The following is a 57,671-nucleotide window of genomic DNA, read 5'->3' as shown; positions in this document are numbered from 1 at the left end:
GGTCGGAGTCGGACAGGGTCGACGTCGTGCTCTCACGTACCGACTCCAGTGGACCGGCGAGCAGGGTGAGCGGGGTTCGAAACTCGTGCCCCACGTTCTCGAGCAACCGTGTCTTCGCCTCGTCGGCTTCGGCCAGCGCCGCGACCCGCCGACGTTCCATCTCGAACGCCTGTGAGGCGGTCAGTGCCGTGGACACGCGCTCGGCAAGGACTCCGCAGAACGACGTGAGCGACTCGTCCACGGCTCGACTGCTTCTGACCCCGATCACCAGTGCACCGATCGGTTGCACGCGACCAGCCATCGTCAGCGGCATCACGACCGCCTCCGGGACGTTCCCGTCCACCGGCACGGTTGCGCGCGGCACCACGCCCTCGATCACACCGAAGACATCGGAGTCCAGCCACGTCGAACTCTCGTAATCCGCGTCGCCGCTGGTGGCGACGCAGCGCAGGGGACCGTTCTCGGCCAGGTCGTCGCGCAACAACGCGGCGACGAGCGGAAACTCCCGCGGCTCACTTCCCAGCACATCCACCGCAGCTCTGGCGATTCCGGGCGGACCTGCACCGTCTCCGGCGTCGAGCGCACCCAACCGCAGCAGCGCACTCATTCGTCGCTGGCCCACCACCTGCACCGTGTCGTCGGTCGGGGTGACGAACAACCCCAGAACCGTGCGTCCCGGTCCACGAATCGGACTGTGGGAGAACGTCCAGTAGGTCTCTTCGAGGAAGCCGTGCCGGTGCATCATGAACATGTACTGGGCTCGGTGAACGGGCTCGTCGCTCTCGACAACCTCGCGAGCCATCGGCCCCACGTCGTCCCAGATTTCGGCCCAGCACTCACCCGCAGGCTGGGCGGCGGCGGCGGGAAACTTGTCTCCCAGAAGATCGGTGTACGAGTGATTGAAGATCTGCACCAGGTCCGGGCCCCACCAGATCAGCATCGGAGTGGTCGACGGCATAACCGTGCGAATGGCCGTGACAAGTTCGTGCGGCCACTGCTCGACCGGTCCGAGTTTCGTCGCGGACCAGTCGAGCTCGCGGAAACGAGCGTCGGTGGCATTGTCACCCGGAAACAGCTCGTCCAGCAGGGCCGAACCGTCGTCAGGTCGTGCGGAATTCATCGCCTCACCCTTCGTAGCGTGCGGCCGCACGTTTCTCGACGGGCGCTATATCGCCGTCGATCCTAGCCCAACGCCCGGTACGCAGGCGTTTCCCTCGACCTTCGCGGGGGTAATGACGCGAGCATGCCCTCCTCATCAAGTCTCCCCTACCCCTTGGGCGTCTCGCGTCTGACGAACGACGGCGCCAACCTTGCCGTCTACTCCGAAACAGCGGACTCGGTCTCCGTGGTCGTGCTGAACAACGACGGAACAGAGCGCAGTACAACACCATTGACACTGCGCACCGGCCATGTGTTCCACGATCGGGTTCCCGACGTGACACCCGGAGTTCGCTACGGCCTCCGCGTCGACGGCCCGTGGGATCCCGCTTCGGGACTGCGGCACAATGCGGCGAAGTTGCTGCTCGATCCATACGCAACCGCTATCACCGGCCAGGTCGACTGGAACGAGTCGGTCTTCAGCCACCTGCATGCCGAGCCGGAGACCCGCAACGACGAGGACTCGGCTCCGCATATGCCGTATTCCGTTGCAGTGCAGTCGAACTTCGACTGGTCCGGCGACCAGTCGCCTCGCACACCGTTGGACCGCACGGTGGTCTACGAGGTCCATGTGAAGGGCTTCACTGCCACCAATCCTGATGTCCCCGAGGATATTCGTGGTACCTACGCCGGCCTGGCGCATCCGGCGGCGATTGCGCATCTGAAGCGCATCGGAGTCACGGCAGTGGAATTGCTGCCGATTCACCAGTTCGTCCAGGATTCGCATCTACTCGAAGAGGGGCGTCGCAACTACTGGGGCTACAACTCCATCGGCTTCTTCGCACCACACAACGAGTACAGCAGCAGCGGCGACACGGGCGGCCAGGTGGACGAGTTCAAAGCACTGGTCAAAGCCATGCACGACAACGGCATCGAGGTCATTCTCGACGTCGTCTACAACCACACCGCCGAGGGTAATCATCTGGGACCGACGCTCTCGCTCAAGGGAATCGACAACGGCTCGCATTACCGACTCGTCGACGACGACCGGAGTGCGTATTACGACACCACCGGAACCGGCAACAGTCTCAACGTGGGGCACCCCGCTGCTCTGGCACTGATCCTGGACTCCCTGCGGTACTGGGTCACCGAGATGCACGTGGACGGGTTCCGCTTCGACCTAGCGAGCACGCTGACGCGTCAGGACTCGGATCTGAACGTGCACAGTGCATTTCTCTCCCTGGTGCACCAGGACCCGACGCTCGCTCCGGTCAAACTCATCGCCGAACCGTGGGATACCCAGGGGTACCAGGTCGGCGGCTTCCCGGCCCGCTGGTCGGAGTGGAACGGCAAGTTCCGCGACGACGTCCGTGACTTCTGGCGCGGCGAGAACGGAGCGCTGCCTGCATTGGCGCAGCGCGTCACCGGCAGCCCCGACGTCTACGAGAGCACCCGGCGACCTACGTTGGCGAGCGTCAACTTCATCACCGCGCACGACGGTTTCACGTTGGCCGACCTGAACTCCTACGACGACAAACACAACGAGGAGAACGGTGAGGACAGTCAGGACGGCGAATCCGACAACCGCTCGTGGGGTTGCGGCGCGGAGGGGCCGACCGACGACGAGGGAGTCAACGCACTGCGGGCCCGGCAGCAGCGCAACCACCTTGCGACGCTGCTGCTCTCGGCCGGGGTGCCGATGATCCTCGGTGGCGACGAACTGGGCCGCTCACAGAACGGCAACAACAACGCCTACTGCCAGGACAACGAGGTCTCCTGGTTCGACTGGAGCACAGCCGATCAGGATCTGATCGACTTCACCACGCACTTGATCGCCCTACGCGACGAGCACCCGGCACTGCGCCCGACGTGGTTCCGCCACGACAGCGATTCCGACGAAGATGGCGCCGGGCCGGATACCGTCGACTTCTACCGAGCCGACGGCCAAAAGCTGTCCGACGAGGACTGGTCCGATGGCAATGCCCACAGCATCCTGGTCCTCATGCGCGCCGACGACAAGGATGCGTCGTTCGCGTGGATGGTCAATGCCTCCGATGCCACAGTGGAATTCACGCTTGTGGAAGGAACGTGGACCCTGTCTACCTCGAGCGACTCGGATCAGGCGTACGAGGCCGGCGGGCCGTCGATCCTGATTCGCGAGCACTCGTTCACGTTGCTGCAGGGCTGATACAGCAATAACCGTCGATGGCGGCGGTCCTCGTCGAGAGGACCGCCGCCATCGGTCGGTTCAGCTCACTCCGAGTCGCACATCCGGTGCCCCGAGTCGTGCGGCATCGGCGGTATCGTCGTCGGGCTGCTCCTGCGAATCACGTTCTGCCAGAACACGAAGACGATAGTGCTCGATCTCCTCGGTGACGTGCTGATCGTCCCACCCGAGGATCGGCGCGACCAGCCGAGCAATCTCGTCGGCGGCCGCTTCACCACGATCGGGAACCTCGATGGAGATGCGAGTGCGCCGGGTCAGGATGTCGTCGAGGTGTTGCGCGCCCTCGTGACTGGCCGCATAGACCACCTCTGCCTTGAGGTACTCCGGCGCGCTCTCCAGCGGATTGCCGAGCTCGGGATCGGCGTCGATCAAGTCCAACAACTCTCCCATGAGAGTGCCGTACCGACCGAGTAGATGCTCGACGCGGGAGACGCGCAGACCCGTGCGTTCGGCCGTCAGAGCACGAGAGTTGAACGCACCCAGGTATCCGTCGGCACCGACGAGCGGGATGTCCTCGGTGACGCACTTCGGTACCGTGCGTTCGAGCCCGTGCACTGCGGCATCGACTGCGTCCTTGGCCATCACACGATAAGTGGTGTACTTGCCACCCGCGATGACGGTCAGTCCTCGGACCGGGCTGGATACCGCATGCTCACGCGAGAGTGTGCTGGTGGAATCGGATTCGCCGAACAGCAACGGACGAAGTCCTGCATAGACACCCACCACATCGGTCCGGTCCAATGGATCGGCCAGCAGCTTGTTCACATGACCGAGGATGTAGTCGATGTCGCTCTGGCTCGCGGCCGGGTGAGCCAGATCCAGCTTCCAGTCGGTGTCGGTGGTGCCGATGATCCAGTGACTGCCCCAGGGGATGACGAACAGCAGACTCTTCTCGGTTCGCGTGATGATGCCGGTGGCGCTGTTGATGCGATTGCGCGGCACCACCAGATGCACGCCCTTGGATGCGCGAACCTGGAATTGTCCACGGCCGCCGACCATCTGCTGTACCTCGTCGGTCCAGACACCCGCGGCGTTGATGACCTGCTTGGCCCGGACCTCGAAGGAACGGCCGGTCTCGAGGTCGCTCGCCACGACGCCGACGACCTTGTCGTCCTCCCGGAGGAAACCCGTGACGCGAGTGCTGTTGGCGCACAACGCACCGTAGGCTGCCGCCGTACGAGCGAGCATCATCGTGTGTCGTGCGTCGTCGACCTGACCCTCGTAGAACTTCACCGCACCGCGGATCGCCGATCGCTTGCCGGACGGGAAGGACTCGAGCGTCTTCTTCTTGCCGAGGTGCTTGTGGTGGCTCGGAACACCGCGGCCGGCACCCATGACGTCGTACACGCCGATGCCGAGACCGACGTACGGACGGTCGATCACTTTCTCGAGCGGATAGATGAACGGCACCGGGCGAGCGAGGTGCGGGCAGAGCTTGTTCAGTACCAGCGACCGTTCCTTCAGTGCCTCGAACACCAACGCGAAGTTGAACTGTTCGAGGTAGCGCAGTCCACCGTGGAAGAGCTTGCTGGAACGGCTCGACGTGCCGGCGGCGTAGTCGCGCGCCTCGAGCAATCCCACTTTCAATCCGCGAGTCACCGCGTCCAACGCCGTGCCCGCTCCGACGACGCCGCCGCCGATCACCAGGATGTCGAGCTCTTCGGCCTCCATCCGAGCCAGCGCATCCGCGCGCCCCTGGGGACTCAAAGCTGTTGTGGTGGAACTCATTCTTCATCAACCCAATCGAGAGTACGTGTCACTGCTTTCTTCCAACCGGCGTACAGCTTGGCCCGTTGTTCTTCGTCCATGGACGGAGTCCATGTCTTGTCCTCGGCCCAGTTCTGCCGGATGTCGTCCTCGCTCTCCCAGTATCCGACGGCGAGGCCGGCCGCGTATGCCGCTCCGAGAGCGGTGGTTTCGGCCACGACGGGGCGCACCACATCGACATTGAGGATGTCGGACTGGAACTGCATCAGCAGCTCGTTCACCACCATTCCACCGTCGACCTTGAGCACCTCGAGATCGACACCGGAGTCGGCATTCATGGCCTCAATCACCTCACGCGTCTGATACGCGGTGGCTTCGAGTACCGCACGCGCCAAGTGACCCTTGTTGACGAACCGCGTCAGTCCCACGATGGCACCTCGGGCATCCGCGCGCCAGTGCGGGGCGAACAGTCCGGAGAATGCGGGCACGAAGTAGGCACCGCCGTTGTCGTCCACCGACCGTGCGTCGGTCTCGATGTCCGACGCCGAGGAGATCATGCCGAGGTTGTCGCGCAGCCACTGCACCAGCGAACCCGTCACGGCGATGGAACCTTCGAGCGCGTACACCGTCGGCTGGTCACCGATCTTGTAGCAGACCGTGGTCAGCAATCCGTTCTTGCTCATGACCTTTTCGGTACCGGTGTTGAGCAATACGAAATTGCCTGTGCCGTAGGTATTCTTGGCCTCACCGGGCGACAAGCAGGCCTGACCGAAGGTGGCCGCCTGCTGGTCGCCGAGGATTCCGGCGATCGGCACCCCACGGAACGGACCGCGCTCGCGCCCGTTGCCGTACACCTCGGAGCTGGAACGGATCTCGGGCATCATCGACATCGGGATGTCCATGTCGGCGCAGATGCTTTCGTCCCACTGCAGGGTGTCCAGATCCATCAGCAGGGTCCGCGAGGCATTGGTCGGATCGGTGTAATGCAGTCCGCCGTCGGTTCCGCCGGTCATGTTCCACAGAACCCACGTGTCCATGTTGCCGAAACACAGTTCTCCCGCCTCGGCTTTGGCGCGTGCGCCGTCCACGTTGTCGAGGATCCACTTGATCTTGGGGCCGGAGAAGTAAGTGGCCAGCGGCAGACCGGTCTTGGCGGTGTATTTGTTGGCGTCGCCCCCACCGAGTGCAGTGGCGATGCGATCGGTACGAGTGTCCTGCCAGACGATGGCGTTGTAGATCGGCTTGCCTGTCGCCTTCTCCCACACCAGCGTGGTCTCGCGCTGGTTGGTGATGCCGACCGCGGCGATGTCCTCGCGCGTCAGATCCGCTGCGGCCATGGCACCTGCGGCGACGGCGCGCACGTTGTCCCAGATCTCCGACGCGTCGTGCTCGACCCATCCGGCCTGGGGAAAGATCTGCTGGTGTTCCTTCTGGTCGCTGGCGACGACGGTCCCTGCGTGATCGAAGATCATGCAGCGCGAGGACGTGGTTCCCTGATCGATCGCGGCGATGTACTTCCCTGCGGTCTCGGTCATGGCTTTTCTCCTGTTGTCTGGGTATCGGCTGGGAGTCGAGATGGCGGCTCTGGCGTCGCACCTTCTTGTTTGCGAAGGTTCTTTCCGATGAGCAGGTCGTACAGAAGCACTCCTATGGGTCCGCCTACGAGAGGTCCGACGATCGGGACCCAGAAGTACAGGCCGCCGTATTGATCGCGCCACGCTCCACCGTATCCGGTGATGTACGACGCCAGGCGAGGTCCGAAATCTCGGGCCGGATTGATCGCGTATCCGGCATTGGTCGCCCACGCGAAGCCGATACCGACGACGATGAGGCCGACGATCAGCGGTGCCATGTTGGCCATCGGCGCGGTGCCGAGCGAATCGGTCACTGCCACAATGAGGAACAGCAGGATCGCGGTGCCGATGATCTGGTCGATCAGCGCCGAGGACACGCTGACCGGCAGAGTTCCGTTACCGGGAAGCGTCGAGAAGATCGTCTGGGTGGCGGTGGTGTGCCCCGGGTCCACGGCATTGATCATGTCGTTGTAGTTCCAGCGCACCAGCAGTGCGGCCACGAAGGCACCTGCGGTCTGCGCGAGGATGTACGGCGCAACCATCTTCCAGTCGAACCCGCGGAACAGCGCGAACGTGATCGTCACGGCGGGATTGAGGTGTGCGCCGGTGATACGGCCGGCGACATAGATGCCGAACATCACGCCCAGCCCCCACGCCCAGGCGATCGAATCGTGGCCACCGAGGCTGCCCGCCTCGCCGCCCGACACCACCTGCGCGACGACGCCCACGCCGAACAGAATGAGAATCATGGTTCCGGCGAACTCTGCGGCCATGTGCGCCGGCAGTCCCCATTCCGGTTCCTTACGTGCCATTGTGTAGCCTCCGTAAAGTGAGTGATGCACGCCACATTGCGTGCCATTTCCCACGTTAGACGCCCTGCACCGTGTTGCACAGCTAATGCACATATGTGCAATTCGGTCGTACACTGATACCGGTGACCGACCCACACAGTGCTCCCGAATTGGATCTGCGCACCGGACACGCCACCCAGGCGGCCCGGCTGTACTACTTCCAGGACATGACGATGGCGGCGATCGGCCGTGAGCTGGGAGTATCTCGTTCGACAGTCTCACGACTGATCACCTTCGCGCGGGCGTCGGGACTGGTGGAAATCAAGATCTCCACACCACTCGGCCAGGCACCGCGGATCGAGCGCGCTTTCGCCGATCTGTACGACATTCGTGCACACGTCGTACCCGTCTCGGAAACCATCGACGAGTTGCAGCGCCTCGATCGTGTTGCCACCTTCGCCGGACGACTACTGACCACATTCTTCGACTCGGACATGGTGATGGGTGTCGCCTGGGGGACAACGGTCAGCGCAGTCAGCCGCAAGCTCGCGCCCAAGCGAACCCACAACTCGACCGTCGTACAGCTCAACGGTGCAGCCAACACTCGCACCACCGGAGTCTCCTACGCAACGGACATCATCAGAACCTTCGCCGACGCCTACGGTGCTGCGGCACAGGGCTTTCCGGTGCCCGCATTCTTCGACTATCCGGAGACCCGTCGACATCTGTGGCGCGAACGCAGCATCAAACGGGTACTCGAACTGCAGGATCGGATGAACTTGGCCGTGTTCAGCATCGGCGTCATGAGCGGGGCAGTACCCAGCCATGTGTACAGCGCCGGCTACCTCGAACGCGAGGACGGTGCCGAACTTCAGCGCGACGGCGTCGTCGGAGATATCGCGACGGTGTTTCTGCGCTCCGACGGCAGCTACGACCGCATCGCGTTGAACGAGCGCTCCAGCGGACCCAGCCTCGATCGACTCAAAGCTGTTCCTCGCCGGGTCGCCATAGTGGCCGGGGAATCCAAACTCCAAGCGCTCAACGCAGCACTTCACGGTGGGCTGATCACCGATCTGGTCATCGACGACATCAGCGCCGCGAAGCTGGTACTGGGCTCGCGGAGCTAGTACGCGGGCCGTTTCGCTCTTGCGCTCATGCGATTGTCGTGTCACCCTTTTGTTCATGACAACCGGAAAGGCGGACACCGCCTCCAATTCGTGAGCGCCGTGCCGTTGCCGTCGGCATTTCCCCGTCGCGGCACATTCAGTGACAATCCCGATACTTACGCCGAGAGCATTCGTGCCGTCTGCGCGCAGCGCGACCGCTGGCTCAGCTACGGCCTGAAGGCTGGCCCCTCCGATCGAACTACTACGGAATCTGCTGTGGCACAGCTGTATCGAAGAGCCGGCTTCCAGGAGCCACAGTTCGTGTGGGTGCCCTCCCCAGCTGCCGCCGCTGCCTTCGTCACGTCGGAGCAACTGATGACGGACATGTTCATCACCCGCGCGAAGACCGAAAAGGCACAGGGACGCATTGCATCGCTACTGTCCGATTCACGTCGAAAAATGGACCAGCGAATCGATCGACGCAGAATCGAATGGCCACGGCGAACCTCTCATCGAAATACTCTTCATCAGAGCGATCTTCGAGCGCGGATCACCGCAGCGAACAGCCCACCGGAGGACGCTGCCCGCGCCGGCATCAGTCCCGATCCCATCATTCGACGGACCGTGTGGAACTCGTTGCACACCAGCCTGTTCGACGGCGTCGCTTCGGCAATCAGGGGCCTTGTTCCACACTCCTTCGGAAGTGTCACCTGGTACGGCCAGCAGGAAGCACACCGGGTGGCCTACTACGACATCTATCGCCGCTTTCACCTCTCGACGTTCGACAGCGCGGACGTCGAACTACTCGACATTCAATCCGACCTCGTCCGTTCGACGGGGTGGTGGTGGGCTTTCGACAACATCGCGGTGATGTCCGAACGCCCCACCGCCTTGCACACCCAGCCCATCCCCGATCCGGTGCACGGTGAAGTGCGCCTGCACAATTCGACTTCTCCGGCACTCCAATTCGCCGACGACACCGCGATCAATGTCCTCGACGGCACCGTGGTTCCCGACTGGGTGATGCACGATCCGACAGTCGAGCGCATCACCGCCGAACGCAACGTCGAGATCCGGCGAAGCGCCATCGAGCGAATCGGTTGGGACACCTACCTGGATCGAGCCGGGTTGAGCCTCGTCGACAACGATGACGACCCGGGCAACCCCGGCTGCACCCTGCAGCTGTTCGCCACCCCCGCAGGCTGGGGCAGCGAGGAACGGATCCTACTGGCCGTCAACGGTTCTCGGGAGCGCGATGGCCGTCGCCGTCGCTACGGTCTACGGGTCCCCGGCGACATCTCGTCCGCACTCGACGCCGCAGGCTGGACCTACGGCCTGAACGGCACCGACTACGCCCAACTGCTCCGCAGAACCTGACCCCACACAAGGTGATTCACATGAACTCGAACATGACCCTGTCCGCACTGACCACACTGACCGGTCTCGACGTCTTCGATCATCTCGACCAGGAAATTTCCGTTCCCGTCATCGACGGCCTGCAGGCCCAGGGCGACCTGATCGTCGTTCCGTTCGACATGCTCGCGGGCATCGTCGGCACGGGGCAACAGACCCGAACCGAGACGGTACCGCTGTCGGGAATCGAACTGCTCCGCAGCGCGGCGGGTGGCAACCCCCACAGCCTGGTCGCCGACGGCGGCACCTGCACCTGGTCAAGTCCCGTCCTCGACCGCAGGGGGCTCGCCCTCGGCATTCTCGACAACTCCGTGACGGCCTATCTCGTGCACCCCGAGCACGGCGCGACCGGAATAACCCCGGGCCGATACGTCATCGGGAGGCAGCGCGAACGCGGGCGCGGTGACCATTCCTCGACCACCCAGTTGGTTGCCGATTGATCGACGCGCCGCGCGCTTTCGCAACAGAGTGACAGGCATCACGTTCGACGAGCAATCTGCGTCTGTCTCACAAAGTCGATTTCGATAGTTGGTGTGACGTCGTGTAGCACTAAGGTTCGCCGCATGGCTGTTGTTGTCGTCCCGACCGTCGCATGACCGGCTCCCCCTCGCCGGTGCAGAACCGACTTCTCGGCATTGCTCTCGTCGTACTCATCGTCGTATTCGTCGGATGGAGCGTCACCTCGTACAACAAGACGTTCAAGGACGTCGTGACGGTGTCACTCGAAACCGACAGCGTCGGAAACTCGCTGCCCCGAAACGCAGACGTCAAGGTGCGCGGCATGATCGTCGGCGAAGTCCGCTCGGCCACCACCACCGCGGGCACAGTCACCTCCGAGTTGGCGATCGAGCCCGACCTCGCCGAGATGATTCCGTCGAACGCGACCGCACGGCTGCTCCCCAAGACGCTGTTCGGCGAGCGCTACGTTGCGCTGATCCTGCCGGACGGCAAGCCCGGTACCCCCATCACCGAGGGCACCGTCCTGAAGCAGGATCGCAGCGGCAACGCCATCGAGGTCGGTCAACTGCTCGACGGACTTCTGCCGCTGCTCCAGGCCGTTCCGCCACAGGATCTGTCCAACACGCTCGGCGCACTGGCGCAGGGACTGAGCGGGCGCGGTGAGCAACTCGGCCTCACAATCGACCGCCTGGAGAACATATTCGCCGGGCTCAACACCGAACTGCCGGCGATCCAACAGGATCTGCGCGGTCTCGCCGACTTCTCGCAGACCTACTCCGATGCAGCACCCGAACTGATCAACGCACTCGACAACCTGCGGATCACCGGCAACACCGTCGTCGAGAAGCGTCCTGCTCTCGAAGCGCTGTACTCCTCGGTCACCGCAGCATCGAGCACTACCGCTGATTTCCTCGACGCCAACTCCGCCGATCTCATCGGGCTGGCCGCGAATTCACGCGAGGCCCTCGAAGTTCTGGCCGAGTTCTCCCCGGCTATCGGTTGCACTGCCGCCCAGTTCGCCGAAGGCGCCCGTCGCGGCAGGATCGTCACCGGCGTCGGCGACGAGTATCCCGGCATCAATGTCTCGATGCCGTTCGTCAACCCCAAGGGGAGATACCTGCCGAACCAGGACGAACCGCGCCTGTTCGAGCAGGATCGAGCACCGACGTGTTACTCCCCTCTCGACCGCTCCGCAGGCCAGTACTTCCCGCAGTACCCCGGCGGCTCGATCAACGACGGCTCGTACCAGGTGCCGACGAGAAACCCCGGTGAGCAGGACGTCCCGGCGCTGCCGATACCGCAGCTCTCCCCGGTACCCGCCTCGTACGCCGGCTCGGTCACCGAGCAGCAGACCTTGGCCGTCGTCTACGGAGGAGCCACCGGAATCGAGCCCGACGCAGTACCCTCTTGGACGACGACGCTCGGAGCTCCCGCACTCAGAGGAACGCAGGTCACCTTCCAGTAGTGCCTACTGATTGAATGGTCCGCATACCCCGTCGACGAGCGCGGCGGGTACAGATTCAGGAGTAGACATGCCAGCTGATACGAACACCGCCGGATTCTCGATCCAGTCCAGCAACGATGGTCGCGTGGCCGTCATTGCGGTCTCCGGCGAACTCGATATCACCACTGCACCGACCCTCGCAGCCGCTGTCGACGCCCAGGTCGCGTCGACGCCGTCGGCACTGGTCATCGATCTGTCGGCCGTGTCGTTCCTCGCCTCCGCGGCGATGACGGTACTGGCGACGGCGCAGAAGGACCACGGGGACACACTTGCGTTCTCGGTCGTCGCCGACGGTCCGACCACCAGCCGGCCGATCAAGCTGATGGGCCTGGACCAGGAATTCGCTCTGCATTCCGACCTGGCGTCAGCGCTGGCCGCTCTCGACTGACGGGCCTGTCGTGAGGGAGGGAACTCCCAGGGCCATTACCGCGGCATCGTCGACGAGGCCGTCGCCGAAGCTTTTCAACAGCTTTCGTAGGTGGTCGATCAGGACGGCCGGAGTCGCGGGAGCATGCTCGGTGGCGAATTCCAACAAGGCACCGTCGTCGTCGTAACGACCTCGGCTCACCCGGGCTTCGGTGAGACCGTCGGTATAGAGCATCAAGGTGTCCCCGGCATCCAACGTCACCGTGGTCGATACGAAGCGAGCGTTGCGAAGAAGCCCTACCAACTGCCCCCCGGTCATATAGGCGTAATGCGCGCTGCCGTCGGCGCGGATCACCAGCGGCGGCGGATGGCCACCGTTGGCCATGCACACCTCGAATCCCCCGGCAGAACGGCTGAGAACTCCGAATACTGCCGTGCAGAACTGCGCATTGTTGTCACGGAACTCCTGCCGAAGAACCGAATCCAGGTTGTGCAACACTGCCACCGGGTCGTGGTCGTACACCGCGGCCGCGCGCAGTGTGTACCGCGTCAACGACGTCACGGCTGCAGCAGCTGCGCCCTTGCCGCAGACGTCGCCCAGAAAAAATCCCCATCGGTCGTCGGACAGTGGAAAGAGATCGTAGAAATCGCCGCCCAGCTCGTCACTCGACGCTGCCTGATAGTGGGCTGCCGCTGTCATCCCCGACGGAGGTAGCAGAGTCGGCGGCAACAGCGACCGCTGCAGCGTCTTGGCCAGCAACTCCGCTCGCTTTCGCGACTCGAGCAGCTCGCGTTCGTAGGAGCGACGGTCCCTGGCGTCGAGCGCGGTGATGCGGATCAACAGCGGTGTTCCCGCGGCGTCGGTCTTGACGTTCGCGGTCATGAATACCGGCAACCGCCGCCCGTCGAATGTGACGAAATCCAGCGCAATGCCGTCGAGCTGGCCACTCATCTGGAGAATGGGGCCGAAATGTGTCTCGTAATGAATGCGTCCGCCCACTGTGAGCAGCTCGGTGAAGTCGGTCCCGATCAACGCGTCGACCTCGAAGCCCAGCCATGCGGCCAGCGTGGCGTTCAATCGTGCGATCGTCATGTCGGGCAGGACCGACAGGTAGCCACACGGCGCGTTCTCGTAGAGATCCTCGATGTCGAGTTCGTGAATCACGACGATCTCACGAATGCCGCAATCGCTTCGGCGGTCTGCTCGGGTTCGGTGACGTGCGGGCAGTGTCCGCTGGTGTCGAGTGTCGTCAGCACGCTGCCGGCGATCTGGTCACGGACGTACCTGCCGACCTGAGGCGGTGCCAGCGAATCCCGTGCGCTGTCGATGATCAGTGTCGGTAGAGCCACCGACGCCAGATCCGCACGATGGTCGGACAGAAAGGTGGCGCGGGCGAAGACCCGTGCACATGCCGGATCGGTTCGACAGAAGCTCGCGGTCCACATGTTCTCCAGCTCGGGCCGATCCGGTGCGTTCACCACGATCGGTGCCATCGACGCCGACCAACCCAAATAATTGCTGTCCAACGACTCGAGCAACTCGTCGATGTCCTCGGCACTGAACCCGCCCCGGTAGTCACCGTCGTCGATGTACCGGGGAGACGGCGTCAGCAGCACGAGCTTGGAGAATCGCTCGGAGGCCTTCGGGACCGCGAGAACACCCATCATCGACGCCACCGAGTGACCGACGAACGTGACCTCGCGCAAGTCGAGCTCATCGGCAATGGCGATGATGTCGTCGGCATAGGCATCGAGGGACGCGTACTTCTCCGCGTCCCAGGCCGCCGGGTCCGATGCCCCGGCTCCCACGTGATCGAACAGGACGACGCGAAACTCGGGGGCCAAGAGCTCGGTCACCGAACGCCACAGCGTTTGGTCGCATCCGAACCCGTGCGCCAACATGACGACCGGACCGTCCGCAGCCCCGACGACCCTGACGTTGTTCCTGGTTCGCGCACTCACCCGGACAGTGTGTCACCTCGCTCCGACAGCGGGGAGTGAGACTGCTACCAACGGGTATTGCCCTTACCTACAGAAACGAGAAATACATGCGGGTACTGGTCACCGGCGCAACCGGATACATCGGGTCTCGGCTGATCCCCGTGCTCCTCGAACAGGGCCACGACGTCCACGCGGCCATGCGTGACCCGGGCAAGAAGTCGCGCTTCGCCTGGGGCACCGAGGTCACCGCGGTGCGGTTCGACCTCGACGAGCACGAGACCTTCGATACCGCGACCGCAGATGTCGATGCGGTCGTCTACCTGGTGCACTCGATGGACGAGGGAGACTTCGTCGAGAAGGATCGCCACGCGGCCCAGTCCATGGCCGCCGCGGCGGAGCGCAACGGCGTGCGCCGGATCGTGTACCTGTCCGGCCTCATTCCGGACGACGACACGCCCCTGTCGGACCATCTGCGCTCGCGGCTACAGGTCGAGGAAGTGTTCCTCGACAGCTCGGTCGACGCCACCGTGCTGCGCGCAGCGATCATCCTCGGCTCCGGATCGACGTCATTCGAATTGGTTCGACGCATGACCGAGCGGCTGCCGGTGACGCCGATCCCGACGTGGATGCGCAAGCAGGTCCAGCCGATTGCCGTCGTCGATGTGGTCGCCATCATCGCCCGAGCCCTCGGCGACACCGCGCGTCCCGGTTCGTTCGACATCGGTGGCACCGAAACGATGAGTTATCCGGAGTTACTGCAGGCGTACGGCAGCGTCGCAGGGCTGCGGCGCGCCCAGATTCCCGTCCCACTGTTGCCGACCGGACTGGTGGGCCGGGCGGTCGCCACCATCACCGCTATGCCTCCCGGAACCGTGATCTCGTTGGTGGACAGCCTCACCCACGACATGGTGGTACGCCGCGGAAACGCGGCGACGGATGTCTTCGCCGATTCCGATACGGACCTGATGAGCGTGCGAGAGGCCTTGCGGCGCGCCATCACCGTCACGGCCGACGAGGGCACCGACACACATGCCGACCCCCAGGCTGCCGCCGACACCGATCCCGAATGGGCCGGCGGCGTCGTCGACATCGTCGACGGACAGGTAAGGCAACGGCCTTCGGGGATCATGGGAAAGGCTCAGCTCGGCGCGACGCGCTAACCTCGGCGTTCTTCTCCTGCCGGGTACTGCAGATGGTGGCCGCCGCGGCAGCGTGCCGATGGTTGCCGACGGCTCCTGGAACGACGCCGTTTGGAAAGACCCGCCCCGGGCCATCCTCCGAACCAGCACCGGCCTGTAGGGACGGTGACTATCATCGCGAGCGGGCCGCGTTGCGACTCGGTCGACTGCGTCGTCGAGGGAGTTCCTGTGCCGAATGTTGTCTCCGAACCCGATGGCGATCCCGCCGCTGCTGCGCGCGCGTCGTTCGCACCACTGTCGCAGGACGCGGCAGCCGAGACCGGCCGTCGAGTGGAGGTCGCGATCGACGGTAGGACAGTGCCTGCCGTCGAGGGCCGACCACTACTCGAGGCGTTGATCGACGATGCCGCGCAAGAGTTTCCTGCGGTGTGCTATCACCCGGCACTCGGGGCGGTACAGACCTGCGACACCTGCATGGTGGAGATCGACGGCCGCATGGTCCGAGCGTGCGCCACCGACACGGCGTCCGGGCTACAGGTCACCACGAAGGGTGCGTCGGCGACGGCCCGTGAAGAGGCTGCGCAGCGCCTGGTCCACAAGCATGTCCTCTACTGCACCATCTGCGACCACAACGACGGCTCCTGCGAGCTCAAGCACGGTGTCGAAGCGTCGGGCCTGACTCACGAGCGCATCGGATTCGAGCCGAAGCCCTACGAGATCGACGACAGCAATCCCTTCTATCGATACGATCCCGATCAGTGCATTCTGTGCGGCCGGTGCGTCGAGGCCTGCCAGAACGTGCAGGTGACCGAGACACTGTCGATCGGGTGGGAGGACCCCAACCCTCGCGTGCTCTGGGACGGCGGTGAGTCCATCGCGGACTCCTCGTGCGTCTCGTGCGGACACTGCGTGACGGTGTGCCCGTGCAACGCACTGATGGAGAAGTCGATGCTGGGCCGCCACGGTTTGATGACGGACTGGCCCGAGGCGGCACGTGAGCCGGCCATCGACCTGGTCAAGACGGTGGAACCGACAACCGGCTACCTTCCGCTGTACGCGATCTCGAAGGCCGAATCGGCTGCTCGAATGGCGGCGACGGGCACGGCGAAGACGGTCTGCACGTACTGCGGCGTCGGATGTTCGTTCGACGTGGAGACCCGCGGCCGGGAAATCCTGCGGATCCAGCCGCAGCACGAAGGCCCGGCCAATTCCATCTCGACCTGCGTCAAGGGAAAGTTCGGCTGGGACCACATCAATGCACCGGACCGCCTCACGCGGCCGCTGGTTCGCAAGGGCGATCGATTCGTCGAGACCTCGTGGGACGAGGCCCTCGGCGTCATCGCGGACCGACTGAAGACCATCGTCGAGGCGAGCGGCCCCGATTCCGTCGCGGTGATCGGGTCGTCCAAAGCCACCAACGAGGAGTCGTACCTGACTCAGAAGTTGGCGCGCCAGGTGCTCGGAACCCACAACACCGACAACTGTTCTCGGTACTGCCAGGCACCCGCGACCGAGGGGCTGTGGCGCACCGTCGGTTATGGCGGCGATGCCGGATCGATCAGCGACATGGAGCGAGCGGCGTTGGTGCTGATCGTCGGGTCCAACACCTCCGATTCGCACCCGGTGATCGCGGCCCGGCTGCGACGAGCGCAGAAGGTCGGCGGACATCAGCTGATCGTCGCCGATCTTCGTAAGCACGGCCTCGCCGAGCGCGCCGACGTCTTCATCCGTCCCGAGCCGGGCACCGACCTCGTCTGGCTGTCCGCGGTCACCCTCCACATCCTCGATCAGGGGTGGGCGGACGAGAAGTTCTTGGCCGAGAAGGTCAACGGACTCGACGACTACCGCGAGTCGCTGGCACCGTTCACCCTCGAGTACGCCGAGCAGCGGACCGGTATTCCTGCGGAGACGTTGCGCGACGTCGCCCGCCGTATCGCCGAGGCGGAGTCGGTGGTCGGGCTGTGGGCCATGGGCGTCACCCAGCACCACATGGGCTCGGACACCTCTACTGCGGTGTCCAATCTGCTGCTGGTCACCGGCAACTACGGACGCCCCGGCACCGGTGCGTACCCCTTGCGTGGACACAACAACGTTCAGGGCTGCAGCGACTTCGGCACCATCAATTCCTTCTACCCCGGCTATCAGTCGGTGGGCGACGAGGAAATCCGAGACAAGTTCACCCGGGCATGGGGCCGCGAGCTCTCGCTCGAGCCAGGCCTGGACAACCACGGCATGGTCGATTCGGCGCACGACGGTTCGCTGCAGGCGCTCATCGTCGTGGGTGAAGAACTCGCTCTCGTGGACGCCAACGCCCATTACGTCCAAGAAGCCCTCGAGCGGTTGCCGTTCCTGGTGGTATCCGAGCTGTTCTTCTCTCGCACATGTGAATTCGCCGACGTGGTACTGCCCGCCGCGGCATCGTTGGAGAAGGACGGAACGTTCACCAACACCGAACGGCGCATCCAACGCCTCTATCAGGCGATGCCGCCGATCGGCGATTCCCGACCGGACTGGAGAATTCTGCAGGACATCGCGTCGCACATGGGTGTCGAGTGGGGTTACACCCACCCGAGTCAGATCATGGACGAAATCGCAGAGCTGACACCACTGTTCGCCGGCGTCACCTACGACCGCCTCGAGGGGTACGGCTCCTTGCAGTGGCCGGTGGCCGCGGACGGTACCGACACACCCTTGCTCTACACCGACGGTTTTCACTTCGACGACGGGAAGGCCCGCCTCTACCCACTCGAGTTCCGAGAGCCGACCAACCAGGCCGACGACGAGTATCCGTTGCACGTCAACAACGGTCGTGTGCTCGAGCATTTTCACGAAGGCAATCTGACGCTGCGCTCGGCCGGGCTCAGCGAACTGGTTCCGGACAGCTACGTCGAGATGAACTGGCGCACAGCACAGGACAACGGTGGTCTGGCGACCGGCGACTGGGTGAAATTGACCTCTCCGAACGGCGAGATCACGCTGCGGACATTGCTGTCCGACGAGGTCGCCGACGGGCAGGTGTGGGTGCCGATGCAGGGTGCGGAGATCAACCGACTGACCTCCAACGAGATCGATCCCGATTCTCACACCCCCGCGTACAAGGAAGTGTCCGCCCGCATCGAACGCGCCGACGGGGAGCACGACATGCGCGGTAGCTCCCGCAGGGGTGCCGACAGAGGACGCAAGGGTGCACGAGACGGCTCCGGCAACCCGACAGGGTCGCCACTGCCTCGAAACCACCACCGCTACGGCAACCCGACACCGCAGACCGGTGTCGAGGTCGAACGCAAATGGGCCCGTGACGATTACGCCAGCCCTTCCGATCCCACGCCCCGCGATTCGAAAGCCTGAACAGGAGCATCCGATGGCCAAGCCTCTCGCCTTCACCCCGCCGACACCTCCAGACACCGCCGCATCCGACGAACTCGACGACCTGGTCGATGCGTTGCACGACAGTGGTTTGCTGCGCGCCTTCGCCGGTGCCGCACGCTCGTATCCTTCACTGCTGAAGATCCTGCTGGACGGGGTGGACGGAGACTCTCTGCGCTCGCTCATCGCGCTTGCCGGTGCGCTGCGTGACCTGGACCCCGAGGACTCGGAGCGGGTCGCTGCCGGCATTCGTCAGGCTCGGCAGGAGTCCTACACCGCAGCCACTCGCGCACCGGAGGGTCCGATCAAGCTGGCCAAGCGACTCTTCGATCCGAACACCCGGCGCGGAATCTCCGCGGCCCTGGCCGCCCTGGCCGCGGTGGGCGGGGCGCTGAGAGAGGGAAAGAAGTAGTTCGACGCGACAGCGCTTTCTGCTCCACAGGATCGACGGCTCACGCATACTCGAACGATGGCTATCGATCCCCGCGGAAAAGACCTCAAGCGCTACCTCGAAGAAGATCCCGGCGGTCCGGTGGTGATGCTCAACCTCCTTCGGTTCGCCGAGGGTGGTCGCGACTCCTACGCAGAATATGCGAAAGCATTGGACGAGACGTTCCTCCCGCGCTACGGCGCGACGGTGCTTTACGCGGGCGACGGTTCGACCGCCCTTGCCGCCGAGGACGGGCAGGCCTGGGATGCAGTGCTCCTGGTCCAGTACCCGTCACGCAAGGCGTTCAGCGAGATGGTGGCCGATCCCGAGTATCAGACGGTGACGGCATTACGGACCGCCGCGTTGAAAGAGGCGGTTCTGCAAGCCACGATTCCGTGGTCGTGAATTCGGCTTCTCGCTTCTGACCGCCCTCTGACACACGAACACGCCGGCCGGTTCCCGCCGTGGGGCATGATGCCGACATGAACGGTGCTGTCGTCGGGTCGAATCGGCGCGGGTACGGGGACGCCGCGTTGTACGTGGTCGCCGCTTTCGCCTGGAGTTGGCTCTGGTGGGGCGCGGCAATCGTGTTGCTACGCAACGATGTGGGCCCCGAGCCGCTCGCCGCGGCGTGTTCCGCCTTGGGCGATATCGGCCCTGCAGTCGCTGTGTGGTGGGTAGTGGCTCGGCGATCGACGCCGGCCGATGCCTGGCGATTCTTCCGGTCGTGTCTGCGACTACCACCCAGCGGGAGATGGACATTCGTCGGTTTCGGGGCGCTGGTGGTCGCGATCGTGGCAATCGCGGCGAGCGCGCGCATGGCCTCCGGTGAGATCTCCGAATCCCAGCCCTCACTGTGGATGATCGGGCCCTACCTTCTGCTGATGCTCGTGCTCGGCGGCGGGCAGGAGGAGTTCGGGTGGCGCGGCTTTCTTCAACCGTGGTTGGTAGGGCGGCTGAATCGAGTGACCGGGTCGCTTGCCGCGGGCGTGATCTGGTTCGGATGGCATCTGCCTTTGTTCGCGATGCCCGGCAGCATTCAGACTCAGGTACCGATCGGTGCTTTCGCGGCGTTCACGATCGGTTTCTCCCTGCTGGTGTGGAAAGCGATGGAAGTCGCCCGATTTCATGCGAGCATGGCGATCTGGCTGCACGCGGTCAACAATTGCGCGGGCATTTTCCTGGTGTTCGTCAGCGGCGAGTCGGGTGCTTCCCACGCCGGGACGTGGGCCTTAGGAGGGCTGTATCTGGTCGTCGGCGCAGTGGCGCTGTCGATTCCCCGCGCTTCGTCAGTGCCGCAATCGAATTCCAAGGGGATCGTCGATCACTGAACCGACATCGTCCCCAATGCACCCGACCCGATACCCAGAACGAGAATCACCACTGCACCGACGATGGCCGCGCGCATCCCCGCCGGGCGCGGATCGGTGAACTCCCGGTTGATCTGCCCGGTGGCGAACACCGGTGCCAGCCAACGCAGGTAGTAGAAAAGGCTCGCAACGGTGTTGACGGCTGCGATCGCGACAAGCCACCCGAATCCGCCGTCCCACGCTGCGGTGAACGTAGTCAGTTTGCCGATGAATACCGCCGTCGGCGGCGTCCCGACCAGACTGAGCAGGCTGATCGCCAGTGCCCCGGCCAGCCACGGGTGGCGGCGAGCGAGGCCCCGATAGTCCGAGAGCGTGGTCAGTTCGGGGAGCGCGGCGATCACCGCGAACGCCGTCACGTTGGTCACCGCGTACGCGGCCAGATACAGCAGTAGCGACGACGACGCCAGATCGCTACCACCGGCGACAGCGACGGGCAGAAGTAGGTATCCGGCCTGGCTGACGGTGGACCAGCCCAACAGTCGCCTCGGATCGCTCTGGTTCAACGCCGCAAGATTGCCGAGCGTCATCGTGACGGCAGCAACGACCGCGATCAGGAGGGGCCATTCGATGCCGGGATCCACCTCGTCGAACAGCCGGTACATCGCAACCAGCCCGCCCACCTTGGGCACCGTCGTCGCGAAAGCGGCCGCCCACGTGCTCGCGCCCTGTGCGGCGTCGGGTACCCAGAAGTGCGCCGGGACCGCGCCCGCCTTGAACAGCAGTGCACCCAGCACGGCCACGACACCGACCCCGACGATCACCGGTGAAATATCCGGCAATACCTGCGCCAGTTCGGCATACGTGGTGGCACCGCCCGCACCGTAGACAATGGTGACGCCGAGCATCAAGCCGATGCCGAAGAGCGCACCGAGCAGATACGTCTTGAGCGTGGCCTCGGCCGCGTCCGGTGTACGGGCCAACCCGATCAACGCGTAGAGCGGGATCGACGCCAACAGGAAGGCGACGATGAGTACGAGCAGGTCCGTCGTTCCCGCCATCAGCAGCGCCCCCAACGACGCGAGCAGCAACAGGACGTACGCTTCGCTCTCCCTATCGCTGCCGCGCAATTCGTCCACACCGAGCGCAATCACCAGAAGCGTTGCACTGCAGATGATCAGTGCCGCGATCGATGTCGTGTCGTCGGCCGCGAACGTGCCTTCGAAGACCCGCCGAGGGGCACCGACCAGAGCAGCGATCGCTGCCGACGAGCAGGCGATCAATGCCGCAACGGCGAGCGCGCGCGACACCCACTGCCGCGCGCGCGGGAGGAACGAGCCCACGAGCAAGGTGATGACCGCACCCGCGAACAGGCTGATCTGCGGTGCCATCGCCAGCGAATCGGTGCTCATGTCCATCTATCGGCCGACCAACTGAACCACCGTCGTCGCGGCAGATTCGACGACCGACAGCAGCGGCCCCGGGAAGACACCGATCACGAGCGAGATCAGCAACAGTCCACCGATGGAAACGAATTCGTGAGGACGGACGTCGGCGAATCCCGTCGTCTTTTCCCCGGCCGGACCGGTGAGAACCTGTTGTAACGCTCGGAGCATCACCGCCGCCAGAATCACGATGCCGGGCAGTGCGATCGCGGCAACGGCAGTCACGCCGATGCTGCCGGCAAAGATCTGGAACTCGGCTATGAAACCGCTGAAGGCCGGAATTCCGAGCGAGGCGAAGGCGGCCACCGCGAACAGCCCTGCGTACCGTGGGGCCACCCCGGCGAGCCCACCGAAGGACGACATCGTGAAGGTGTGCGCCCGATCTCGCAGTACGTCCGCGATCAAGAACAGTGCGACGGTGATCAATCCGTGGCTGACCATCTGTACGACGGCACCGGTCACCGCCACCTCCCGCGCACGGTCTGCGGAATCGGCCACCACACCGGCCGCACCCACCGCCAGCACGATGTACCCCATGTGATTGACCGACGTGTACGCCACCATCCGCTTGAAGTCCGTTTGAGCGAGCGCGACGAGTGCGCCGTAGAGCACCGAGATGATGCCGACGGCCACGATCACCCACGCCCATGCGCGCCACGCCTCCGGGAGCATCGGCATCGCGATGCGCACGAACCCGTACGTTCCCATCTTCAGTAGCACTCCGGCCAGAACCGCGGAACCGACTGCGGGAGCGTCGGTGTGTGCGGGCGGCAGCCAGGTGTGGAACGGGAATGTCGGCGTCTTGATCGCCAGTCCCAGCAGGATCGCTGCCATCACCAGTCCGCCCGCGAGGCCGCGTCCGTTCAGCGGTGCCGCCTCTGCCAGCTCGACCATGTCGAAGGTGTGCGGATCGCTGGCGAGATACAGGCCGATGAAGCCGAGCAGGAGCGCCAGCGAACCGAGGAACGTGTAGAGGAAGAACTTCAATGCAGCACGTTGGGCGTTTCCGTGCCCCCAACCAGCGATGACGAAGTACATGCCCACGATCGACAGATCGAAGAAGACGAAGAAGATCAACAGGTCCTGAGCGGCAAACAAGCCGAGACACGTGGTCTGCAGCGCCAGGAACAGCGCGGCCTGCCCGCGAGGTCGATTCGACTCTCGCAGTGCGTAGACGGCGCAGGCCAGGAACACGATGTTGGTCAGCACCACCAGCGGGAGCGAGAGCCCGTCGAGCCCGACGTGGTAGCTGCTGCGCACGGTCGGTATCCACGGCACCTGCTGCTCGTAGGCCAAACCTCCGGCCGACGCGGAATACCCGGCCCACAACCACACTGCCAGCCCCACCTCGGCGGCGGTGACTGCGACCCACGACCATCGGGCAACGCTCGGACCCGTCGCTGATGTCAGGGCGACGATCAACGCCGCCACGAGCGGGAGAAAAATGATCAGACTGAGCACGTTCACCTCACGACTAGAACGAGCAGGACAGCCGCGGCCGACACGGCGACGACGAGAACGTAGTACTGGTGGAGTTGGCCGGTCTGGATTCGCCGGGTGAGCGTCCCCAACCGGCGGGTCTGCCGGGCCAGGGTTTCGACCCCACCGTCGACGCCCCGATCGTCGACACGAGCCGCTCGCCCTCCCACAGTCAGGGTGGCTTCGGACGTAGCCGACACGACACCGTCGACAATTCGGTCATCGCCACGCGCGAGGTGCCCCGCCGCGCGACCAGCGGCAGACGCGACAGCCGTCACCGTGCGGTCGATGCCGCGATCGTCGAAACCGGCCAAGGTGTGCGCGATCGCGAGCACCGGACGAACGAGAACGACGTGTGTGGCTCGCTCGAGCCCGAGCCACGATCTCGCCCATGCCGGTTCGGGCACCGCAAATCGCCACACCAACAGCAGTACGACAACCGCGAGCACCGTCGACCCGGCCAGTTCGAGAGCACCCGGTGCAGGCGATGTCGGTAGTCCCACGGCCTCGGCGATCGGCGCCAGCAGCCTCTCGGTCGCGAGTACGCCCAGCACCGCGGCACCGACGGCGAGCGGGACCAGCGGTATCTGCTGCCACCCGGCGATCCGTCTGGTGCCCGCCTCTTCGCTGTCGAAGTTCGGCTCCGCTATGGGCTCGGACCACGCGACCACCAACGCTTTGCCGGCGTAGGCGGCCGAGAGTCCTGCCGCTGCCAACCCCACTACGAACAGTAGGGGCCGTTCTGTCCCGGCGGCGGCGAGCACATGATCTTTCGTCGCCCACAACGACAACGGCGCGACGCCGGCCAAACTCAGCGCGCCGACGGTGAACAACGCACCCGTGACCGGCCACCGCCGCGCGGCACCGCGTAGGTCGTTCAAATTCTTGGTACCCAGCGCGGCGAGCCACGCACCCGCGACGAGGAAGAGCAAGGATTTGGTCGCCGCATGGGCGACCAGTTGCGCGGCCCCGCCCGCCACCGACCCGAGTCCGGCGGCGAGCACCACGAAACCGAGTTGGGCAGCAGTCGATGCGGCCAGGAGTTGCTTGAGATCTCGCTGCGCCACCGCAACCGCGCCGAAGATCAAAGCCGTCGCAGCCCCTATCCAAGCCGTCGTGCTCGCTGCCCAGCTCGTCGACTGCAACAACGGCGAGACCCGCAGCAGCACGTAACCGCCCATGGCGACCATGGCCGCCGAATGCAACAACGCACTGACCGGGCTTGGGCCGACCATGGCCCGAGACAGCCAGAAGGTGAAGGGCACCTGGGCCGATTTGCCCAGCGCCGCAACGAGTATTCCGGCTACGACGACGTCGCGGTATCCGGCGGGTAGCTCCGAGAGGCTGTCGAGCGACAGCGAACTGCCTGCAGCCAGCGCGGCACCCGCCGCGAGATAGAGACCCGTATCGGCGGCGCGCGTGGTCAGAAATGCGGTGAGGCCGGAGGACACGCGATCGGTGTCTTTCCACGAGAACCCGATGAGGGCGTACGACGCAGCACCCATCAACTCCCAGGCGAACAGCAGCGCCGGCAGGGTCGTCGCCGTGGCGGTGATCATCACGGCGGCGACGAACAACAGCATCAGGCCGTGAAAACGAGCGCGCGGCGTCACGGGCTCGGCCGCTGCGTAGATCAACACGAGCATCGACACGGCAGCGATCGACAGAACGATCAGAGCCGACAGACCGTCGACCGCCAGCCCGAATGTGCTGCCGGCGACGAACGCTACCGACACCGTGGGCCGGCCCACCGCCACAGCGATGGCAACGATCAAGGTGATCACCGAGATCGCGATCGAGATCGGTACGGCAAGTCGGTTCACGGACTTTCCGCCGAGGCACAGGAAAGCGCCCGCCAGCGCGGGTACCAGCACGAGGGCCCACAACGCCGCCGTCACTGCGAGAGATCCGTTGCCATGTCTGTCATGTCGGCGCCACTCGCACGGTGATACAGCAAGGCCACCGCGAATCCCATTGCCATTTCCACGGTCATCGCCGCGAGGATCACCAGCAGCAGAACCTGACCGTCGGGAACGGGTGCGAGGTACCACCAGATCGCGGAGGCAGCCAGAAGAACACCATTGATCATCAGCTCGAGGCCCATCATGATCATGACGACAACCTGTTGCGACAGGGCGCCGTAGAGCCCGATCGCGAACAATGCGGCGGCCACGACGAGTATCGATTGCAGCGTCATCGGCCTACTCCCCCGGGTCGTGGATCCTTCGCGGGCCGACGCTTCAGATCGTCCCCGAGTCGTTGGTATCGGCTTCGGGACACGGCGAGGACGATGCCCGAGACGATGGTCGCGAACAGCACGGCGCTGATCGACATCATCACCAGCATCTGGGGTCCCATGATCGCCTCGCCCAACGCGGCCGTTCGCTCCGACCGTGGTCCGGGGTCTGGCCTCGATCCGGTGGGCCACGGAACCAGCACGGCACCTGCCGCCAGGACGAGGAACACCGTCACCGAGATGCCGAGGGCACCTTTGTTGTTGTGCACCATGCTCATCGGCATCAGGGCCGGGTTCATTCCCATCAGCATGACCATGAACACCGCCATGATCGCCATCTCCATGACCATCATCAGGACGGTGATGATGCCGATGTAGTCGAGTCGCAGGAGCAGGATCGCGCAGCCGACGGCCACGAACGACAGCGCCAGCGCATAGGTGGCGCGGGCCATCGAGTCGAATCGGAACACGAAAGCGCCGGCCACGATCGCAACGGCGGCGAGCACCCAGAACACAATGGACTCCGCTATCGATGATGCGACCATGATCAACTCCCCACCACTACGACGACGGACACCACGAGCAGCTGCAGCAAAGCCAGCGGCATCAGGATCACGAGACCGACCTCGGCGAAACGGTCCGGCCTGATCGCCGGAAGGTGCGGCCGGACAGCGACGAACGCGGCAAGTACCAGGACTGTTTTGACCAGCGTCCACGCCCACGGCGCCAATACGGGCCCCGCGCCACCGCCCAGAAACAACGTTGCGGCGAATGCCGCCCCCGATGCCAGCAGCGCATAGCGCCCGACGAGCAGCATCAAACGATCGACACCCGACACCTCGGTCAGCACACCGCCGGCAATGTCGGTGCCCGCAGCCGTCGAAAACGGCCCCCACACGGAGAACGCGATCACGCTGATGCAGAAGATGCCGAACGCCACCGGCATCCACACCACGAACCACAGGCCCTGCTGCGCCGCGACCACATCGCCGAGCCGGAGACTGCTTGCGGCAACTGCGGGCGCCGTCAGCGCGAACATCAACGGCAACTCGTAGGAGAGAGCCTGGGCCAGAAAGCGATACGCACCGATCAGGGAGAAATGACTGTTCGCGCCCCACCCTGCCAGCCACACCACAGCCCAGATCATCACGTCCATCGCGTTGAACCAGACGACTCCCGTGGGCAGGTCGGCCACAGTCCACACGCCCAGCGGCAGGACGACGATCTTCAGTAGCGCGACCACCACCAGTCCGGCGACACCGACGCGCCAGAGCGTGCGGTCCGCCGACACCGTAGTACGCCGACGTTGGCGCATCAGCCGGGCAGCCTCGTCGAACGGAGCCGAAAAGCCAACCAGAACTGGCATTTTCATCGAACGCCGCGCCAACACCCGGTCCAGGCAGGCACCGACAGCAGCGATGAGGAGCAGCAGAGGCGCGGCGATCAGCGTCCAGGCGGGTCCGATCTCGACGATGTCAGGCATCGGACATCACCATCAGACGCGGTGCCAGTGCGGCCACCACCATCCGCGCCGCGGCCAGATCGAGGCCGGTCACCAGGGAACCGAGCTCGGAGACGTCGACGTGCTCAGGCGGTTGTACAGGCTGTCCCTCGAGCGCGGAGACTGCGTCGGTCAGCCACTGCGCCGGCAGCGTATGGACCTCCACCGCTGCGCAGTCAATTACCGCTGCGCCGTCATCACCGTGCACCGTGATGCCCCGGAGAGACCACCGCAGGATTCGGCTGCGTGAGACTCGTGTGTTCAAGGCGTGCATGCGCTCGGTGCACAGATCGACGGCGTCGCCGTCCACTACGCCGTCGCGGATTCGCCTGGCCGTGTCCGCAGCCGCGTCCCATCCCGCAACACCGAGAAGTCGTGCCACGGCGTCGCACCGCAAGGCCGCGAACCACCGGGGGTCGGCGTCATCGGCCTCGGTTGCCACCTTGTCGGTGTCGATCCACCGGGCCTGCGCTGCCATGATCAGGTCGCCCTGCACGGTGCAGTCCAGCACCAGCCCCGCGGGCCAGTGCGGCAGCACCGGGCCCAACGGGATGTGGAGGACATCGAGGTCGAGTCCGTCGGTATCCGGCCCGTCCTCCGCCAACGCAACGCCTCCAGGCGACATGTCCATGTCCATGTCACCGTCCATGTCCATGTCACCGTCGTCGTCGGCGTCCATGTCCATGTCCATGTCACCGTCATCGTCGGCGTGCGGCGTGCCCATCGGCTCGACGTCGTCGGGTTCGGGTGGTCCGGCTCGGCGCTCCCCCGCATCGATTCGTTGAGCTCGATCGTCGAGAAGCCCGCTCCTGGCCGAGTCGAGAGTTCCGGTGACGTCATCCCTCGATCGCACGGTCACCCGCACACGAGGCCCCGGCATCTGGTCCCAAATTCGGTTCGACGCGCTCTCGAGTTCCTCGCCCGGGTCGCCGCAGGTCAGCAGGACATCCGCATCAGCGGGCGACGTCGCGAGTTGCCATCCACGTCGAGTGATCGCCTTCTCGGCCGCCATGCGGGTACGCGACGATCCCGGCGCTTCCACCAGCAGAACGTGCGCCACCCGCACCGCGCGCGCCGCCAGTAGCGATTTCAGACCCACCGCAACGCACCTTCCCGCCAGGCCCAGATCACGCCGACCATCAGCACGCCGAGGAACACGAACATCTCGACGATGGCCCCGATACCGACCTCCGCGACTACCACGGCCCAGGGGTACATGAAGAGCATTTCCACGTCGAAGGCGAGAAACAGCACGGTCAACGGGTACCAGCGCGCGTGAAAGCGCGAGAGGGCATGTTCACGCGGGGACCACCCGGAAAGGAAAGGAAGCGACATCACCGGGGTGGACTCGACTGCGCTCGTGCGCGCCGAGAGATACACCAGGCCGATTCCGATCAGGGACAGACACAGCATTGCAAATGCCCCGATGTATGCACTCATCGCCGTTCCTCCCCTTGCCAGCAGCGCCCTTTGCGGCGCGGTCCGGACCGACCGCGCCGTGGCCACCATACCCATAGGGGGTATGTCGCAAACCCTCCTGCCCCTACCGGCAGGAACGAGTGAGGCGCGCCGGCCCGACGAGAATCGAAGCTAGACGATCTCGTCGTAGCGGTGGGCCCAGGGTGCTGCTCGTTCCAGCTGTCCTGCGAGTTGGACGAGCAGCTCCTCGCCACCCAGCGGTGCCGTGAAGTGCGCGCCCATCGGAAGCCCTTCCGGGGTCCAATGCAGCGGTAGCGACAGTGCCGGTCGGCCGGTGACGTTGGCCAACTGGGTGTAGGGAATCCACGAAATGTTGTCGTCGATCATCTGATCGACGATGCCGGTGTAGCGAAGAATCCCAGCAGTTCTGCTGCGCAACAACAACTCCGACGCCAATTCGAGCGGTTTCGCCAGATCGAATGCGCCGATCTTCGGAGGTAGCTCGGCCAGGGTGGGCGTCAGCAGAAGGTCGAAGGTCTCGAAGTACGTGGCCAGCGCACGCACATGCACATGCCGACCTTCCACCGCCTCCAGGTAGTCGACGCCGCTGGCAGATCTGCCCAGGGCCGCCATGATCCGGGTATCGCGCTCGAATTTGTCGTCGCCGCAGCCGGTTTTGCGTTTGACCTCATCCATTTCCCAGGCCAGATAGGTGAACCAGGCCAACAGGAATTCGCGATTGAGGCTTGCATCGTCGTACGGCGGCGCGTCGAGCAGTTCGACGGTGTGGCCGAGGTCGGTCAGCATCTTCGCTGCCGCTTCCATCGCGGCGACGGCCTGCGGATGGGGGTTCGGATTCACGGAGGTGGTCGCATACATCCCGATGCGTAGCGGCCGGGGGTCGGTGTCCAGTCGAGACAGGAAGCTGCCTTCCGGACGTGCGGGCAGGTATCCGGACGTCGGCTCCCCACCTGCCAACACGTCGAGCATCGCGGCGGTGTCGCGTACCGATCGGGAGACCACTCCGTGCACCGCTGCTCCGTGCATCGGCTCACCGAAGGAGGGTCCCGACGGCACCAGTCCTCGGCCGGGCTTGAGCCCGACAAGTCCGCAGCACGACGCCGGAATGCGAATCGATCCGCCGCCGTCGTTCGCCCCCGCGACCGGGACGATTCCGGCCGCGACCGCAGCAGCGGATCCGCCCGACGAGCCACCGGGAGTTCTACTGCGGTCCCAGGGGTTTCGGGCTGCGCCGAACACAGCCGGCTCGGTGATTCCCTTTGCGCCGAACTCGGGCGTGTTGGTCTTTCCGAAGATGACCAGGCCGGCATCGAGCCACCGCTGCACGACGGTGGAATGCTCGGGCATAGGGAGGTCGGTCAACGACCGGGATCCACTCGCGGTGGGCAAACCGGCATAGTCCTGTGAGAGGTCCTTGATCAGAAATGGCACGCCCGCGAAGGGGCCCCGCAGTGTATCCGTCAGTTGCGCGTCGGCCTGCTCCGACATGAGTCGAACAATCGAATTGATCGAAGGATCGATCGACGTGGCTTGCGCCAGTGCACAATCCACGAGCTCGCGCGGCGTCACGTCACCGGTGGCCACCAGTTCCGCCAGGCCGAGTCCGTCAAATTTCCGATACTCGTCGATACGCATGGGGTCACTGTAATTCCCGCAACCATCTACGGAGTGCCGAACTCGAAGTTGGGGACGGATTCCGCCGCGAATCCATCCCCAACTTCGAGTTGAGCGGTAGCTCGTTGGTTGACATTCGCTAGAGCGCCGGGCATCTTTATTGGCACAGCGCCAATAAACGACGGATGCGCTTCGAGCCAAGGACCCACCATGACTGCACTCGCAGACCGCACCACCGGCGACCTCACCACCGAGCTCGCCGACCTACGCCAGCTCGCCCGAGGATTCTTCGAGAAAGAGGTCGCGCCGCATCGCGAAGAATTCGCCGCAGCCGGACGCCCCAGCCGAGAGGTCTACCGCAGCGCTGGCCGCCTCGGCCTGCTCGGCATGTCGGTACCCGAGCAGTACGGCGGTGGCGGCGGGGACTTCCGCCACGAGGCCGTGCTCTTCGAGGAGCAGGTGCGCGCCGGTGACTCGTCCATGCAACTGGGCGTGCACAGCGGGATCGTTCCGCACTACCTTCTCGCCTACGCCTCCGAGGAGAACAAGGAGCGGTGGCTGCCGAAGCTGTGCTCGGGAGAGTGGATCGGCGCGATCGCGATGACCGAACCGGGCACCGGATCGGATCTGCAGGGCATCACCACCCGAGCGGTACGCGACGGCGACTACTACGTGGTGACCGGCGGAAAGACGTTCATCTCCAACGGAGCTCACTGCGATCTGATCATCATCGCCGCCAAGACCGACCCGTCCGCGGGAGCCCGGGGACTCTCGCTGCTGGTCGCCGAGGTCTCCGACGACACCGAAGGCTTTCACCGGGGCCGGGTACTGCACAAGATCGGCCAGAAGGGACAGGACACAGCTGAACTCACCTTCGACGGTCTCCGCATTCCGGCAACCAACATCCTCGGAGAAGCAGAAGGTCTCGGATTCGCGCAGTTGATGCAGCAGCTCCCCCAGGAGCGGTTGATCTGCGGGATCGCAGCTGCTGCGATGATCGACGCAGCCGTCCTGCAGACCGTCGAATACACCAAGTCGCGCAGCGCTTTCGGTAAAACACTGTTCGATCTGCAGAACACCAAGTTCGAGCTCGCCGAATGCGCCACCATCGGCCGCGTAGTCCGCACCTTCGTCGACGACGCAATGGCCAAGCACATTTCGGGCACGCTCGACGTGACGACGGCCGCGATGATCAAGTACTGGACCACCGACCGACAGTTCGAGGTGGTCGACCGGTGCCTGCAGCTCTTCGGTGGATACGGCTACATGGAGGAGTACCCCATCGCCCGCATGTTCGTCGACGGCCGCATCGCCCGGATCTACGCCGGTGCCAACGAAGTCATGAAAGAACTCATCTCCCGTTCCTTGTAGAACTCGGCACAGGCCCCAGAAAGGCACCACCATGGAGGCGTTCCTCTACGACGCAGTTCGCAGCCCGCGTGGCCGCGGGAAGAGTTCCGGCGCACTGCATACCATCAAACCGGTCGATCTGGCCGCGAACACGTTGTCCACCTTGCTCTCTCGGAATTCCCAGCTCGATCCGGCACTGATCGACGACATCGTGCTCGGTGTGGTCACCCCCGTCGGCGATCAGGGGTGCGATATCGCCCGGACCGTCGCGATGGTTGCCGGATTGCCCGACAGCGTGGCCGGCGTTCAGCTCAACCGCTTCTGCGGGTCGGGTCTCGAGGCCGTCAACACTGCGGCGCAACGTGTTCGATCCGGTTGGGATCGGCTGATCGTCGCCGGCGGTGTCGAGTCGATGTCCCGGGTTCCCCTCGGCGCGGACGGTGGCTCGTGGCCCTGCGACCCGCTGACCAACTACGGCAGCTACTTCGTTCCGCAGGGCGTCAGCGCAGACCTCATCGCAACGATCGAAGGGTTCGATCGCGACGACGTCGACGCCTTCGCTGTTCGCAGCCAGCAACGCGCGGCCCATGCCTGGTCGATGGGCCACTTCGAGAAGTCGGTCATCCCGGTTTTCGACGCGAACGGTCGGCTGATGCTCGACCACGACGAGATCATGCGACCCGAGACCACCACTGCCGATCTTGCGGCCTTGAAGCCGTCGTTCGACCGGATGGGAGCGCTCGCCGGGTTCGACGCTGTAGCCATGCAGAAGTACACCGAGGTGGAGCGCATCGATCACGTGCACCATGCCGGCAACTCGTCCGGCATCGTCGACGGCACGGCGATGGTTCTGATCGGTTCCGAAGAGGCAGGTCGCGCAGGTGGATTGACCCCGCGCGGACGCGTCGTAGCCGGTGTCGTCGCGGGATCGGACCCGACGCTGATGCTCACCGGTCCGGTTCCGGCCACCCACAAGGTGTTGGCCGCAGCGGGGCTGACCCTCGACGACATCGCGGTGTTCGAGGTCAACGAGGCCTTCGCCTCGGTGGTGCTCAACTACACGAAGCAGCTGCACATCGACCACGACCGCATCAACGTCAACGGTGGCGCGATTGCCATGGGCCATCCACTGGGCGCAACGGGTGCGATGCTCACCGGAATGGCCCTCGACGAGCTCGAGCGCCGCGGCGAGCGATACGCGCTGATCACCCTGTGCATCGGTGCCGGAATGGGCGTCGCCACCATCATCGAGCGCCTGTGAACACCCCGCGCGAGAACAACGAAGTCAGGAAGTCGATGAACACTTCTTCTACTCTGCGAACACCCACGATCACCGGCGAGATCGGTACCGACCGGGTACTCGTGCTGACGATCGAGGATCCGACACAGGCCACCAACACCATGAACACCGCGTTCGGCGAGTCGCTCGGGCAGACTGTCGACTGGCTGGAGGCCAATCGAGCCGCATTCGACGGCGTCATCGTCACCTCGGGGAAGGATTCGTTCTTCTCCGGCGGCGACCTCGAGCTGCTGCGCGACGCCGGCCCCGCGGACCACGCGAAAATCGCCGACGCCCTCGATTTCATCAAGGACAAGTTTCGTCGGCTCGAGAAGCTGGGGAAGCCGGTCGTGGCCGCTCTCGGCGGTACCGCGCTCGGCGGCGGATTCGAGATTGCGTTGGCCTGTCATCATCGAATCGCACTGAGCCGAAGCAACTCTCGTTTCGGCCTTCCCGAGGTGACGCTCGGCCTGCTGCCCGGCACCGGCGGCGTCACCCGAACGGTCCGGATGTTCGGCATCGTCAAGGCCCTGACCCAGGTGGTGGGCCAGGGGCAGCGGTATCGGCCGGCACAGGCACTCGAGCTCGGATTGATCGACGAGGTCGTCGACACCCACGAGCAGATGATGGCGAGCGCGCGCGCCTGGATCGTCGCCAATCCCGAAGCGCTGCAGCCCTGGGACAGGAAGGGATTCAAGATTCCCGGCGGCACCGCGGCCTCACCCGCGCTGGCTGCGCAGCTGCCTGCCTTCGCGGCAACGGTCCGCAAGCAGGTCAAGGGTGCACCCATGCCCGCTCCGATCGCGGTGGTTGCTGCGGCAGTGGAAGGGTCGGTGCTCGACTTCGAGTCGGCATCGCTCGTGGAAACCCGGCACTGCACCGCACTCGCCTGCGGGCCGGTATCGGGCAATTTGATCCAGTCGATGTTCTTCGACCTCGGGTCCATCGACAAGGGTGGCTCTCGCCCGGCCGCCGAACCCCATCGAGTGCCCGAGAAGGTGCTGGTGATCGGTGCCGGCATGATGGGTGCTGCCATCGCCTACGTCGTCGCCTCGGCCGAGGTTCCCGTCGTACTGCGTGATGTCTCGATCGAATCTGCGGAGCGTGGAAAGGATTACGCACGTTCGATTCTCGGCAAGGCCGTCGCGAAGGGACGCAAGACCCAGGCCGACGCCGATGCGGTGCTCGCGCTCATCACGCCCAGTTCCGACGCGGCCGATGCCGAGGGTTGCGATCTGGTCGTCGAGGCAGTGTTCGAGGATCCGGCCGTCAAACAGGGGGCCTTCGAGGATGTCGACAAATACTTGACGTCCGACGCACTACTCTGCTCGAACACCTCGACCCTGCCCATCACCGCACTGTCCCAGGGTGTTTCGCGGACCTCCGACTTCATCGGCACGCACTTCTTCTCACCGGTGGACAAGATGCCGCTGGTGGAAATCGTGGTGGGAGAACACACCAGCGACTCCGCTCTGGCTCGCGCGTTCGACTTCGTTCGGCTGATCGGCAAGTCCCCGATCGTCGTCGGAGACAGTCACGGCTTCTTCACCACGCGGGTCATCGGCAGATTCATGGACGAGGCGATCTCACTGGTGGCCGAGGGCGTGCACCCGGCCACCGTCGAGCAGGCCGCACTCCAGGCCGGGTATCCGTCCGGCGCACTCGCCCTCATGGACGAGATCTCACTGACCCTCTCGCGCCACATCCGCGAGGGCATGGCCGAGGCCGCCCGCGCCGCCGGCAGGCAGTGGATCGTCTCGAACTCCTACGCCCTGGTCGACCGACTCGTCGACGAGTTCGATCGGCCCGGCCGCAAGGCGGGACGCGGGTTCTACGAGTACGCCGAGGACGGCACCAAGGCCGGGCTGTGGCCGGGACTGGTGGAGCACTACCACCGACCGGACCACGGAACTTCGTTCGAGGACATGATGGATCGCATGCTGATCGCGCAGTCGCTCGACTCGATCGCGTGCCTCGACGAGGGCGTCCTACGCACGGTTGCCGACGCGAACATCGGGTCCATTCTCGGCATCGGCTACCCCGCGTGGACCGGCGGTGTGCTGCAGTTCGTCAATCAGTTCGACGGCGGCCTCGAGGGATTCGTGCGTCGGGCCGACGAGCTGCGATCACGGTACGGCGATCGGTTCATCGTGCCGAGGTCGCTGCGCTCGCGCACCGAGCGGTACCTCTGAGGCATGGCGGCGTGGGTTCGGTGCGATCATGAGAACCATGCCGGCTTCGAGTACGCCCAAGTGGAATCGACTGGAACCGGACGAGCGACGGACACAGATTCTGGCGAGCGCCGTCCGCTTGTTCGGCGACAAGCCGTACCCGGACGTGTCGATGTCCGACGTCGCTGCCTCTGCCGGCGTGGCGCGAGGCCTCATTCACCACTACATCGGCAGCAAACGCGATCTCTACCTCGAGAGCGTTCGCTTCCTGGTCACAGTGCCCCCGATCGAGGAGGTACACCTGCCCACGGGTTCGCTCGAGGAGCGCGCCCGCGGCAGCGTGCACTGGTTGGTGAACGTGATCGAGGCGCACGGAACGGCGTGGGTCTCGATGGCCAGCGGGTCGGGCCTCGACGAGCAGGTGGCCCAGATTCTGGACGAGGCCGACGATCTCGCGGCCGAACGCGTGCTCGACGCAACTGCATTCGAGGGCAGAGGCGGTGACCGCCGAATTGCGAAGTCCGCAGTACGCGCCTTCGGCGGCATGGTCAAGGCCGCGGGACGCGAATGGCTGGTGCGCGGCACCCTGACGCGCGAACAGGTCGAAATTCTGCTGACCGACGTACTCGTGACCGTCCTCGACACGGCACGTTCTCTCGACGACGCCTCAAAGCGTTAGCCCAACAACCTTTTTCGCTGACCGAACGACACGGTAGATCCACGGCCGCACTATTGACACTGTGCCAATAAGGTGGAACCGTGACCGTATCCACTCGGGCATCCGCGCCCCCTCTCTCACAAGGGACACGTCATGTATCTCACTCAAGGCCTGCACCGCTCTGCAGCAACCACTCCCGACCGGGCCGCAACGATATTCGGCGACCGCGTTCGCACCTTCACCGAGCAGATCGACAGAGTTGCGCGGTTGGCCGCCGGCCTGCGATCCATCGGGGTCGACGCCGGTGACCGAGTGGCGATGCTGGCATTCAACAGCGACCGGTACTCCGAGTACCTGCTGGCGGTGCCGTGGGCCGATGCTGTGCTCAATCCGGTCAACATCCGATGGTCGCCCGTCGAAGTCGCCTACGCGCTCAACGACTCCGACACCAAGGTTCTGCTGGTCGACGACACCTTCGGTGCCATGGTCCCGGCACTGCGCCCGGCATGCGCCGGCCTGCAGACCATCGTCTACTGCGGAGACGGCACCACCCCCGAGGGCATGGTCTCGTACGAGGACCTGATCTCTTCCCACGATCCCATTCCCGACGCGCGACGCAGCGGCGATGCACTGGCCGGCCTGTTCTACACCGGCGGAACCACCGGTTTCCCCAAGGGTGTCATGCTCTCGCACGCGAACCTGGTCACCTCGGGCCTGGGAACAGTGGCAACGGGACAGCTGCTCGACGACGCATCCGTCCTGCTCCATGCCGCACCGATGTTCCACCTCGCCGATCTGGCCGCATGGGTGGGGCAGGTCATGCTCGGCGGCACCCACGTCATGGTTCCGTTCTTCGAGCCGACAGCCGTCCTCGGCGCGATCGCTGCACATGCCGTCACCGATGTACTGCTGGTGCCCACGATGATTCAACTTCTCGTCGACCATCCCACGTTGAGCGAATTCGACACCTCCTCGCTCAGCCGCGTGCTGTACGGAGGATCCCCCATTTCCGCCGGCGTTCTCGAGCGCACCCTCGCACGGCTTCCGCAGGCCCGCCTCACCCAGGCCTACGGCATGACCGAGCTGGCACCGGTCGCGTCCCTGCTCTGGCCGGAACACCATGTGGGGGAACGCATCGGCTCGGCCGGTCGCGCAGCCCCGCACTCGGAGATCCGGATCGTCGGGCCCGACGGCAAGCAGTTGACCACCGGATCGGTCGGCGAGATCTGCGTCCGCGGTGGACATGTGATGCTGGGATATTGGAACAAGCCGGAGGAGACGGCCGCTGCCGTTCGCGACGGCTGGATGCACACCGGCGATGTCGGTTACCTCGACGCCGACGGATTCCTGTTCGTGGTCGATCGTCTCAAGGACATGATCATCACCGGCGGTGAGAACGTCTACAGCGCCGAGGTGGAGTGTGCGCTCAGCCTGCATCCCGCGGTATTGGCCTGCGCCGTGATCGGGGTTCCCGACGGCGAGTGGGGCGAACGCGTTCACGCCTGTGTCGTACTGGCAGAGGGATTCCCACCGATGGTGGACGAGCTCCGCGAGCACACCCGCACTCTCGTGGCCGGATACAAGACTCCACGCACCATCGAATTCGTCACCGCCCTGCCCATGAGCGGAGCAGGCAAGATCCTCAAGCGCGAACTGCGGGATGCGCACGTCGCACAGAACACACTCGGAGCGTCCCTGTGACCACCGAGGTCCAGGTGCGCGCTACTTTCGATTCGCTTTCCCCCATCGACGACGGTGTCGTCGGCTCGTTCACCGTGGACTCGGCAGAGTCGGTGGCAAGAAAAGTCGACCTCGCCCGAGGGGCGCAGCGAATGTGGTCGGCTGTACCGCCACGCGCTCGCGCCCGTCACCTCCGCGCCTGGCGACACGAAATCTGGAGCAACCGAGCCGAATTGATCGACCTGATTCACCGGGAGAACGGCAAGCCGGCAGACGATGCGCTGCTCGAGATCGTACTGACCCTCGAACACATCGCGTGGGCGGAACGTCAGGCACCGCGGCTCATGCGTTCGCGCCGCGTCAATCCTGGTTTACTGCTGGCGAACTACTCCGCTCGTGTGCACACGGTCGCACTCGGTGTCGTCGGCGTCATCGGTCCGTGGAACTATCCGCTGTATGCACCCAACAGTGCGATCGGCTCGGCCCTGGCAGCAGGCAACTGCGTCGTGTTCAAGCCGAGCGAGTACACACCCGCCGTGGCAGCGCGGTATGTTCGCGCCTTTCACGAGGCCAATCCATCCCTGCCACTGGGCATCCTGACCCTGGTGACCGGATACGGCGAGACCGGTGCTGCACTGTGCCGCGCGGGTGTGGACAAGATCGCGTTCACCGGCTCCACGAGAACCGGCACGGCAATCATAGCGGCGTGCGCCGAGACGCTCACACCGGTGGTGGTGGAATGTGGCGGCAAGGATCCGGTGATCGTCGCCGCGGACGCCGACATCGCAGCAGCAGCCGAGGCAGTGGCCTGGGGTGCATTCACCAACGGCGGGCAGACCTGCGTCGGCGTCGAACGGGTGTGCGTCGATCGCAGTGTCGCAGCCGAATTCACCGGAGCTCTCGTGCGGCACGCCCGTGCGATCCGTCCCGGATCCAGCCCATCGGCCACGTACGGACCGATGACGATGCCCGCCCAGATCGACATCGTTCGGCGTCACCTCGCCGACGCCGAGGCCTCCGGTGGCCGAGTACTCATCGGCGGACTCTCCTCGATCGGCGAGCGATTCGTCGGCCCCACTGTCCTGGTGGACACCCCGGAGAACTGCTCGGCCGTCCGCGAGGAAACCTTCGGTCCCACCGTCACCGTTCGTGAGGTCGACAGCATCGACGAGGCGATCGAGCTGAGCAACGACCATCGCTATGCCCTGGGCGCATCGGTGTTCTCACGTGAACAGGGCAATGTCATTGCAGCGCAACTGGTGTGTGGTCAGGTCACCGTCAACTCGGTGATCGCATTCGCTGGGATGGGATCGGTGCCGATGGGCGGCGTCGGGGCCAGTGGATTCGGCCGGGTGCACGGTGACGAAGGATTCGCCGAGTTCTGCCGCACCCACAGCCGCGTCACCAAATTGTTCGACATCCCGGGATTCGAGCTCGTGACGCTCCGCCGCAAACGCTGGGTCATGCCGCTGATAGACCGACTGCTCGGAATGCGGCACCGCCGCTGATCGATCAGTTCCGTCGCACGGGCTGCGCGGTGCCATAGCGTCGGCGCACCACCTCGCCGAGAGTCGCTACTCGGCACTGACGAGCAACGGCACGATGTTGCGGTGCGCGAATGCGAGCAGGTCCTCGTAGGAGTCGAGGGGCGCACCGGCCGAGGGCGTCAGCAAGATCGAATGAACGACGCGCACAACAAGTTCCGGGGCATCCGGGACTGCGAACGTGTCGGATTCCAACTCGCCGCGCGCGATGTGCGCCGCTGCCTCGAGCGCGGCCTCGAGCAACGCGGATGCATTGGTGGTCAACTGCTCGAGCACCAATGCACTCTCGGAATCGAACATCTTGAGCAGCACCGGGTTGGTGCGCACCGAATCGATCGTGGTCGCGAATCCGTGCGCCGCACGATCGGCTCGTGAGGTCTGCTGGGACGCAGCTGCCGCCACGGCAACGAACAATCGCGAGGACTCACGCGCCATGACGGCCCGAACCAGTTCGTCCTTCGATCCGATCCGCCGGTAGACGGTCACTCGATTGATCTTGGCGCGCTTGGCCACGTCACCGATGGTGGTCCGAGGAATTCCCACCTCGCCGAACAGCTCCAAGGCGGCATCGAGGATCGGACCGTCGTCACCATCGGGATGCATCGTCCAATCCTATCGTCGTCGAAGTCCAGCCAAATGCAACATTGCAACACTATCTGTTGCTATGTAGCATCGACGTCACCATCGCGGAGAAACGGAGTTCGGAATGTCACGAAACAAGGCGGTCGACTCGAACGAGCGCTATACGGACGAGTCCTACGCGATCGTGGCGCGGGCAGTGACATTCGACTGGTCCGGAGTTCCGCTGCAGTACATCCCTCACGAGTGGTACGCCACTCACTTCTGGAACGTGATGCACCTGGTTCTTCCCGAGGGAGAACGCGCGATGGCCGACGTGTTCGCCCGCGCTCTACCCTTCATCGACGACCGCAGACTCTACGAGGAGGTCGTCGGATTCGTCGGACAGGAAGCCACCCATGCGTCCTCCCACGAAAGCTTCCGCAACTACCTCGTTGCCCACGGAGTCGACATCGAGCCGATCCTGCAGCGGATTCGCTTCGCCGTCGGGGTGGTGTTCGGCGATCACGGCCTCACCGGCCGCGCCGGCAAGGCATGGCTGAACGAGCGCCTCGGAATCTATGCTGCAGCAGAGCATTTCACTGCGGTCGTGGGTGAGTGGTTGTTGGACAACACCGAATTCGATCGCATCGGTGTCGACCCCACGATGTTGGATCTGCTGCGCTGGCACGGTGCCGAGGAACTCGAGCACCGCAACGTCGCATTCGATGCATTCCAATACGTGGACGGTGGCGGATTCCGCCGCGCCCGAACCGCGGTCGTCGCCAGCGCCGGCCTCGCCGTGCTGTGGTTCAGCACCGCGGCTTACCTGTACAAGAACTCGGTCGCAACTCCGCGGATCGGCAAGCGGAAGATGCGTACCCCCTGGCCCCTCGCCTTCGCTCGCGCGTCGCGCAAGCACCTCATTCCCGGCCTGTCGTTCCTGTTCGTGCAGCTCGCCCTCTACATTCGACCCGGCTTCCACCCGTCGAACATGGGCGACATCGACAAGGCCGTGCAGTACCTGGCCACCTCCCCCGCGGCACTGGCGGCCCAGCAGTGACCAACGATGCTGTGGTGACAGCTCCCGCGCACAGTCATCTGGGCGAGGTCACCGTGACGGCACCCGGCATCGGCCTGCGTGCCATCGGTGCCGCGTCCCGCGTCTACGCCAGGGTCGTCGCTGATTCATCGATCGTGACGGCTCTGTCCCCGGCGCGGCCACGAAGAAACGTCGGGTACGAATTCGAGGCCGTCGTCGACGACACGATCGACGAGGCCGAAGATGTTCGCTCACTGTTGTTGTCCCGCAGAGACGGCATGCCGCTGCCGACCTGGTTACCCGGTGCGCACATCGACATCACCACCCCATCGGGCAGGGTGCGCCAGTACTCACTGGCCGGACGTCCCGCCGGCCGCTACCGCATCAGCGTTCGCAAGATCCCCAGCGGGAGTGCATCCACCGAGATTCATACCCTCACCCGCGGTGATGTCCTGCGAGTTCGCGGACCGCGCAACGCATTTCCGATGGCCGAGGCCGAGCACTACCTCTTCGTCGCCGCCGGCATCGGCATCACACCTATCCGATCGATGATCGAACGTGCAGTCCAGGACGGGGCACGGTGGACGCTGTACTACCACGGTCGCTCTCGTGCGAGTCTTCCGTTCGTCGCCGCACTGCAGCGGATGGCGCTGACCTCGCATGGTCACGTGGTCGTCAAGACGGACGATGCCGACGGTCTTCCGATTCCCGCAGACATCGTCGATCTCGGGATGGGGACGTCCGCGATGTACGTCTGCGGACCCGCAGCACTGTCGAGCAGACTGCGCGACGAGGCGCTACGGAGCACCGCGGTTCGCGAGTTCCACACCGAATTGTTCACGCCCGCAGCGGTGGTGGACGGCATGCCGTTCGTGTTGCAGCTCGATCGCTCCGGCGACACCGTCGAGGTCGGTGCACAGGAAACTGCTCTCGATGCCCTGCGCCGGTCCAGGCCGGATCAACCGTACTCGTGTCGCCAAGGCTTCTGCGGAGCCTGTGTCGTCGGGTTCGTCGGTGGACGCGTGGAGCACCGCGACCGGGTTCTGACCGAGACCGAACGGGAGAACTCGCTCACCCTGTGTGTCTCACGCGGCGCCGTCGAGGGCGAAGTTCTCGTCCTCGATCTGTAGAAGGAGTCCCACACCCATGACTGCAACACACTCCAATACCGCTGTGCCCCACGTCGACGTCGCGATCATCGGTGCGGGCTTCGGCGGCCTCGGTGCCGCGATCCGACTCGAGCAGGAAGGCCGCGGCGACTTTCTGATCTTCGAGCGCGACACCGCCGTCGGTGGAACATGGCACGTGAACACCTACCCTGGTGCGCAATGCGATATCCCATCGGCGCTGTACTCTTTCTCGTTCGCGCCCAACCCGGAGTGGACGCGGCTGTACCCGCTCCAGCCCGAGATCGAGGCGTACCTCAACGACTGCACGGACCGGTTCGAGATCCGGGATCGCATCCGCTTCGGTCACGAGGTACTGGACGCGACGTGGAACGACGAACAGGCCCGGTGGATGGTTCGGACGAGCGCAGGAACATGGTCCGCGCGCATCCTCATCGGGGCCCTCGGACCGTTCAGTGAACCCTCGACTCCCAGTATCCAAGGCCTGGAGTCGTTCTCGGGGAGTGTGTTCCACTCGGCCAAGTGGGACCATCAGCACTCCGTGAAGGGTCGACGCCTCGCGGTAATCGGCACCGGTGCGTCGGCGGTGCAGTTCGTTCCGCGTCTGGCCCCCGAGGTCGCGCACCTGACACTGTTCCAGCGCACGCCGACGTGGATTCTTCCGCACCCCGACCGGCCGATCTCCGAATCCGGCAGGTCCGTTCTCCGAAAGTTCCCGCCGGCCGAGCGGGCCATGCGCCGCATGTTCGATCTGTTCCAGGAAGCGTTGGTTCCCGGCCTGATTCGGCATCGCTCGATGCTGGCACCGCTCACAGCGTTGGGCCGCGCACACCTGCGCCGTCAGGTGAAGGATCCGGTTCTTCGCGAGAAGCTGACGCCCGGTTACGAGTTCGGATGCAAGCGGCCGACCTTCTCGAACAAGTTCTATCCCGCCCTGTGCAGGGAGAACGTCACTGTCGAGACCACCGGCATCGAGCGGATAGTGCCGGAGGGGATCATCACCACCGACGGCACCGTGCACGAGGTAGACGACATCGTCCTGGGGACGGGATTCACCGTCGCAGGCCACTCAGGATTCCGACGCATCGTCGGTCGAGACGGAACGTCTCTGGCGGACGGCTGGCCCGACGGTGAGATGTCGTCGTACCGAGGTACCACCGTGCACGGCTTCCCCAACTTCTTCATGCTGCTCGGCCCCAATTCTGTGGTGTACACCTCGCAGGTGGTCACCATCGAGGCTCAGGTGAACTACGTCCTCGAGGCGTTGCGCGCCATGGACTCCGGGGCCATCGCTGCACTCGAAGTGACCGAGCGGGCTCAGACCGAGTTTGCCGACTACACCGATGAGCAGCTGGCGGGTTCGGTATGGAACTCGGGCGGATGCAGCAGCTACTACCTGAGCCCGTCGGGCCGAAACGTGACCTACTGGCCGGGTTCGGTGCGCAACTTCACCCGGAAGATGTCCACCATCGAGCTCGGCCACTATCACTGTCGTAGTGCCGCTTTCGACAAGTCCTCGGCCACTGCCGATCCGACACTCGTGACCACGAAGGATTTTGCATGAACGGCCACATCGACCTCGTCGGAAAAGTCGCGTTGGTGACGGGTGGGGCACGTGGAATCGGAGCAGCGACGGCGGCGGCACTGATGTCCGCGGGAGTCCGCGTGGCGGTGGTGGATCGAGACTTTCCGACCGGGACAACCAGTTCCGATCGAGCACTCCTGCTCACCGGGGACGTCACCGATCCCGACGCGATGGCGGGCTGCGTCGCCGCGACGGTCACCGCGTTCGGCCGTCTCGACATCGTGATCGCCAATGCCGGCATCACGCCGCCGCCCGCCACCATTCGAACCATCGACCGTGGAGTGTTCGACTCGGTGATGGCGGTGAACTTCGGTGGCGTGCTCAACATCGTGCGGGCCGCGGCCGACGAGATCGTGGCGAGCGGCGGCCACATCCTGCTGGTGTCCTCCTGTGCCGCATTCACTCCCGGCATGGGTGGTTCTGCATACATGGTGAGCAAGGCGGCCGTGGAACAGCTCGGCCGCGCTCTGCGAATCGAGCTCGCCGCCGTCGGTGCATCGGCCGGTCTCGCGTACTTCGGCGTGGTGGATACAGATTTGGCACGACACACCCTCGACGAGGACCCGATGGGCCACAGGATCGGCGGATTTCTCCCGTGGCCGCTCAGCCGGCGCCTGCCCTCTCAGCGCGCTGCGGAGCTACTCGTCCGTGCGGTCCGCACGCGTCGAGCCCGCACCATCGCCCCGTCGAGCTGGCAACCGTATTTCTGGCTCCGCGGAATACTCAATCCGATTCTGGAACGCAGACTCGTCCAGGATCGGGCAGTCGCTCGGATCATCCGCGATCTCGAGAGCACTCACACCCGCTGAACTTCGGGTATCGACTACCCGTTCCCTCTCACCACGTCGGGAGCTGACTATTGGGCGGTAGCGGCCGGGTGCACAGGTCTTGCGCGTCGGATTCCGGCATTCCGAGAGCGAGCAGGACGCCGTGCGCCATCTGGTCGACGGCCTCGACGTCGTCGCGATCAGGCTGCTCGAGCAACAGCTGACCCAGGCCGAGCAGCGCGCCCGCCACCATCGCCAGGGACAGCTGGATGTCCTGCGGGCGAAAGTATCCTGCTTCGATCCCGGCGTGGATGTCCCTCAACGCACGTGGTCCCAGACCGTGCTGCGAGGTGATCAGCTCGGGTCCGGAGTGGATCAGTACCCGGCTAAGCTCCGGTTGCTGTCGAAAGAGTCGGCCTGCGATACGGAACGATCGAGCGAACGCTTCGGCAGGGTCGGCGTCGGTGTCGGTCAGCGAATCGAGGTAGCTACCCAGCAATTCCAGGGCACCGTCCACCGCCGACTGAAACAGCTGCTCGCGGCTGGTGAAGTGGTTGTAGAACGATCCCATCCCGACGTCGGCCGCCTGCGTGATCTCCGCGATCGGCGCGTTCAGTTCGCCGCGGGCGATGAAGCCCTGCGCCGCGGCGATCAACGCACCTCGAGTACGCGCTTTGCGCCGCTCGAGTCTGTTCTGGGTCTCCACCATGTTCCCTACTTCTGTCTGCGCTGGTCGACGTACTGACCCTTGCTCACCGCTGACGAATTTGTCAACACTCTTGACTGACAATGGTGTCATAGGTGACGATATAGTCACTAAACGAGAGAGGGCTCAATGGCACAGGACGTCGACGGCCACAAGGACATGCACGTGGACCAGGGCGCATTGCCTGGCGAACACCCGGGGCGCGACACCGATCCGATCATCAAGGTCCGCGACATTGCATGGTTGGAATTCCGCAAGCCGGATCTGGTCAAGGCCGAGGCGTTCGCGGTGGCATTCGGATTCACCGTTTCTTTGCGTACTCCGGAGGAGATTCACCTCCGCGGGACACAGGTCGGTGCCCCCTGCGTGATCATCCGCCGAGGCAAGCGCACGCGATTCGTGGGCGCGGCCTTCGCCGCCGCCGAGGACGCCGACGTGGTTCGACTCGCCGAGGCCACCGGGCAGCGGGTGCAGCGACTCCCCGACACGCTCGGCGGCATCGTCGTCACACTCACCGACCCGGGCGGACAACCGGTCCAGGTCGTATCCGGCTACACCGAGCACCCGGAGCTGCCGGGGCAGGACGTACACACGTACAACTTCGGCGATCCGCACTACCGGCTGAACGCGACCCAGCGTCCGCCGCGTCAGCCGGCCCGGGTTCAACGTCTCGGGCACGTGGTGCTCCAGCGCATCGACTACCTCGAGAATCTGACCTGGTACCTGCATCACCTCGGATTGATCGTCAGCGATTTTCTCTACTACGACGGCCAGCGCGAGCGCGGACCGGTGATGAGCTTCATCCGGTGCGATCGGGGCAGCACCCCGTCCGATCACCACACGCTCGCGATGACGCTCGGGCCGTCCGATCGCTATGTGCACTCGGCGTACCAGGTCTCCGATCTCGATGCCATCGCCGCCGGTGGCGAGTTCCTGACCCAGCGCGGCTATCGGCATTCGTGGGGCATCGGCAGGCACATCCAGGGCAGCCAGATCTTCGACTACTGGCGCGATCCCGACGGATTCCTGGTGGAACATTTCAGTGACGGAGACATGTTCGACAGCTCCCTCGAGCCCGGCTGGGCACCGATGACCGCGTCCGGTCTGGCCCAGTGGGGACCGCCGGCGTCCAAGGACTTCCTCGGAATCTCCCCCAGCAGAGCGTCATTGCACGAATTGAAATCCATCCTCTCCTCGCTGCGCAACGACAACGAGTTCGACACCGAGCGCCTTCGTGGCCTGATGAAAGTGGCATCCTCATGAGCATCGCTGTACTCCGCACCTCCGACGCCTGGTGGGTCGAGACCCCGGCCGGAGCGTCGCGCATCGACACCTCCGCGACCACCACCGCCGAACTTCTCGCCGACCGGCCTGCCATCGAGGCGGCTCGCACCGGCACCGACGTTGTTGCAGTGGAAACGTTGTCGCTGATCTCCCCGGTCACCGCACCCTGCCGAGTGATGGCGAACATGACCAATTTCGTCTCACACGTCAAGGATTCGGGCATGAACCCCGACACAGTGCCGCTGACCTTCTTCCGTAAGACCTCGGGATCCATCAGCGGACCGACCGACGACATCGTCAAGCCACCACACGTGAAGCTGCTCGACTACGAGATCGAAATCGGCCTGGTGTTCGGCAAGACCCTCACCGTCGGAACCAAGATCGACGCCTCCAACGTGGCCGAGTACGTGGCGGGCCTCGTGATCACCAACGACGTCTCCGCGCGAGACGTGCAGTTGCCCAAAACCCAGTTCTACGAGGGTAAGTCGTACCCCACGTTCACTCCGGTCGGGCCGCGGCTGGTACTTCTGGAGAGCGACGAGTTCGATCGATTCGGTGAGCTCACGTTGACGCTGCGAGTCAACGGCACTGTGCGACAGGACAGCACGGTCGCAGACATGATCTTCCGGCCGGTCGAATCGCTGGCAGCGTTGAGCAGGTTCCAGCGCATCGATCCCGGCGACCTGTTGCTCACCGGCACGCCCGGCGGTACCGCACTCAAAGCCCCGGCCAAGCCGATCGAGATGATCGGCGCTCTCATTCCGCCGTCGGTCAAATGGAAGGTCTTCTTCAAGAAGCAGGCCAAGAACCCCGACTTCCTGCAGGACGGCGACGTCCTCGAACTGACCAGCTCGACTCCCGACGGAGCCCTGGATCTGGGGGTTCAGCGCACCCGGGTCTCCTACCGATGACCGGACACGAGTCCGACGGCGCGCACCGTCGGGTGGTGATCATCGGTGCGGGGCCGACGGGAATGACCGCTGCACTGCTGCTGGCCCGCTACGGCGTTCCCACTCTCGTCCTGGACCGATGGGAGGACGTCTATCCACAGCCACGCGCAGTGCACCTCGACGACGAGGTGTACCGCATCCTCGACGACCTCGGCCTGGGCGAGGACTTCGCGGCTATCTCACGTCCCGGACGCGGATTACGGTTGTGCACCAAAGAGATTCGTACCCTTGCCGAGTTCGAGCGCGACCCGGACGACCGACCGCACGGGTATCCGCAGGCCAACATGTTCGACCAACCTGATCTCGAACGGCTCATGCGATCTCACGTCTCCCGCTACGACCTCGTGGAGATGCGCGGCGGATGCGAGATCACCGATGTGCAGAATCTGAAGGACGGCGTTCGAGTCTCGTACAACTCCACCGAGGATGCGACGCCGCACTGGGTAACAGCCGACTACGTCCTCGGTTGCGACGGTGCCAACAGTGTGGTGCGCAGGTCCATCGGCTCGAAGATGCAGGACCTCGGTTTCGAGCAGCGGTGGTTGGTGATCGATATCGAGACCGACGTCGACCTCGATCAGTGGGACGGTGTGCATCAGGTGTGCGATTCCGAGCGATCGGCGACGTACATGCGCATCGGAACCACCCGTTATCGCTGGGAGTTCCAGTTACTCGACAACGAGACCCTCGACGAGTTCACCGATCTCTCGGCCATCCACCCTCTGATCGCACCGTGGTTCACCTCGGCCGAGATCCCGGAGATGAAGCTGATTCGCAGCGCCGAGTACACCTTCCGAGCACAGGTGGCCGATCGATGGCGTGATCGCCGGGTCTTCGTTCTCGGAGACGCCGCACACCTGACCCCGCCGTTCATCGGCCAAGGTATGGGTGCGGGTGTGCGCGATGCTCGTAACCTGGTGTGGAAGCTGGTGGGCGCACTCGACGGACACGTGCACGACTCTGCACTGGACAGCTACGAGATCGAGCGAAAGACGCACGCCAAGGCCATGATCGAGCTGGCCGTGGCGATCGGATGGGCCATGACCGGCGGGAGCAAGCTCACCGGCATCATGCGGACCACTATCGCTCCTGCTCTCGGTCGCCTGCCGTTCATCGGGGCAAAGGCGACCGCCAGCACCACGCCGTCGCTCACCCGATCGCAGTTCGTGCTGCGATCGCGTGGACCGATTCGCACTCTCCCTGGAAAACTCTGCCCCAACAGCATCGTGGACAGCGGAGCTCGCCTGGACGACGTGGCTCCGGGACAGTTCCTGCTCGTCTCCTCGACACCCCTGACCATCGAGCAGCGACGCGAGGTCGAGCGGCGCGGCGCGGCGGTGGTCGAGGTAGCGGCATCGTCCGATCTCGGACAGTGGCTCTCACACGGTCACGCCGTCGCGGCGATCGTGCGTCCGGACCGGACAGTGATGGCTGCAAGCAAGTCGGTGCCGTCGCTACACACTGTGGTGCCGAGCACCACCCTGCGCACGACGGAACGCACGACGGAACGCCCGACACCGACCGCGCCGACCGCGTCGGCACCGGCGGCACATCGCAGTGCAGCTGGCACTGCAACTCGCACTGCAACGAAAAGGCGGAGATGAAGACTGCAATTGTTACCGGAGCGACGTCCGGCATCGGCCAGGCCGTCGCCGAACTTCTGATCGCTCGCAGCTACCGGGTCATCGGCACGAGCCGTAACAGCGGCGCCGTGGTCGATCCGATCCCCGGAGTCGACTACCGGGATCTGGACCTGACGGACTCGTCGTCCATCCGAGCCTTCGTGGACGGCATCGGCGACCTCGAGGTGGACGTACTGATCAACAACGCTGGCGAGAGTCAGTGCGGCCCACTCGAAGAGCTGCCCATCGACGCCATCACCCGGCTCTTCCAGCTCAACGTGTTCGGTGCTGTCGAGCTGACTCAGGCAGTGTTGCCGGGCATGCGCGAGCGACGCCGCGGGAAGATCGTCAACATCGGGTCGATGCTGGCAAGCTTCCCGCTGGCCTACCGTTCCTCGTACGCCGCCACCAAGGCGGCGATCAAGGGGTTCTCGACTGCAGCACGCTTCGAGCTCGAGCCGTACGGAATCGACATCACCACAGTCGAACCCGGCTCGATCGACACCGGACTTTCAGCTCGTCGAACAAAGTACTGTGGCCCGCATTCGCCGTATCTGCGCGACTTCACCACGGTGATCGCCAAGCTCGACGCCAAAGAGGCCGAGGGCATTACGGCCGAGACGGTTGCCACCACAGTGTTGAGAGCGGTCGAGGACAAGAAGACTCTGCCGATCTACGCTGTGGGCAGCAATGCTCCGGCAGTATTCCTCGCTCAGCGATTGCTGCCGCGCACCGTGCTGGAAAAGTTCACGGCCCGCGCATACGGACTGCCCAGCAAGCGCCCGTCGAATTAGCGGAACACCTGCGTTTCAGTGAAACAACTGTGCCACGAACGGAATCGTATCGGCCTGCGACTGGACGAAGGCTCCACTGTGGTCGGTGTTGTAAGCCCGAAACGTCACCGGCTGACCGTTGGCCGTGAGAAGGGCGACGTAGGCGGCGGTGGTCGGGAACGGGACGTCGATGTCCTGCACGCCGTTGCCCATGAAGAAGGGCTTGTCGAAACCTTTTTCGGGCATCGCCATGTAGTCGTCGAGTACGGCAGTGAAGTTGGGCAGGCCGGTCAGTGGCGCGGTGAAGAAGTCGCCGATCGTCACACCGTCGAGTTGTGCCTCGAAATCCGAGACGCACGTCGTCTCGGCCAGGTCTGCGTACTTCTTTCCCACTGGAGTGAGGATGTTGTCCAGCCCGAGTTCGGGATGCGCGTAGCGCAGTGAAGCCCCGATGTACGCGACATAGGCGGTCAGGCCCGACGGTAGTTCCACCGGCGGAACGCCCGGACCACCGATCGAGACCAACTTCTCGATGTATGCGGGAGTTCCGGTACCGACCGCTCCGCGGTAGTCGAGATCGGGGCCGCCGAATTCGGTCGCGTAACGAGCGGTGTATATCGCTGCGCCGCCGCCCTGAGATTGGCCGACGGCCACCCAGGATCGTGACAGGTCCTCGCTGTAGTTGCGGCCCGCCTTGACCATGTCCACCACGTTGTGGGCGGTGGTTCGCCCGTCGAGATACGTCGACAATCCAGGCGTTCCGAGGCCGGCATAGTCACTGGCGACGATGGCGTAACCCTGTGCGAGCCAGTTCGCCAGGTACGGCAGATCTCGCTCGGCATAGGTCGGGCCGATCCGCGACGGCGCGCACGCGTCGCCGAGCCCGGATGTTCCGTGGGCCCAGGAGATCACCGGCCAGCCGCCCTCCGGCGCAGTGCCCGGCGGTAGGAAGACGGTGCCGGTACTCAGAGCCTTGTCGCCGAACGTGTCGGTGGTGACATAGGTGAGCACTTCGGCAGAGGCCGCGCCGGGAATCCAGAGGTTTCGGGGCAGATCTCGGGTGGAGACTACATCTCCGAGGCCCTGCGTGATCGCGGGTGCAGCAGACGACGGCGCAGCGAACAACGCCGAGGTTGCCACGCTCGACACGAGAGCTGCTGTGAGTGCCACAGCGCCGAGCCGGTGACGTGTCGTCACGTGGTCTCCATTCCGGGTGAGTGTGCCTTCGGGACACCGCGATCGTCGATGCGTGCCACCTTGTAATACACGATCGCACCGATCCAGACAACGAAGAACGTACCGACGACGAGCTGCCCGGCGAGGTTGAGATCGATCACGGCCAACGCGTCCCACAGCCCGCCGGTCAGCTCCAACTGTTCGGCAAGCAGAGTCAGCAACTGCACCGTGCCGATCACCAGGGCCACGAAGACGGACAGCCCCGTCATCGTCATGTTGTAGTAGATCTTGCGGACCGGTGTCACGAACGCCCAGCCGTATGCCTTGGACATGAAGATGCCGTCGATCGTGTCCATCGTGGTCATACCCGCGGCGAACAGGACCGGCAGCGCGATGATCGCCATCGGCGGCAGTCCGCCTGCGATGGCCGTCGTGCCTGCGATCGCGAGCAGACCTACCTGAGTGGCGGTATCGAAGCCCAACCCGAACAGCAGACCCAGCGGATACATCTGCCACGAGTGGTTGATCAGCTTGTCGTAGCGACCACGGAACAGGCGATTCATCAAGCCACGCTTCGCCAGCAACTCGTCGAGACTTTCTTCGGTGAACTCACCCCGCTTCGCGCGGCGCCACACTCCGACGATTCCCGCGAGGACCGCGATGTTCAACGCAGCGATGAGATACAGGAACGTGCCCGAGACCAGGGTGCCGATGATTCCGCCGACGCCGGCGAACGCGTCCTGGAACGCCGACGCCTGCGATGCGACGAAGGCAATAGCTGCAACGAAGACGAACACGACCGTCGAATGCCCCAGGGAGAAGAAGAGCCCGACGGCCAACGGCCGCTTACCCTTTTGCAGCAAGAAGCGGGTGGTGTCGTCGATGGCGGCGATGTGATCGGCATCGAACGCGTGCCTGAGCCCGAGGGTGTAGGCCAGCACACCGGCCCCGGCGTAGACGAGCGTGCCGTCGGCTCCGGTGAGGCCGTGAATGCTCGGGATCGAGTTGTAGTGCGTGAACAGCCCCCAGCCGATCACATGCAGAGCGCCGATGAAGCCGGCCATCGCCAGCAGACGGGGAACCTCGTCGAGAGTGAATCGACTCTGCCGTCGACCGACCTCGGCACGCAAAAGCTCTGACGTCATGAAGCCATTGTCGCCGACGTCGAGAATTTACTCTTCCCGTGCCCGCCCCTCGCGAACACGGTGCAGGTCCTCTGAGTGTCAGTGCACCTCTACGCCGACTCCCAGCGCTCTCAGTGCCATTGTCCGCAACACCGGACGAGCATTTCGTGACGGCGTACGCCCCGCGCTGTAGGGCGTCGAGTTGATCAGACCGAACACGGCGTGCGCCGTGGTTCGGGCATCGGCTTCGTTCAAGTCAGGGTCGACGGCACACAGCACCTCGACCCACAGTTCCACGTACTCGCGCTGCATGCGCCGCACTTTGCGGCGCGCGCCCTCGGGCAGGCTCTGCAGGTCGCGATCCTGGATTCGAATGAATGCCGGGGTCTCGAAGGCGAAGTCGAGGTGAAAATCGACCAGAGCCCGCACCGTGTTTGCATCGACCGCTTCGGATCCGATGACGTCGCGACCGCCGTCGAGCAGGTACTCGGAGATCCCGACCATCAGTTCGACGAGCACCGCGTCCTTGTTCGGGAAATGGCGATAGACGGCCGGGCCGCTGATACCGACGGCCGCACCCAGATCCTCGAGCCGTACCGACGCGAACCCGCGATCGGCGAACAGCGACGCCGCGGCGTCGAGCAACTGCTGTCGACGCTCGGCCTTGCGTTGCTCGCGCACGGTCGTCGGCTTCGTCTCCAACTCCTGCACCCCCTCGACCCTGGACACTCAGTTAATCGTAGTTTACTATCATGTCAGTTATCAACCATTAACTGAACTTTTATGACACCGGCGTCCAACCCCCTAAGGCGTGCACCTCATGGCGATCGATACAGCTGCCAACCGGGCAGATCACGAGCTACTCACCGGCGAACTCGCCGAACGGCTCGCCGCCGCAGCCCTCGGCGGTAGCGAGAAGTCTCGGCAGCGGCATATCGCCCGCGGCAAGCTCCTCCCCCGCGACCGCGTCGACGAGCTACTGGATCCTGGCAGCCCATTCCTCGAAATCGCTCCCCTGGCCGCCAACGGCCTCTACGACGACGAATGCCCCGGAGCCGGCGTGATTGCCGGCATCGGCCGCGTCTCCGGTCGCGAGTGCGTGATCATCGCCAACGATGCCACCGTCAAGGGCGGCACCTACTACCCGATGACGGTGAAGAAGCACCTTCGCGCTCAGGAAATTGCCTTGCAGAACACTCTGCCGTGCATCTATCTCGTCGATTCGGGCGGCGCATTCCTGCCGCGTCAGGACGAGGTGTTTCCCGACCGCGACCACTTCGGCCGCATCTTCTTCAACCAGGCGACGATGAGCGCCAAAGGGATTGCGCAGATCGCGGCGGTCATGGGCTCGTGCACCGCAGGCGGCGCATACGTGCCGGCGATGAGCGACGAAGCCATCATCGTGAAAAACCAAGGCACCATCTTTCTCGGCGGCCCGCCGCTGGTGAAGGCCGCAACCGGCGAGGTCGTCACGGCGGAAGAACTCGGCGGCGGCGATCTGCATTCGAAGATCTCCGGCGTCACCGACCATCTCGCAGACGATGATCGAGACGCGCTACGACGCGTCCGCCGCATCGTCTCCACCCTCGGGCCCCGCACCCCACGGCCGTGGGACGTCGTGCGCACGCGTGAACCCATCGCCGACCAGACCGAGATCTACGACGTCGTCCCCACCGACCCCCGCACCCCGTACGACGTGCGTGAAGTGATCACCCGCGTCGTCGATGCAGGCGAATTCGACGAATTCAAGGCCGAATACGGCAAGACACTCGTCACCGGATTCGCCCACCTCCACGGCCACCCCGTCGGAATCATCGCCAACAACGGCGTCCTGTTCGCCGAATCTGCCATGAAGGGCGCACATTTCATCGAACTGTGCGACAAGCGCAGCATCCCGCTCGTCTTCCTGCAGAATCTGTCCGGATTCATGGTCGGCCGAGACTACGAGGCAGGCGGCATCGCCAAACACGGCGCCAAGATGGTGACGGCAGTGGCCTGCGCCCGCGTCCCCAAGATCACCGTCGTCATCGGCGGCTCCTACGGTGCCGGCAACTACTCCATGTGCGGCAGAGCGTATTCGCCCCGCTTCCTGTTCATGTGGCCCAACGCCCGCATCTCGGTGATGGGCGGCGAGCAGGCCGCATCGGTGCTCGCCACGGTGCGCAGCGACCAGCTCGATGCAGCGGGCAAGCCGTGGGGTGACCAGGACCAGGAAGCGTTCAAGGCTCCGATCCGCGACCAGTACGAAAGTCAGGGCAACCCCTACTACTCGACGGCCCGGCTCTGGGACGACGGCATCATCGACCCGGCCGACACCAGGCAGGTTCTCGGGCTGGCACTGTCGGCGTGCGCCAATGCGCCGCTCGAGCCGGTCTCCTACGGCGTTTTCAGGATGTGAGAGGCATGACCACGATGATCGACACCATTCTGATCGCCAACCGCGGCGAGATCGCCGTCCGAGTCGCACGCACACTGCGTCGCATGGGAATTCGCACCGTCGCCGTCTACAGCGACGCAGATGCCGACGCCCGCCACGTCCACGAAGCCGATACCGCAGTACGCCTCGGCCCTGCCAACGCTCGCGAGAGCTACCTCGACATCGGCAAGGTGATCGCGGCTGCGCAGGCCACCGGCGCGCAGGCGATTCATCCCGGGTACGGATTCCTGTCCGAGAACTCCGAGTTCGCGACCGCCTGTGCCGCAGCGGGAATCGCGTTCCTCGGACCACCGGCCAAGGCCATTGAGATTATGGGCGACAAGATTGCTGCGAAGGCTGCCGTCAGCGCATTCGGCGTCCCCGTCGTACCCGGAATCTCCCGACCCGGACTGTCCGACGACGACCTCATCGCCGGTGCGCCCGACGTCGGCTTCCCCGTCCTGGTCAAACCGTCTGCCGGTGGCGGCGGCAAGGGTATGCGTCTGGTCGAACGTGCCGAGGACCTGCCGGCAGCACTGATCAGCGCTCGACGTGAAGCGGCCTCGTCGTTCGGCGACGACACACTCTTCCTCGAACGATTCGTACTGCGGCCCCGGCACATCGAGGTTCAGATCCTCGCGGACGGACACGGAAATGTCATCCATCTGGGCGAACGCGAATGCAGTCTGCAACGGCGGCATCAGAAGGTCATCGAAGAGGCACCGTCGCCGCTGCTCGACGCTCCGACGCGCGCTCGCATCGGGGAGGCCGCCTGCAACACCGCTCGCAGTGTCGACTATTCCGGCGCGGGCACAGTCGAATTCATCGTCTCGGCGGACAGTCCGGACGAGTTCTTCTTCATGGAGATGAACACCCGCCTGCAGGTCGAGCACCCGGTCACCGAGATGGTCACCGGCCTCGATCTCGTCGAGTGGCAGGTCCGTGTAGCTGCCGGTGAAGCGCTCACTCTGAGCCAGGACGATATAGAGCTGACCGGACACGCCATCGAGGCCCGCGTCTACGCCGAGGATCCCGGCCGCGGATTCCTGCCGACCGGCGGCACTGTTGTCGGACTACGCGAACCCAGTGGCACGGGCATCCGCGTCGACTCCGGACTCGCCGTCGGAACCGAGGTGGGCAGCAACTACGACCCGATGCTCTCGAAAGTCATCGCGTACGGCCCCGACCGCGGCACTGCCTTGCGCACGCTCGATCGAGCACTCGCCGACACCGCCGTGCTGGGAGTCGTGACGAACATAGAGTTCGCACGATTCCTGCTCGCCGACAACGACGTCCGAGCCGGCAACCTCGATACCGGACTGCTCGACCGCCGCGTGGAGGATTTCGCAGCCGCCGAGGCAACCGACGAGGCACTGATCGCCGCGGCCGCTATCGCGTGGCTCGATGTGTGGCAGGCAGCAGGCCAGGACATCTGGGGCGCGCCGTCGGGATGGCGAGTGGGAGCGCACGCTCCGTTCCACCGCCGTCTGGCATCCGGTGGCCGCACGGCCCACGTGTCCATCACCGGCAGGCTCGATGCGGCAACGGTCGTCGTCGACGAGGGCTCGCCGCGCACACTCCGGGCCGTGGCGACCGAAGATGCTGTGGATCTGGTCCTCGACGATCGACGCGAAACTATGACGTTCGCCCGCAACGGCTCGGCCACCTGGATTTCCAGTGCCGGGGGCACCTGGCGGGTCGATCGAATCGCCGAGCCCAGTGTGCGCGAAGACGAGGCGCACTCCGGTGACGCCGAAATCCTCTCGCCGATGCCGGGTTCGATCATCGCCGTCGGAACAACCACCGGCAGTACCGTCACCGCAGGCTCGGCCATCGTCGTCGTCGAGGCGATGAAGATGGAACACACCTTGACCACCCCGATCGACGGCACCGTCGAACTGACTGTTGCAGTGGGGGATCAGGTCCGCGTCGACCAGGTCCTCGCCCGAATCGTTCCCACCGACACCGAGAAGGACCCATCATGACCGATCATCTGTCGTCCGCGAATCTGCCCGACGAGTACCAGCAGCTGGTCAAATCCGTTGCCGATTTCACCAGGACGGTCGTCGCGCCGGTGTCGGCGAAACACGATGCCGAGCACTCGTTTCCGTACGAGGTCGTCGCCGGCATGGCCGAGATGGGCCTGTTCGGCCTGCCCTTCCCCGAGGAGTTCGGCGGCATGGGCGGCGACTATTTCGCCCTGTGCTTGGCACTCGAAGAGCTCGGCAAGGTCGATCAGAGCGTGGCCATGACGCTCGAGGCCGGTGTCTCGCTCGGTGCCATGCCGGTCTACCGCTTCGGCAACGACGAGCAGAAGCAGCAGTGGCTACCCAAGCTGACGGCGGGCAAGGCCTTGGCTGCGTTCGGCCTGACCGAGCCCGGTGCCGGTAGCGACGCCGGCGGCACCAAGACCACAGCCAAGCGCGACGGCGGTGACTGGATCATCAACGGCAGCAAGCAATTCATCACCAACTCCGGTACCGACATCACCGAACTCGTCACCGTCACCGCGGTGACCGGCGTCGACGAGGCAACCGGACGCAAGCAGATCTCCTCGATCTTGGTTCCCACCGACACCCCCGGTTTCGTCGCCGAAGCCGCCTACAACAAGGTCGGCTGGAATGCGTCCGACACGCATCCACTGAGCTTCACCGATGTGCGCGTGCCGCAGGAGAATCTGCTCGGAGAGGAAGGCCGCGGGTACGCGAACTTCCTGCACATCCTCGACGAGGGCCGCATCGCGATCGCCGCCGTGTCGGTCGGTGCCGCGCAGGGTTGCGTGGACGAGAGCGTCAAGTACGCCAAGGAGCGTGAGGCCTTCGGTGCTCCGATCGCCCGTAATCAGGCGATCTCGTTCAAGATCGCCCGGATGGAGGCCCGGGCGCACACCGCTCGGACGGCGTACTACGACGCTGCCGCACTGATGCTGGCGGGCAAGCCCTTCAAGAAGGCAGCCTCCATCGCCAAGCTCGTCGGCTCCGAGGCGGCGATGGACAACGCGCGCGATGCGACGCAGATTCACGGCGGCTACGGCTTCATGAACGAGTACGTCGTCGCCCGTCACTACCGCGACAGCAAGATCCTCGAGATCGGCGAGGGCACCACCGAAGTCCAGCTGATGCTGATCGCGCGGAGCCTCGGACTGTGAGCGACAAACGGATTCGCCAACGTGGCCTGTGGTTCGAGGAGATGGAACTCGGCACCGTCTACGAGCACCGCCCGGGCCGGACCATCACCGAGGCCGACAACACGCTGTTCACCACCCAGACGATGAACACTCAGGCCCTGCACCTCGATGCTGCCTACAGTGAGACGACGTCTTTCGGAGAGCGTCTGGTCAATTCGATGTTCACCGTCTCCACGCTCGTCGGACTCTCGGTGACGCAGTTGACCCAGGGCACCATCGTGGCGAACCTGGGCTTCTCGGAGGTCTCGTTCCCGAAGCCGCTGTTTCACGGCGACACCCTGTACGCCGAGACCGTGATCTCGGACAAACGTGAATCGAAGTCTCGTCCCGGCGAGGGAATTGTGACGTTCACCCACACCGGGCGGAACCAACACGGCGATGTCGTCGCGGTTGCCGTCCGTAAGACTCTCGTCCGGATGCAACCACCGGAGGACGCGTCGTGAACTGGCTTCCTCCCGGTCCGTCGTGGTTGTTCTGCCCGGCAGATCGACCCGAGCGATACGAGAAGGCGGCGGCCCGAGCAGATGTC

Annotated in this window: 50 protein-coding genes (2 of these 50 only partly in view); 30 read left to right on the top strand and 20 right to left on the bottom strand. The window is 64.6% G+C overall.

Annotated features, from left to right (window positions below; translation table 11 throughout):
* Nucleotides 1-1,120 carry the beginning of an ATP-binding protein gene (locus tag RHODMAR_RS05970; RefSeq protein WP_008712357.1) on the bottom strand. The gene continues 1,262 nt to the left of window position 1, outside the view, so only the first 1,120 of its 2,382 coding nucleotides appear in the window; it begins with the start codon at nt 1,118-1,120; its stop codon lies off the left edge, out of view.
* 123 nt (nt 1,121-1,243) lie between these two features.
* Between RHODMAR_RS05970 and glgX the strand changes: the two genes are divergently transcribed.
* Entirely contained in the window at nt 1,244-3,286 is a 2,043-nt protein-coding gene (gene glgX / locus RHODMAR_RS05965) for a glycogen debranching protein GlgX (protein WP_008712348.1), read from the top strand.
* Between the two features lie 60 nt (nt 3,287-3,346).
* Here the strand turns inward: glgX and RHODMAR_RS05960 are convergent, their stop codons facing one another.
* The 3 genes from RHODMAR_RS05960 to RHODMAR_RS05950 are packed head-to-tail and all read right to left on the bottom strand — an operon-like array spanning nt 3,347 to nt 7,418.
* Nucleotides 3,347-5,053, bottom strand: a complete 1,707-nt coding sequence (locus RHODMAR_RS05960; RefSeq protein ID WP_008712347.1) for a glycerol-3-phosphate dehydrogenase/oxidase — start codon at nt 5,051-5,053, stop codon at nt 3,347-3,349.
* Nucleotides 5,050-6,567 carry a glycerol kinase GlpK gene (glpK, locus tag RHODMAR_RS05955; protein WP_008712346.1) on the bottom strand — a complete coding sequence of 506 codons (1,518 nt, stop codon included), beginning with the start codon at nt 6,565-6,567 and terminating at the stop codon, nt 5,050-5,052. Before glpK ends, RHODMAR_RS05960 begins: the two co-directional genes overlap by 4 nt.
* Complete coding sequence (locus RHODMAR_RS05950; protein ID WP_008712345.1) at nt 6,564-7,418, bottom strand: MIP/aquaporin family protein; 855 nt, start codon at nt 7,416-7,418, stop codon at nt 6,564-6,566. Before RHODMAR_RS05950 ends, glpK begins: the two co-directional genes overlap by 4 nt.
* 122 nt (nt 7,419-7,540) lie before the next feature.
* Here RHODMAR_RS05950 and RHODMAR_RS05945 point away from each other — a divergent pair, with 122 nt between their 5' ends.
* The 5 genes from RHODMAR_RS05945 to RHODMAR_RS05925 all read left to right on the top strand — a co-directional run bounded on the left by RHODMAR_RS05945 (nt 7,541) and on the right by RHODMAR_RS05925 (nt 12,267).
* On the top strand, nt 7,541-8,524 hold the full coding sequence (locus RHODMAR_RS05945; protein WP_008712343.1) for a sugar-binding transcriptional regulator: 984 nt from the start codon (nt 7,541-7,543) through the stop codon (nt 8,522-8,524).
* A 90-nt stretch (nt 8,525-8,614) separates the two neighbouring features.
* On the top strand, nt 8,615-9,880 hold the full coding sequence (locus RHODMAR_RS05940; RefSeq protein ID WP_042938146.1) for a DUF6745 domain-containing protein: 1,266 nt from the start codon (nt 8,615-8,617) through the stop codon (nt 9,878-9,880).
* A gap of 20 nt (nt 9,881-9,900) precedes the next feature.
* Nucleotides 9,901-10,356, top strand: a complete 456-nt coding sequence (locus tag RHODMAR_RS05935; protein WP_008712341.1) for a hypothetical protein — start codon at nt 9,901-9,903, stop codon at nt 10,354-10,356.
* 152 nt (nt 10,357-10,508) lie between these two features.
* Complete coding sequence (locus tag RHODMAR_RS05930) at nt 10,509-11,840, top strand: MCE family protein (protein ID WP_008712340.1); 1,332 nt, start codon at nt 10,509-10,511, stop codon at nt 11,838-11,840.
* A 67-nt stretch (nt 11,841-11,907) separates the two neighbouring features.
* Nucleotides 11,908-12,267: an STAS domain-containing protein gene (locus tag RHODMAR_RS05925; RefSeq protein ID WP_008712339.1), complete on the top strand. Its 360-nt coding sequence runs from the start codon at nt 11,908-11,910 to the stop codon at nt 12,265-12,267.
* Here the strand turns inward: RHODMAR_RS05925 and RHODMAR_RS05920 are convergent.
* On the bottom strand, nt 12,244-13,410 hold the full coding sequence (locus tag RHODMAR_RS05920) for a PP2C family protein-serine/threonine phosphatase (protein WP_008712338.1): 1,167 nt from the start codon (nt 13,408-13,410) through the stop codon (nt 12,244-12,246). The two genes, RHODMAR_RS05925 and RHODMAR_RS05920, sit on opposite strands and share 24 nt — an antisense overlap.
* On the bottom strand, nt 13,407-14,207 hold the full coding sequence (locus tag RHODMAR_RS05915; protein ID WP_042938144.1) for an alpha/beta fold hydrolase: 801 nt from the start codon (nt 14,205-14,207) through the stop codon (nt 13,407-13,409). Before RHODMAR_RS05915 ends, RHODMAR_RS05920 begins: the two co-directional genes overlap by 4 nt.
* A gap of 86 nt (nt 14,208-14,293) precedes the next feature.
* Between RHODMAR_RS05915 and RHODMAR_RS05910 the strand changes: the two genes are divergently transcribed.
* The 5 genes from RHODMAR_RS05910 to RHODMAR_RS05890 all read left to right on the top strand — a co-directional run bounded on the left by RHODMAR_RS05910 (nt 14,294) and on the right by RHODMAR_RS05890 (nt 20,452).
* Nucleotides 14,294-15,346, top strand: coding sequence for an NAD(P)H-binding protein (locus RHODMAR_RS05910; protein ID WP_008712336.1), 1,053 nt, complete (start codon nt 14,294-14,296; stop codon nt 15,344-15,346).
* 207 nt (nt 15,347-15,553) lie between these two features.
* A complete protein-coding gene (fdhF, locus tag RHODMAR_RS05905; RefSeq protein WP_008712335.1) occupies nt 15,554-18,673 on the top strand; it encodes a formate dehydrogenase subunit alpha in 3,120 nt (1,039 codons plus the stop codon).
* Between the two features lie 13 nt (nt 18,674-18,686).
* Nucleotides 18,687-19,103, top strand: coding sequence for a hypothetical protein (locus RHODMAR_RS05900; RefSeq protein WP_008712329.1), 417 nt, complete (start codon nt 18,687-18,689; stop codon nt 19,101-19,103).
* A gap of 57 nt (nt 19,104-19,160) precedes the next feature.
* Entirely contained in the window at nt 19,161-19,526 is a 366-nt protein-coding gene (locus RHODMAR_RS05895) for a DUF1330 domain-containing protein (protein ID WP_008712323.1), read from the top strand.
* 77 nt (nt 19,527-19,603) lie between these two features.
* Nucleotides 19,604-20,452, top strand: coding sequence for a CPBP family intramembrane glutamic endopeptidase (locus RHODMAR_RS05890; protein ID WP_008712321.1), 849 nt, complete (start codon nt 19,604-19,606; stop codon nt 20,450-20,452).
* On the opposite strand, the gene RHODMAR_RS05885 is transcribed toward RHODMAR_RS05890, so the two are convergent.
* The 9 genes from RHODMAR_RS05885 to RHODMAR_RS05845 all read right to left on the bottom strand — a co-directional run bounded on the left by RHODMAR_RS05885 (nt 20,446) and on the right by RHODMAR_RS05845 (nt 30,164).
* The gene (locus RHODMAR_RS05885) at nt 20,446-21,846 is read right to left on the bottom strand and encodes an NADH-quinone oxidoreductase subunit N (protein WP_008712318.1); all 1,401 of its coding nucleotides are present in this window, start codon (nt 21,844-21,846) and stop codon (nt 20,446-20,448) included. The genes RHODMAR_RS05890 and RHODMAR_RS05885 overlap by 7 nt on opposite strands.
* The gene (locus tag RHODMAR_RS05880) at nt 21,847-23,334 is read right to left on the bottom strand and encodes a complex I subunit 4 family protein (RefSeq protein ID WP_008712315.1); all 1,488 of its coding nucleotides are present in this window, start codon (nt 23,332-23,334) and stop codon (nt 21,847-21,849) included. It lies immediately after the preceding gene.
* A 2-nt stretch (nt 23,335-23,336) separates the two neighbouring features.
* Complete coding sequence (locus tag RHODMAR_RS05875) at nt 23,337-25,250, bottom strand: NADH-quinone oxidoreductase subunit 5 family protein (protein WP_008712313.1); 1,914 nt, start codon at nt 25,248-25,250, stop codon at nt 23,337-23,339.
* Nucleotides 25,247-25,549: an NADH-quinone oxidoreductase subunit NuoK gene (locus RHODMAR_RS05870; RefSeq protein WP_008712311.1), complete on the bottom strand. Its 303-nt coding sequence runs from the start codon at nt 25,547-25,549 to the stop codon at nt 25,247-25,249. Before RHODMAR_RS05870 ends, RHODMAR_RS05875 begins: the two co-directional genes overlap by 4 nt.
* Nucleotides 25,546-26,118, bottom strand: coding sequence for an NADH-quinone oxidoreductase subunit J (locus RHODMAR_RS05865; protein ID WP_086000237.1), 573 nt, complete (start codon nt 26,116-26,118; stop codon nt 25,546-25,548). The genes RHODMAR_RS05870 and RHODMAR_RS05865 overlap by 4 nt, the downstream gene beginning before the upstream one ends.
* Nucleotides 26,119-26,135: 17 nt before the next feature.
* Nucleotides 26,136-27,071 (bottom strand): complex I subunit 1 family protein, encoded by a 936-nt coding sequence (locus RHODMAR_RS05860; protein ID WP_008712307.1) that lies wholly within the window; start codon nt 27,069-27,071, stop codon nt 26,136-26,138.
* A complete protein-coding gene (locus RHODMAR_RS05855) occupies nt 27,064-28,188 on the bottom strand; it encodes a hypothetical protein (protein ID WP_008712306.1) in 1,125 nt (374 codons plus the stop codon). The genes RHODMAR_RS05860 and RHODMAR_RS05855 overlap by 8 nt, the downstream gene beginning before the upstream one ends.
* Complete coding sequence (locus RHODMAR_RS05850) at nt 28,179-28,529, bottom strand: NADH-quinone oxidoreductase subunit A (protein ID WP_008712304.1); 351 nt, start codon at nt 28,527-28,529, stop codon at nt 28,179-28,181. The genes RHODMAR_RS05855 and RHODMAR_RS05850 overlap by 10 nt, the downstream gene beginning before the upstream one ends.
* A gap of 150 nt (nt 28,530-28,679) precedes the next feature.
* Nucleotides 28,680-30,164 (bottom strand): amidase, encoded by a 1,485-nt coding sequence (locus tag RHODMAR_RS05845; protein WP_008712302.1) that lies wholly within the window; start codon nt 30,162-30,164, stop codon nt 28,680-28,682.
* Between the two features lie 189 nt (nt 30,165-30,353).
* Here RHODMAR_RS05845 and RHODMAR_RS05840 point away from each other — a divergent pair, with 189 nt between their 5' ends.
* The 6 genes from RHODMAR_RS05840 (at nt 30,354) to RHODMAR_RS05815 (ending at nt 38,789) form a co-directional block, all read left to right on the top strand.
* Entirely contained in the window at nt 30,354-31,514 is a 1,161-nt protein-coding gene (locus RHODMAR_RS05840; protein WP_008712298.1) for an acyl-CoA dehydrogenase family protein, read from the top strand.
* Between the two features lie 31 nt (nt 31,515-31,545).
* Nucleotides 31,546-32,754 carry an acetyl-CoA C-acetyltransferase gene (locus RHODMAR_RS05835; protein WP_008712296.1) on the top strand — a complete coding sequence of 403 codons (1,209 nt, stop codon included), beginning with the start codon at nt 31,546-31,548 and terminating at the stop codon, nt 32,752-32,754.
* Between the two features lie 35 nt (nt 32,755-32,789).
* A complete protein-coding gene (locus RHODMAR_RS05830) occupies nt 32,790-34,964 on the top strand; it encodes a 3-hydroxyacyl-CoA dehydrogenase NAD-binding domain-containing protein (protein WP_008712294.1) in 2,175 nt (724 codons plus the stop codon).
* A gap of 37 nt (nt 34,965-35,001) precedes the next feature.
* Complete coding sequence (locus RHODMAR_RS05825; protein WP_008712292.1) at nt 35,002-35,622, top strand: TetR/AcrR family transcriptional regulator; 621 nt, start codon at nt 35,002-35,004, stop codon at nt 35,620-35,622.
* Nucleotides 35,623-35,754: 132 nt separating this feature from the next.
* A complete protein-coding gene (locus tag RHODMAR_RS05820) occupies nt 35,755-37,302 on the top strand; it encodes an acyl-CoA synthetase (RefSeq protein ID WP_008712291.1) in 1,548 nt (515 codons plus the stop codon).
* A complete protein-coding gene (locus RHODMAR_RS05815; protein WP_008712288.1) occupies nt 37,299-38,789 on the top strand; it encodes an aldehyde dehydrogenase family protein in 1,491 nt (496 codons plus the stop codon). Before RHODMAR_RS05820 ends, RHODMAR_RS05815 begins: the two co-directional genes overlap by 4 nt.
* 66 nt (nt 38,790-38,855) lie before the next feature.
* Here the strand turns inward: RHODMAR_RS05815 and RHODMAR_RS05810 are convergent, their stop codons facing one another.
* Nucleotides 38,856-39,428: a TetR/AcrR family transcriptional regulator gene (locus RHODMAR_RS05810; RefSeq protein ID WP_008712287.1), complete on the bottom strand. Its 573-nt coding sequence runs from the start codon at nt 39,426-39,428 to the stop codon at nt 38,856-38,858.
* Nucleotides 39,429-39,531: 103 nt separating this feature from the next.
* Between RHODMAR_RS05810 and RHODMAR_RS05805 the strand changes: the two genes are divergently transcribed.
* Genes RHODMAR_RS05805 through RHODMAR_RS05790 form a run of 4 tightly spaced genes read left to right on the top strand, consistent with a single transcriptional unit; the run spans nt 39,532 to nt 43,946 of the window.
* Nucleotides 39,532-40,446, top strand: a complete 915-nt coding sequence (locus RHODMAR_RS05805) for a metal-dependent hydrolase (protein WP_008712285.1) — start codon at nt 39,532-39,534, stop codon at nt 40,444-40,446.
* A complete protein-coding gene (locus RHODMAR_RS05800; RefSeq protein ID WP_008712283.1) occupies nt 40,443-41,555 on the top strand; it encodes a PDR/VanB family oxidoreductase in 1,113 nt (370 codons plus the stop codon). Before RHODMAR_RS05805 ends, RHODMAR_RS05800 begins: the two co-directional genes overlap by 4 nt.
* 16 nt (nt 41,556-41,571) lie before the next feature.
* Nucleotides 41,572-43,116, top strand: coding sequence for a flavin-containing monooxygenase (locus RHODMAR_RS05795; protein WP_008712280.1), 1,545 nt, complete (start codon nt 41,572-41,574; stop codon nt 43,114-43,116).
* A complete protein-coding gene (locus RHODMAR_RS05790; protein WP_008712278.1) occupies nt 43,113-43,946 on the top strand; it encodes an SDR family NAD(P)-dependent oxidoreductase in 834 nt (277 codons plus the stop codon). The genes RHODMAR_RS05795 and RHODMAR_RS05790 overlap by 4 nt, the downstream gene beginning before the upstream one ends.
* A 28-nt stretch (nt 43,947-43,974) precedes the next feature.
* Here RHODMAR_RS05790 and RHODMAR_RS05785 read toward each other — a convergent pair whose 3' ends face one another.
* On the bottom strand, nt 43,975-44,613 hold the full coding sequence (locus RHODMAR_RS05785) for a TetR/AcrR family transcriptional regulator (RefSeq protein ID WP_008712276.1): 639 nt from the start codon (nt 44,611-44,613) through the stop codon (nt 43,975-43,977).
* A 126-nt stretch (nt 44,614-44,739) separates the two neighbouring features.
* On the opposite strand from RHODMAR_RS05785, the gene RHODMAR_RS05780 reads away from it, so the two are divergent.
* The 4 genes from RHODMAR_RS05780 to RHODMAR_RS05765 are packed head-to-tail and all read left to right on the top strand — an operon-like array spanning nt 44,740 to nt 49,260.
* On the top strand, nt 44,740-45,873 hold the full coding sequence (locus RHODMAR_RS05780) for a VOC family protein (protein ID WP_008712274.1): 1,134 nt from the start codon (nt 44,740-44,742) through the stop codon (nt 45,871-45,873).
* The gene (locus RHODMAR_RS05775) at nt 45,870-46,805 is read left to right on the top strand and encodes a fumarylacetoacetate hydrolase family protein (protein WP_008712273.1); all 936 of its coding nucleotides are present in this window, start codon (nt 45,870-45,872) and stop codon (nt 46,803-46,805) included. The genes RHODMAR_RS05780 and RHODMAR_RS05775 overlap by 4 nt, the downstream gene beginning before the upstream one ends.
* Complete coding sequence (gene mhpA / locus RHODMAR_RS05770) at nt 46,802-48,448, top strand: bifunctional 3-(3-hydroxy-phenyl)propionate/3-hydroxycinnamic acid hydroxylase MhpA (RefSeq protein ID WP_008712271.1); 1,647 nt, start codon at nt 46,802-46,804, stop codon at nt 48,446-48,448. The genes RHODMAR_RS05775 and mhpA overlap by 4 nt, the downstream gene beginning before the upstream one ends.
* The gene (locus RHODMAR_RS05765; RefSeq protein ID WP_008712269.1) at nt 48,445-49,260 is read left to right on the top strand and encodes an SDR family oxidoreductase; all 816 of its coding nucleotides are present in this window, start codon (nt 48,445-48,447) and stop codon (nt 49,258-49,260) included. Before mhpA ends, RHODMAR_RS05765 begins: the two co-directional genes overlap by 4 nt.
* Before the next feature lie 15 nt (nt 49,261-49,275).
* Here the strand turns inward: RHODMAR_RS05765 and RHODMAR_RS05760 are convergent, their stop codons facing one another.
* The 3 genes from RHODMAR_RS05760 to RHODMAR_RS05750 form a co-directional block, all read right to left on the bottom strand.
* Nucleotides 49,276-50,436, bottom strand: a complete 1,161-nt coding sequence (locus RHODMAR_RS05760; protein WP_008712267.1) for a lipase family protein — start codon at nt 50,434-50,436, stop codon at nt 49,276-49,278.
* Nucleotides 50,433-51,560 carry a HoxN/HupN/NixA family nickel/cobalt transporter gene (locus RHODMAR_RS05755; RefSeq protein ID WP_008712265.1) on the bottom strand — a complete coding sequence of 376 codons (1,128 nt, stop codon included), beginning with the start codon at nt 51,558-51,560 and terminating at the stop codon, nt 50,433-50,435. The genes RHODMAR_RS05760 and RHODMAR_RS05755 overlap by 4 nt, the downstream gene beginning before the upstream one ends.
* Before the next feature lie 78 nt (nt 51,561-51,638).
* Nucleotides 51,639-52,268 carry an SACE_7040 family transcriptional regulator gene (locus RHODMAR_RS05750; protein WP_008712263.1) on the bottom strand — a complete coding sequence of 210 codons (630 nt, stop codon included), beginning with the start codon at nt 52,266-52,268 and terminating at the stop codon, nt 51,639-51,641.
* Between the two features lie 91 nt (nt 52,269-52,359).
* Between RHODMAR_RS05750 and RHODMAR_RS05745 the strand changes: the two genes are divergently transcribed.
* The 5 genes in view from RHODMAR_RS05745 to RHODMAR_RS05725 are tightly spaced (at most 5 nt apart) and all read left to right on the top strand, a layout consistent with a single transcriptional unit that may run on beyond the window.
* Nucleotides 52,360-53,937: a carboxyl transferase domain-containing protein gene (locus RHODMAR_RS05745; protein WP_008712261.1), complete on the top strand. Its 1,578-nt coding sequence runs from the start codon at nt 52,360-52,362 to the stop codon at nt 53,935-53,937.
* A 5-nt stretch (nt 53,938-53,942) separates the two neighbouring features.
* Complete coding sequence (locus tag RHODMAR_RS05740) at nt 53,943-55,940, top strand: acetyl/propionyl/methylcrotonyl-CoA carboxylase subunit alpha (protein ID WP_008712259.1); 1,998 nt, start codon at nt 53,943-53,945, stop codon at nt 55,938-55,940.
* On the top strand, nt 55,937-57,103 hold the full coding sequence (locus RHODMAR_RS05735; protein ID WP_008712258.1) for an acyl-CoA dehydrogenase family protein: 1,167 nt from the start codon (nt 55,937-55,939) through the stop codon (nt 57,101-57,103). The genes RHODMAR_RS05740 and RHODMAR_RS05735 overlap by 4 nt, the downstream gene beginning before the upstream one ends.
* Nucleotides 57,100-57,585 carry a MaoC family dehydratase gene (locus tag RHODMAR_RS05730; RefSeq protein ID WP_008712256.1) on the top strand — a complete coding sequence of 162 codons (486 nt, stop codon included), beginning with the start codon at nt 57,100-57,102 and terminating at the stop codon, nt 57,583-57,585. Before RHODMAR_RS05735 ends, RHODMAR_RS05730 begins: the two co-directional genes overlap by 4 nt.
* Nucleotides 57,582-57,671 carry the start of an HpcH/HpaI aldolase/citrate lyase family protein gene (locus RHODMAR_RS05725; protein WP_008712254.1) on the top strand. Its footprint extends 720 nt past the window's final position, so 90 of the gene's 810 nt are visible here — the first part of the coding sequence; the start codon lies at nt 57,582-57,584; the stop codon falls past the right edge of the window. The genes RHODMAR_RS05730 and RHODMAR_RS05725 overlap by 4 nt, the downstream gene beginning before the upstream one ends.

The organism is Rhodococcus sp. AW25M09 (assembly GCF_000333955.1).
In the GTDB taxonomy this organism is placed as follows: Bacteria; Actinomycetota; Actinomycetes; order Mycobacteriales; family Mycobacteriaceae; genus Rhodococcoides.
Note: the sequence above shows the minus strand (reverse complement) of the source record. Positions and strands in the feature narration are given on the sequence as shown.

Excerpts from the sequence above, each read along its gene's own strand:
- RHODMAR_RS05930 (WP_008712340.1), top strand. The coding sequence starts at position 10,509 with ATGACCGGCTCCCCCTCGCCGGTGCAGAACCGACTTCTCGGCATTGCT.
- RHODMAR_RS05895 (WP_008712323.1), top strand. The coding sequence starts at position 19,161 with ATGGCTATCGATCCCCGCGGAAAAGACCTCAAGCGCTACCTCGAAGAA.
- RHODMAR_RS05950 (WP_008712345.1), bottom strand. The coding sequence starts at position 7,418 with ATGGCACGTAAGGAACCGGAATGGGGACTGCCGGCGCACATGGCCGCA.
- RHODMAR_RS05925 (WP_008712339.1), top strand. The coding sequence starts at position 11,908 with ATGCCAGCTGATACGAACACCGCCGGATTCTCGATCCAGTCCAGCAAC.
- glgX (WP_008712348.1), top strand. The coding sequence starts at position 1,244 with ATGCCCTCCTCATCAAGTCTCCCCTACCCCTTGGGCGTCTCGCGTCTG.
- RHODMAR_RS05740 (WP_008712259.1), top strand. The coding sequence starts at position 53,943 with ATGACCACGATGATCGACACCATTCTGATCGCCAACCGCGGCGAGATC.
- RHODMAR_RS05810 (WP_008712287.1), bottom strand. The coding sequence starts at position 39,428 with ATGCATCCCGATGGTGACGACGGTCCGATCCTCGATGCCGCCTTGGAG.
- RHODMAR_RS05835 (WP_008712296.1), top strand. The coding sequence starts at position 31,546 with ATGGAGGCGTTCCTCTACGACGCAGTTCGCAGCCCGCGTGGCCGCGGG.
- RHODMAR_RS05830 (WP_008712294.1), top strand. The coding sequence starts at position 32,790 with ATGAACACTTCTTCTACTCTGCGAACACCCACGATCACCGGCGAGATC.
- RHODMAR_RS05790 (WP_008712278.1), top strand. The coding sequence starts at position 43,113 with ATGAACGGCCACATCGACCTCGTCGGAAAAGTCGCGTTGGTGACGGGT.
- RHODMAR_RS05860 (WP_008712307.1), bottom strand. The coding sequence starts at position 27,071 with ATGCCTGACATCGTCGAGATCGGACCCGCCTGGACGCTGATCGCCGCG.
- RHODMAR_RS05825 (WP_008712292.1), top strand. The coding sequence starts at position 35,002 with ATGCCGGCTTCGAGTACGCCCAAGTGGAATCGACTGGAACCGGACGAG.
- mhpA (WP_008712271.1), top strand. The coding sequence starts at position 46,802 with ATGACCGGACACGAGTCCGACGGCGCGCACCGTCGGGTGGTGATCATC.
- RHODMAR_RS05755 (WP_008712265.1), bottom strand. The coding sequence starts at position 51,560 with ATGACGTCAGAGCTTTTGCGTGCCGAGGTCGGTCGACGGCAGAGTCGA.
- RHODMAR_RS05735 (WP_008712258.1), top strand. The coding sequence starts at position 55,937 with ATGACCGATCATCTGTCGTCCGCGAATCTGCCCGACGAGTACCAGCAG.
- RHODMAR_RS05845 (WP_008712302.1), bottom strand. The coding sequence starts at position 30,164 with ATGCGTATCGACGAGTATCGGAAATTTGACGGACTCGGCCTGGCGGAA.
- RHODMAR_RS05910 (WP_008712336.1), top strand. The coding sequence starts at position 14,294 with ATGCGGGTACTGGTCACCGGCGCAACCGGATACATCGGGTCTCGGCTG.
- glpK (WP_008712346.1), bottom strand. The coding sequence starts at position 6,567 with ATGACCGAGACCGCAGGGAAGTACATCGCCGCGATCGATCAGGGAACC.
- RHODMAR_RS05890 (WP_008712321.1), top strand. The coding sequence starts at position 19,604 with ATGAACGGTGCTGTCGTCGGGTCGAATCGGCGCGGGTACGGGGACGCC.
- RHODMAR_RS05765 (WP_008712269.1), top strand. The coding sequence starts at position 48,445 with ATGAAGACTGCAATTGTTACCGGAGCGACGTCCGGCATCGGCCAGGCC.
- RHODMAR_RS05935 (WP_008712341.1), top strand. The coding sequence starts at position 9,901 with ATGAACTCGAACATGACCCTGTCCGCACTGACCACACTGACCGGTCTC.
- RHODMAR_RS05780 (WP_008712274.1), top strand. The coding sequence starts at position 44,740 with ATGGCACAGGACGTCGACGGCCACAAGGACATGCACGTGGACCAGGGC.
- RHODMAR_RS05900 (WP_008712329.1), top strand. The coding sequence starts at position 18,687 with ATGGCCAAGCCTCTCGCCTTCACCCCGCCGACACCTCCAGACACCGCC.
- RHODMAR_RS05820 (WP_008712291.1), top strand. The coding sequence starts at position 35,755 with ATGTATCTCACTCAAGGCCTGCACCGCTCTGCAGCAACCACTCCCGAC.
- RHODMAR_RS05840 (WP_008712298.1), top strand. The coding sequence starts at position 30,354 with ATGACTGCACTCGCAGACCGCACCACCGGCGACCTCACCACCGAGCTC.
- RHODMAR_RS05775 (WP_008712273.1), top strand. The coding sequence starts at position 45,870 with ATGAGCATCGCTGTACTCCGCACCTCCGACGCCTGGTGGGTCGAGACC.
- RHODMAR_RS05745 (WP_008712261.1), top strand. The coding sequence starts at position 52,360 with ATGGCGATCGATACAGCTGCCAACCGGGCAGATCACGAGCTACTCACC.
- RHODMAR_RS05870 (WP_008712311.1), bottom strand. The coding sequence starts at position 25,549 with ATGACGCTGCAATCGATACTCGTCGTGGCCGCCGCATTGTTCGCGATC.
- RHODMAR_RS05785 (WP_008712276.1), bottom strand. The coding sequence starts at position 44,613 with ATGGTGGAGACCCAGAACAGACTCGAGCGGCGCAAAGCGCGTACTCGA.
- RHODMAR_RS05795 (WP_008712280.1), top strand. The coding sequence starts at position 41,572 with ATGACTGCAACACACTCCAATACCGCTGTGCCCCACGTCGACGTCGCG.
- RHODMAR_RS05805 (WP_008712285.1), top strand. The coding sequence starts at position 39,532 with ATGTCACGAAACAAGGCGGTCGACTCGAACGAGCGCTATACGGACGAG.
- RHODMAR_RS05850 (WP_008712304.1), bottom strand. The coding sequence starts at position 28,529 with ATGAGTGCATACATCGGGGCATTTGCAATGCTGTGTCTGTCCCTGATC.
- RHODMAR_RS05885 (WP_008712318.1), bottom strand. The coding sequence starts at position 21,846 with ATGGACATGAGCACCGATTCGCTGGCGATGGCACCGCAGATCAGCCTG.
- RHODMAR_RS05960 (WP_008712347.1), bottom strand. The coding sequence starts at position 5,053 with ATGAGTTCCACCACAACAGCTTTGAGTCCCCAGGGGCGCGCGGATGCG.